Here is a 57,671-nt window from a genome sequence, read left to right as displayed (position 1 = left end):
AGTGACGATCACTTATCGGCTGGACAGCGTGCGCCAGTCGGAGGCTTCGATGAAGCCGAGCATTTTCGGCGCCGCCGGATTGGCAGCGGAAACGAACAGCGAGGAGCCATAACCGGGGGTCGTGGCCGACACCTTGAGGTCTTTTTCCAGTTGCGCCATGCATTCGCTGTGGGTGACCAGAATCAGGTTGCGCCCCGGCACCTTGTGCGCAAGCGCATCCTGCAACATGCGGCCCTTGCAGCTGATCAGCCAGTCTTCGCCGGTCGTCGCGTGGTTGAACATGTAGCCGGCGGTCTGAACGGTGCGGGTCATCGGGCTGTTGTAGATGTCGGCATGGTTCAGGCCCAGGTGCTCGAACTGTGCACCGACGGCGACCGCGACGCTGCGCGAACGGTCGGTGATGCCGTCATTGCCGCTCAGGCATGGCGCCGGAGAGTGATCGCAGCGCTCGACATGCCGCACCAGCACGATCATGTCGCCCTTGGCCCAACCGGCGGCCAGCGCCTGCGCTCCGGCCACGTTGCCGTGGGCCAGATCAGGCACCGCCTTGGGCGCCAGCAGCCACAGGGTCAGCGGCACCACCAGCGCCGATGCCGCCAGAACGACCCCGAGGTTGCGAAAACGGGCCAGGCCACTCAGGTCGATCGAGCGTTTGACGCCGAACAGACTCAGTCTCAATTCCACAAAAATCCGCCTTGCCAGTCCGCGGCACTGTCATTTGATCCGGCGAAGGTACAGAGGCCGCCGTGGGCAGCCGGTGAAACCCATGTGAAAAAAGTCTTGAGACTCTTGTTACAAATTCCGCCGGACAAAATCCTTTCAGCTCTCGGATTTGCGGCCGATACAGTCCAGCTAACACCCTTGCTGGCTCAAAAAAACAACAATCTTCCAGCCTGACCGACGATCAAGACGCACAACGTTTTCTGGAGGAATTGTGATGAATAGCTGGTTCGGCAATATCAGCGTGAACCTCAAACTGGGGCTGGGTTTCGGTCTCGTCCTGGCCCTGACCTGCATTCTGGCCCTGACCGGCTGGACCAGCCTCGGCGGCCTGATTGACCGCAGCAACTGGATGAGCGACATCACCCAGCTGAACGCCGGCCTGACCAAGCTGCGCGTGGTGCGCCTGCAATACATGCTGACCAATGGCGATGAAACCGCCGCGCAGAACGTGCAGACCACCCTCGACGGTTTCGCCGCGCAACAGCAGGCGCTGCTGGGCAAGTTCAAGAGCCCGGAAAACGTCAAGCTGCTCAAGGAGCAGGCCGCGACCATCGCCGAGTACCAGACCTCCCTGAACAAGATGCGCAACGCCTACCGCACCGGCAACACGGCGCGCGATACCATGGCCGCCAATGCCGAGACCGCTTACAACTTGATCGAATCGATCAGCAACCGCGTGCGGCAGATGGCGATGAGCGAGGAGCGCTTCGAGCAATTCCAGGCCATCACCGAAGCCAAGGAAGCGTTCATCCTGGCCCGCTACGAAGTGCGCGGCTACACCGCCACCACCAATGCCGATACCGAGCAGAAAGCCGTCGGCCAACTGGATGTGGCCATCGCCAGCCTGAAACAGTTGAGCGTGCATTTCTCCAGCACCCAGCAAGACACCCTGCGTCAGCTGGAAACCGCGCTGACCAACTACCGCAGTGCCTTGCAGGCGTTCAAGAACGCCAACAGCGAAGCCGTGCAGGCCCGCAAGGAAATGACCGATCAGGGCGCCAACATCGTGACCCTGAGCGAGCAGATGTATCAGATCCAGCTCGATCGTCGTGACATGGAAAGCGCCCAGGCCCGCACCCTGCAACTGATCAGCACGCTGCTGGCGTTGCTGGTGGGCGTTATCGCGGCGTTCATCATCACCCGCCAGATCACCCGTCCGCTGCAGGAAACCATGGCCGTGGTGGAACGCATCGCCAGCGGCGACCTGAGCCAGAACGTGGTCGTTACCCGCCGCGACGAACTCGGCGTGCTGCAACAAGGCATTGCGCGCATGGGCGTGACCCTGCGTGACCTGATCAGCGGCATCCGCGATGGCGTGACCCAGATCGCCAGCGCCGCCGAAGAGCTGTCGGCCGTGACCGAACAGACCAGCGCCGGCGTGAACAGCCAGAAGGTCGAGACCGATCAGGTGGCCACCGCCATGCACGAAATGACCGCCACCGTACAGGAAGTCGCGCGCAACGCCGAAGAAGCCTCGCAAGCCGCAGCTGCCGCTGACGGTGAAGCCCGCGAAGGCGACAAAGTGGTGAACGAAGCCATCGCCCAGATCGAGCGTCTGGCCAGCGAAGTGGTGCGTTCCACCGAAGCCATGAGCGTGCTGCAACAGGAAAGCGACAAGATCGGCAGCGTCATGGACGTGATCAAGGCCGTGGCCGAACAGACCAACCTGCTGGCCCTCAACGCCGCCATCGAAGCCGCCCGTGCCGGTGAAGCCGGTCGCGGTTTTGCCGTGGTCGCCGACGAAGTCCGTGGCCTGGCCCAGCGCACGCAGAAATCCACCGAGGAAATCGAAGGCCTGGTGGCCGGTCTGCAGAACGGCACGCAGCAGGTATCCGCCGTGATGAACAACAGCCGCGCCCTGACCGACAGCAGCGTGGCCCTGACCCGCAAGGCCGGCGACTCCCTGGAAAACATCACCCGCACGGTGTCGAACATCCAGTCGATGAACCAGCAGATCGCCGCGGCCGCCGAACAGCAAAGCGCCGTGGCCGAAGAAATCAGCCGCAGCATCATCAACGTCCGCGACGTGTCGGAACAGACCGCTGCGGCGAGTGATGAAACGGCCAAGTCCAGCGTTGAACTGGCGCGGTTGGGTGGGCAGTTGCAGCAGATGGTGAGTCATTTCCGCGTCTGACCTACAACCAGCGCTGAAGCGAAATCCAATCGCGGGCAAGCCCGCTCCCACAAGATTCTGAGGCGTACACAGAGACTGTGTTCGACTCTTTACCTGTGGAGCGGGCTTGCCCGCGATTGCATCAGACCACTTAACGCGTCCCCCGCTGCCGCAACGCCGACGGCATGAAATACGCGTCCTCCGGCATCGGTTGCGAGAAGTCGACGGTGGAAGCCTCTTCGTTATCCAGGTTCTGCACGTAGTACCGACGGGCCTGCAAGTCGTGGAAGACGTCCAGTGCGCTCCAGGTGGTGGGCAGGTCGTAGAAGTTTTTCAGGTAGGCCATCGACACGCGCCACAACTCCCCTCGCCCGTCGTACTGGTCCACCAGCGCGGCGCCCCAGCTGTCTTCATCCAGAAACAGCACTCGCTTGGAATAGACATGCCGCGCACCCGGCTTGAGCGTGCCCTCCACCACCCAGACCCGGTGCAGTTCGTAGCGGGTGTATTGCGGGTTGAGGTGGCCGGGGGTGAGCAATTGGGCGTATTTCACCTCGGGGCTGCCGACCTTGTAGTTGTTGTAGGGAATGTAGATTTCCTGCTTGCCCTTGAGCTTCCAGTCAAAACGATCCGGGGAGCCGTTGAACAGGTCGGTGTCGTCTGCGGTGCGCAGACCATCGGATGAGGCGATCGGCGTGTCGTAGGCGAGGTTCGGTGCACGGCGCACGCGGCGTTGGCCGGCGTCGTAGATCCAGGCCTGACGGGGTTCCTTGAGCTGGTCCAGCGTCTCATGAACCAGCGCGGCACCACCGGCGAGACGCGCCGGGCTTTTCACGAAGGCGAGGTAGTAGAACAGGATGTTTTTCAGGTCGGCGAACTGGCCGCCCGGGCGGTAGTAGTTGAAGAAGCCCTCCTGCTGCGAGGTCACCAGCGCGAAGCTGCCGTTGCGTTGTACCGGCGCTTCGGAAGCGCGACGGACGACGTAGATGCCGCGATAGCGGGTGATGTGGTTCCACAACACTTCGACACCATCCTTGGGCACCGGGAACGGCACGCCGCCATAGGCATCGGCGAACCCGCTGCCGCCCTCCAGCAGTTTGGCCGAGGTCGCGTTTTTCAGGGTGTTGTCATACAGCCATTGCGGCGCCGAACCGGATCGACGCGAGGGATAAACCGGCATCTGGAAGGTGTCGGGGTAGCTGTTGAACAGGGCTATCTGGCCCGGTGTGAGATGCGCCTTGTACTGGTCGAGATTGGCCTTGGTGATGATGAACAGCGGTTTGTCCGCCGCGTAGGGATCGGGGTGATGCTGGCCGGGTTTGTAGCCCGCCGGGGCCTGGGTGATGCCGCCGGTCCAGGCCGGGATGGTGCCGGTCGCGTTGCCGGCGCGCTCGGCACCCATGGGGGTCAGCGAGGTTTTCAGTTGTTCGGCCTGCTGGGGCGAGATGGCGGCCAGCGCACTGCCGGTGGCCAGGCCGAGGACGAGCGCCAGCGAGATCTTGGTCAGTCTTGAAGTGTGAAACATGATCTTCTCCGAAGTACAAAAAACTGTGGGAGCGAGCTTGCTCCGGGCGGCGTTCCGACGAAACGGTTTGTCAGGCGACATCTGTGTCGAATATGCCGGCCTCTTCGCGAGCAAGCTCGCTCCCACAGGGGGATGAGCTGCCGCAAAAATTGTGTTTGGTACTCACAAGAAATACTTGAGGTTGAACCCGACGTTGTCGCGGTCGCGGATGCCGTTGTTCTGCCCGCCGCCCCAGAACTCGGTGTATTGCAGTTCGGCTTCGAGCTTGTTCTGGTAGTTGGCCTTGACCCCCAGCGTGTAGGCCTTGCGCCCGTCGATGGCGTTGCCGGCCTGGTAGCTATTGCCCTTGAAATCGTCCTTGTAGACGACGTAAGGCGAGACGTTGACCCCGGCGTACACATCGTTCCAGGTACCGTTGAACATCACCGTGTAGCTGTAGGAATTGCGGTTGACCTGATCGTCACGATCACCGCCGGACACGTACGACGTGTTGCCGGTGCCGGCGTAGTAGCGGGTGCTGCCGTCGTAGGCGGTGTATTGCAGGCTGCTGCCGCGCAGGTGCTCGGACGCCAGTTCGAAGATGCCGAACATCGAGTCGAACGACAGCGTCGGACCGAAGTTGTAAATGCTGCCCAGCGAGGTGTTGAACGCTTCCACTCGCTCGGCGTTGTTGATCTGGCTGTCGAGGGTGACCATTTGCCCGCCGACGTTGATGGCCTTGCCGGACACCGCCGCCGCAGCACCGTTGGCCAGGTCGCCGATCAAGTCGTTGGTGGCGGCGATGCCGATGGGCAGGTTCGGCCGATAGGCCAGCTCACCGAACACCGAGGCATTGCCCAGGGTGGTGTTGAAACTGAAGCCGTACATGCGGATGTCTTCGGCATAGCGCCGATGGGCCTGGATGTTGCCCATCACATCGGCGGTCGCCAGCCCGTTGGCAAGAGCCCCGGCCTGACTGCCGGCGACGCTGGAGAGCATGGTGGTCAGGGCATTCATGTCGATGCCCTTGTAACCGCCGAGGTCGGCAGCGATGGTCGGCTCCTTGGCGTGGTAGTTGACCATGTACAGGCCGAACTCGGTGCTGTTGAGTTCTTCGGCGATGTAGCGAAAGGCAAAGCCGAACTGGCCGTCGTTGCGCGCGTTGTAGTCCTTGCCGATGGTCGCCACCTTGAGGGTATTGCCGTAGGCCGGGGTCACACCGTTGGCGTAGAGGCCGGTGGATTTCAGCGCCGGGCCGAGCAACGGGTTGTTGCCCAATGCGCTGTACAGCCCGATGACATTGCCGAAGCCCGGCACCGGCGTGTCGAGGGCAGTGCCGCTGAAGTTGTTGTAAGCGGTGTTGCCGCCGTCGGCGAACAGGTCGGTCTGCGAGTAGAAGGTGCCGACCGGGTCGATGCGGGTTTCTTTCCAGTTGGTCTGGTAGAAGCTTTCCATGGTCAGGCTGTCGGTCAGGCCGATGTTGAAGCTGACCGCCTCCACCGGCATCAGCACTTCCTTGACCTCGGCGCCGGGCAAACGGTACTTGGCGGCGTCCACCGGGTTGGTGGTGTTGATCCCGCCACGATAGAAAATCCCCTCGCCCCAGTTGAACACCTGACGCCCGACCCGTGCCGTGACCGGCATCTGTGCAACGTCCCAGCTGCCATGGACGTAGGTGTCGAGCATCTCGATCCGGCTGCCGGCGATGTCGCGGGTCTGACGGGTGAAACGGTCATCCTGGGGATAACTCTGGCTCGGCTGCGACGGGCTGTTGTTGTGGTAGTAGTCGTTGCGCTTGTCCATCAACTGGGTGTCGTAGAACGCGGTGCCGCGCAGGAACATCCCGTAGTTCTGGTAGTTGGCCTCCAGCTCCGAGGTGATCTTGTACACCTCGGAAACCAGCCCGGTGTCGAAGTTGCGATTGCCGTCGTTGGTGTTGACGTCATCGTTGTGCTTGTCCCGGCCCTGCACCCGCCACAGGCGGCCATAGGACAAGGTCGTGTCGAGCGAGCCGGTGACCTGGTTGTCCAGCACGCTGAACTCGGCGGCCTGCACCGCGTCGACTGCGCAGAGTTGCAGCAGCCCTGCCAAACCGACACCGGGGAGCGCTACGCCAGACAGGCGCAATCGAGTGTTGATCATCTGTTCCTCCTTCCCTGTTCTTATTGTTGTGTGTTGCCGCGATGCTCAGGGCGCCAGTCCCGCGCTGACATAGATCCGGCTGTGGGCGCCGAAATGGCCGAGTAATGTGAGCAATTGTCTATTGAGTTCCGGGTGCTCGAAGGTCTCGCGCTGCAACTGATTGCCCGCGCTGAAATCACTGGTCACCGGCGCCGTCTCCAGCCACTGGCCGATGGCTTCGTCGAAGGCGGCGGACTCGTCGACGGACTCGGCACTCACCACCTCGCGCAGGTAGTCCACGGAGTACGACGGGTAATGCGCGTCCGTGGCGGCATCGGCGTAAGCGTCGAGCATCGGATGCGGCTGACCGGCACGCAGCACACGACGCAGCCAGGTGGACTGGTATTTCTCGACTTCCGTGTGGCGGGTCGCGACCCGTTCGATGGATGCCTGTTTGTCCTGCGCAAAACCGGCCAGCGCCTTGCCCTCCAGCAGCAGAAGGCTCGGCAGCTCGACACCGGGCAACGGCTTGGCGTGATACGGCTGGGTCAGGTCCTGAACGTGGTGTAGGCCCCAGCCGAGAAAGCGATAACCCCAGTAGGAATGGCCAGTGGCAAACGCCAGCCGCGCCAGCCCCATGTATTGATACGCACGCCAGTCCGGCCAGCTGCGTTCGAGAAATCCGGCGGCCGCGTACACCACCGGGCTCTCATGGAAGAAACCCATGTGGAACGGCGCCTGGGAGCTGTACTGAAAGCGCGCATCGCCAAACGGCTGCGGGCCGAAACCGTACAACGCGGCGACTTCGCCGGGGTTGTCGCTGAACAGGTTGATGTCATGGCCGTAGTCCGGCTCATCGGCGGCGCTCGCCAGCACGGCCAGGGGCGCGACTTCTTCGTGATCGACCACGCGAATGAAACGCTGGCGATTCCACGGCGAAAGCGTCTGTTCGACCATCACCTGATCGGCCTGCAGATGCTCGCGCTCGGGCAGGTCCTTGCCCGGCAATGGCTGAATGACCATCGCCAGATGAATCAGCGGATTGATCCGCAGCGCGGTGAGGAAATCGTGGCGCAGATTGTCGCTCGGCACCGCTGGCAATTTCAGGTTGTCGGAGCGCGGCGGGTACTGCTTGAAGTGTTCACGGGCGAAGCGCTCCTGCTCATCGAGCAACGCGACGATGGCCGGATATTGCCCGGAGAGAAACTGCTCCAGCGGTTCGACCTCGACGGATGGCGCATCGCGCAACACCGGCAGCGCCTGCAACGCCAGGTAGCTGCCCACCGTATGGTTCGACCAGCCCCACGCCGTCGGGGCCATTGCGCAAAGCAGCAGGAGGGGGATCAGCTTCATTGCTTGTGGTTCTTGTCAGGTGTGCCGTGGGGATCGAGCCTAACAATCGACCCCGTCCCTGACACTGTCCGATCTCACCAGAAAAGTTCTCCGATAGCGCCACACGGTATGTTCTTTCAGGCCGGGTAACCGGTGATCTTGCGGATGCTCCGGTACAACGGCTTGAGCTGCCGGTACATGCGCAGATACACGTCCCTGTACAGTCGTTCATAGATCTTTTGCGCCTCGGGCTGCGGTATGAAAACCGCGCCGACCCGGGTCATCGCCGCCATTGCCGTGGGGAAATCCGCGTGCAGCCCGAGCCCCACCGCACAGCAGATCGCCGCGCCCAGACCCGACGCTTCATAGACATGCGGACGCTCCGCCGGCAGGCCGAAGATGTTCGCCGTCAGTTGCATCGCCGCATCACTTTGCGAGCCACCGCCGGCCACCCGCAAACGGGTGACGGAGATCTTCGAACGCTTCTCGATTTTCTCCATGCCTTGGCGCAAGGCATAGGCCAGACCTTCGAGAATCGCCCGGTAAATGTGCGCACGGGTGTGCACGTCGCCGAAGCCGATCATTGCGCCTTTGGCTTCCACGCCCGGCTCGCGAATGCCCGGTGACCAGTACGGTTGCAGCATCAACCCCATGGAGCCCGGCGGCACCGCATCGACCAAGGCATCGAACAGTTGTTCAGGCTCGATGCCCTGCTCTCTGGCCTGCTGCATTTCCCGCAGGCCGAACTCGTTCTTGAACCAGCTGACCATCCAGTAACCGCGATAAATCATCACCTCGCAGTTGTACTGATCCGGCACAGCCGACGGGTACGGTGGAATCAGCGGGACGATCTCCAGATAGCGCGAACGGGTGCTGGTGATCGTCGCGGTGGTGCCGTAGGACAGACACACCGTGCCCGAGTCGACGACGCCGGAACCGAGTACCTCACAGGCCTTGTCGGCACCCGCCGCGATCAGCGGAATCCCCTCGGGAATGCCGGTGTGGCGGCTTGCTTCGGCGCTGATGTGTCCGAGGGTTTCACCGGGTTTGTGCAAGGTCGGCAGTTGCTCCGGACGCACCGCCAGCGCCTGCCATTTCCAGTCACGGGGTGCGGCCCAGCGCAGGCGCTTGAAGTCGAACGGCAGGTAGCCGACGCAGCAGCCCACGGAGTCAACGAAGCGCCCACAGAGGCGATGCGTGAGAAACCCCGAAAGCAGCAGAAACTTGTCGGTCGCCGCCCACACTTCGGGTTGATGGCGGGCGATCCAGTTGGCCTCGGCCTGGGCGCGAAAGTAATCCACCGTGGCCTGCGCGCCGGCCAGTTTGAACAGCCAGCCCCACGGCCCCTTGATCCCGCCTTCGACTTCGCTCTGACGCTGATCGAGCCAGAGAATCGCCGGACGCAGCGGCTTGCCCTGAGCATCGACGTTGATCACCGTACCGCGCTGCGTCGTGAGAGACACCCCGGCGATCTGCGAACGATCGATACCGGTCTGCACCCACACCTGCTGGCAGGCCTCGCCCAGTTTCGCCCAGTAGTATTCCGGATCCTGTTCGGCCCAGCCCGGTTGCGTCGAGTAATAGGCCTGCAACTCGACCTTGCCCTTGCCGAGCAGATTGCCCTGCAAATCGAAGAGCAGCGCGCGCACGCTCTGGGTGCCATTGTCGATGGCCAGCAGGTAACGCTTGTTCGGGTGGTTGTCCATGGAGCTCTCTTCGAGGGGCATCACTGCGCGATTTCCGGCAGGCCGTGATGGCGTTGCCATAAGGCCTGGTAGCGTTGCTGTTCCTGTTGCCAGTGTTCGTCGTTCCAGCCCAGTCGTGACTGGCAGAGTTGGCGAATGGCCGGGAAACAGTCTGCGCCGCCACGGGGCAGCAGCAGGCCCAGACGGGTTCGACGCAGCAGCAGGTCATCCAAGTGCAGGACCATTTCTGCTTCGCAGGCGAAGGCCAGTTCGGCCCACAAGGCGTCGGTGGCGCCGACAGTCTCGTGGCCCAGTTCGGCGACCCGTTGCGCCAGCCTCGGCAAGTCTCGGCCATGGCGCCCGGCCAGCCGTCGCCACTGACCGGGGCCGAGTCCGGGAATCGCCAGTGGCGGCACGGCGGCAAATACCGGCGCGGCATTATCTTCAAAAGAACGGCCGAGCATGTCGGCGCAGGCCTTGAGCACTTCGATGGCTTGCGGACGGAACGTCGTGAGTTTGCCGCCGGCCAACGTCACGCAACCCGGTTCCTGCCACAGCACATGTTCACGGGTTTCGTTCGACGGTTTGTCTTGGTGCTCACCCGCCGCACTGCCCACCACCGGGCGCACGCCGGACCAGGTTGAAAGCACGTCGGCGGCTGTCACTTCAGCACCGGGAAACGACTGTTGGCAGGCGGCCAGCAGATAGTCGAGTTCTTCGGCGCTGATGCTCGCGCTCTGGTCCAGATTCTCGCGGTGATCGAGGTCCGTGGTGCCGATCACCGTGGCGCCTTCCCACGGAAACACGAACACCGGCCTCCGGTCCCGCTCATGCAGAAAGGTGAACGCCTGCGCCACCGGCAAGCGCCAGCCCGGCAGCAGCAAATGACTGCCGCGCAAGGGTCGCAACTGACGCGGCGCCTCGGGCGGACGCAAGCGCTCGGCCCAGGCCCCGGTGGCCACCGCCAGCACACCACATCGCAATTGCAGCGATGCGCCGGCCTCGCAATCCTCGACCTGAACCCCGCACACCCGCCCGTTTTCCCGCAGCAGATGTTCGACGCGCATGCCGTTGAGCGCCACCGCGCCATCGGCCCGTGCTTCGCTCAACACACGCATCACCAGCCGTGCGTCATCGGTCAGCGCATCGACAAAACAGGTGCCGCCCAGCAAGTCATGCTCTTTGACGCCCGGCGCGAGAAAACGCAGTTGCTGCGCGTCATGAAAACAATGGGCGCGACGCCCGGCCAACGCGTCATAGACCGACAACAAACCACCCAGCACACGCGGCCCGGGAAAGCCGCCGCGATAATGCGGCATCATGAAACTCATCGGTTCCACCAGCCCCGGCGCTTCGTCGAGCAGGCGTTGGCGCTCGCGCACCGAATCCCGGGTCAGGCGCCACTGGCCCTTGGCGATATAACGCAAACCGCCATGGACCATTTTCGAGGATCGGCTGGACGTGCCCCAGGCGAAATCCCGCTGCTCCAGCAGCAGGCAACGCCAGCCACGCCGTGCGGCTTCGCGCAGGATGCCGGCGCCGCTGATGCCGCCACCGATCACGATCAAATCCCAGTTCTCACCCGCCAGCGTCGGCAGGACTTGCCGGCGCCATTCGGCGTTCCAGTCCGCGCTCATGGCGGTCACTCCTGCAACAATGTGCCGGGGTTCAGACGCCCGGCCGGGTCGAAGTGCCGGCTCAGCGCCTGCAAGGTGTCCATCGCCAAAACGCCTTTCTCGCGCGGCAGGTACGGCGCGTGATCCTTGCCCACGCCGTGCTGATGGCTGATGGTGCCGTGGTTGTCGACGATGGTCTGGCTGGCCGCGTGTTTGAGGGCCTTCCAGCGGGCCAGCGTCGCGGGATAGTCCGCTGCCGGGCGAAACACGTAGGTGGTGTAGATACTCGAGCCTTCACCGTAGACGTGGGACAGATGAGTGAACACATGCACCCGTTCGCCCTCGGCCGCCAGGGCATCGCGCAGGCTGTTTTCGATCAGGTTGAGCAGCTTGTCGACGTTGCTCCAGTCGGTGGCGGTTTCCAGGGTGTCGACCACGTAACCGGCGTTCCACAAGTTCTCCCGCAGGTAGGGAAAACGAAAGCGGTTCTGCGCCCACTTCTTGCCGAGCAGCGTGCCGGTGAACACGCCACCGAAGGCCTTCAGGTGCTGACGGGCCTGGCTCAGGGACAGCGCATTCTGCTTGCGATTGCCGGTCACGCCGAAGGTCAGCAGGCACTTGCCCTCGCCCGCGCCGCGCAGGCTCAGGTATTTTTCCAGCCAGGCAATCTGTTGCGGATGGCCGGCCAGCGCCAGTTGGGTTTCGGTTTCCACCGCATTGGACAAGCGCAGCATCGACAGCGGCACCCGCGCCTGGGCCAGTTGCCGGATCGCCTGAAGTGCCCTGCTCCAGTCGGGCAGAAACACACCGTAGAAACGCTCGTCCGCCGGCAACGCACTGACCCGCACCTTGACCTCGGAAATGATCCCGAACCGTCCCTCGCTACCCAGCACCACTTCACGCAGATCCGGGCCGGCTGCCGAGGCCGGGAAGCTCGGGATCTGCAGCGGCCCGGCGAAGGTTTCCAGGGTGCCACCGGCAAACAATTGCTCGATCCGCCCATAACGCAACGATTGCTGACCACTGGAGCGACTGGCCACCCAGCCGCCCAGCGTCGACAGCTCCCACGACTGCGGGAAATGCCCCAGCGTGTAGCCACGGGCGCGCAACTGGCTCTCGACCTGCGGGCCGCTGGCGCCGGGGCCGAAAGTCGCCAGCAGACTTTGTTCATCGAGGTCGAGCAGGCGATTCATCCGCGCCAGCGACACCGTCACCACAGGCCGCGCAGAGTCCGGCGGGTTGATGTGCCCGGCCACCGACGTGCCGCCGCCATAGGGAATCAGGCACAGGTCCCGCGCCTGGGCGAGCGCCAGCAATTGGCGGATGTGTTCGGCGGTTTCCGGGAACGCCACGGCATCGGGATAGTTGCCCGGCGCCCCTTCGCGCAACGCCAGCCAGTCCGGCAGGCTCTGCCCTCGGGCATGCAACAGGCGATCGTGGGCATCGATGCTGTACAGCGCGTGTTCCGCCAGCCGCGAGACCGGCACCCGGGCCAGCGCGGCTTCAAGCGTTGCGTCGGGCAATGCGCGACCTTCTCCCAGCCGCTCATGGAGAAAACCTGCGCCCCGGGCCGGCAGTTCGACCACCGTGGTTGCATCGCCCCAGCCGTTCCAGCGTCGCATGCGAGTGTCCTTCTGTGCAGTCCGATCAGTGAGATTTCAGGCCCTCATACTAGTCAGCCAGCCGAAAGTGTCACGGTCGCATCCGGCCAGTTCGAGTAGCCAATTGAGTCAAACGTCGCGCAAGCGTCAGCCATTTACTTTAGCCGTGGATTCAAATTACCTTTCAGGGCGCTCATCCGCCCGTGGCGGCCTCGATCAAGGGAATTCGGTCATGCAATCGCTCGGCTTCACCTCCGTTCCGCCACTGCTCAAGTACCTGCGTCATGCCGAGCATCTGGGCCTGGCCATCGAGCCGGCGCTGGCGGCGGCCGGGTTGCAGGCGCAACAGCTGAGCGACAACAGCCTGCGCCTGCCGGGTGAAACCCATGAACGGTTGCTCGACTACTTTTGCGAGCACTCGGGCGATCCGTTGTTCGGGCTCAACGCGGCAAATTTCGTGCTGCCCAACTCCTGGAGCGTGCTGGGCTACATCACCATGAACTGCGCGACGCTGGGCGACGCCATGAGCCGCATCATGCCGTTCGAAAAACTGGTGGGCGACATGGGCGTCAGCCGCGCCGAGGTGCAGGGCGAGCATGTGCACCTGATCTGGAACTGCCGATTCGAACGCCCGCGGATCCGCCGGCATCTGGTGGAAAACGTGCTGGGCTCCTGGCTGCACTACGCACGCTGGATCGCCGACACCCGGTTGTCGCCGGCCGCGGTGTGGCTGGAACACTCGATGCCGGCGGACACGACGCCGGAACAGTACGAACGTTTTTTTGAATGCCCGGTGCTGTTCGATCAGGCGTACTCGGCGTTGATCGTGCCGCTGCCGTATCTGCAGTTGCCGTTGCGCCAGGCCGATGCGCATTTGCTGCGCACCCTGGAAGAACACGCTCAGAGTTTGATGGCGACGCTGGAGGATGCATCGCTGGAGCTGCGGGTCAAAAACATCCTGCGTCAGTTGCTCAAGGAAGGTCTGCCGCGCAAGGAACAGGTGGCCGAACATCTCGCGGTGTCCGTGCGCACCCTGCAACGCCAGCTGCATCAGGCCGGTACGTCGTATCAGCAGATTCTCGATGAGCTGCGTCAGGAGCTGGCCGAGCACTACCTGCTCAACAGCACCTTGCCGATTCAGGATATTGCGCAGTATCTGGGCTTCACCGAACCGCGCTCGTTTCACCGCACGTTCAAGAGCCGGCGCGGCATGCCGCCCGGTGAGTTTCGGCAGGCTCACCGGGTGTCGAACGACAGCTAGAGGCTGATCGCGTTGGTGAACACCAGGCGATTGCCGAACGGGTCGACGATGGTCATGTCCTGGCTGCCCCATGGCATGGCCTGGATGCCCGGGTGCGAGAACTTGTAGTTCTTCGCCAGCAGTTGCTGCTGAAACGCCTCAAGCTCATCGGTCTCGATCCGCAGGGCCGAACCCGGTGTTGCATCGCCGTGATGCTCGGACAGGTGGAGCACGCATTCGCCTCGGGAGACTTGCAGGTACAACGGGAAATCCGCTTCGAAACGATGCTGCCAATCGATCTTGAAACCAAGGAAGTCGACGTAAAACTCCAGCGCCTTGGCTTCATCGAAGATCCGCAGGATCGGGGTGGTTTTGCCAAAGCTCATGGGGTGCTCCCTGACTGATTGGCCCCGCCGTGTAGCCGGGGCAGATGTCAGCAATTCGGCTTGGTGATGGCTTTCTTTAATTGCAATGTGCCACCACTGTGACGCACTCCGCGAAACTCAGCGAAAGTTGTCACGCAGATCACCCTCACGGGCCAGAAAGCGCCCGGCCCTCTGCCCGTTGGCCTGACCGTCGCGGTAGCTCAATACGCCGTTGATCCACACGCCATCGATGCCTTGCGCCGCCCGTTGGGGATCCTTGAAATCCGCGACGTCCTGCACGGTTGCCGGGTCGAACAGCACCAGATCCGCCCAGTGGCCTTCACGAACCTCGCCACGCCCCTTCAGGCCGAAACGGGCCGCCGACAGACCGGTCATCTTGTGCACGGCGGTGTGCAGCGGAAACAGACCGACATCGCGACTGAAATGGCCCAGCACCCGCGGAAAAGCCCCCCACAGACGCGGATGGGGAAACGGATCTTCCGGCAGACCATCGGAACCGACCATCGACAGCGGATGGGCAAGGATGCGCCGCACGTCCTTCTCGTCCATGCCGTAATACACCGCGCCTGCCGGTTGCAGGCGTCTGGCGGCATCGAGCAGTGGCATCGTCCATTCGGCCGCGATGGCGCTCAAGTCGCGACCGCTGACTTCCGGGTGCGGCGTCGACCAGGTGATGGTGATGCGGTGAGCGTCGGTCACCTGCTTGAGATCCAGCGTCGAAGAGCTCGCCGCATAGGGGTAGCAATCGCAGCCGACCGGGTGGGTTTTCGCCGCTTCCTCCAGCGACGCGAGCAACTGCGGACTGCGCCCCCAGTTGCCCACGCCGGCACACTTCAAGTGGGAAACGATCACCGGCGAGCGGGCGTGGCGACCGATGCGAAACGCTTCGTCCATGGCCTCCAGCACCGGTTCGAACTCACTGCGCAGATGCGTGGTGTACACCGCCCCGAACGCCGTCAGCTCTTCGGACAATTGCATCACCTCATCGGTGGACGCGGAAAACGCGCTCGCATAGGCCAGCCCTGTGGATAAGCCGAGCGCCCCGGCCTCCAGGCTTTCACGCAATTGCTCGCGCATCGCGGTGATTTCATCGTCGGTCGCGGTGCGAAACAGATCGTCGAGGTGATTGCTGCGCAGGGCCGTGTGGCCGACCAGCGCCGCGACGTTCAGCGTGGTGTTGGCCGCTTCCACCGCCGCGCGGTAATCGCTGAAACGGGGATAGACGAATGCGGCAGCATTACCGAGCAGGTTCATCGGATCCGGCGGGTCGCCCCTGAGACTGACCGGTGCGGCGCTGATGCCGCAGTTGCCGACAATCACCGTGGTCACGCCCTGGCTGAGCTTGGGCAGCATCTGCGGCTGGCGGATCACGACGGTGTCGTCGTGGGTGTGCACGTCGATGAAACCCGGCGCCAGCACGCGGCCGGCGGCGTCGATTTCGTCGGTGGCGCCGACGTCGCGCAAGTCACCGATGCGTGCGATGCGGCCATCGAGAATCGCCACGTCGGCGGTATAACCCGGAGTGTCGCTGCCGTCGATGATCAGGGCGTTGCGGATCAGGGTGTCGTACAGCATGTCAGTCTCCGGCGGCAGCTCGGGCGTCAGTGTCTGCCCTTGATCAAATGGTGATCGAATCCTTGCTCGATCAGGTAGCGCCAGGCGACCTCGACTTCATCGGGAATCACCTGCTCGACCTGAAAGCCCAGCGAAGGGTAAACCATGATCCGGTGGATATCTCCGACCATTTCGTCGATCAATCCCAGGACCCCGATCAGGTTACTCACCTCACCCGGAAAACCGAACGACGGCGCATCCACCCAGGCCTCGAGCCCCGGCCATTGAACGGGCAGGGTCAACGCCACGCGCCGGATCGAATTGGGTTTGGTCAGGAACGTCGCCCGGCGCACGTCCGGGAACAATGCCCTGGCAAACGCGATGTTCTCGGCGAAGTTGGTAGCGCGGGATTCCAAGGTGAATTGATCCGGTGAAACACCTTGCGCCATGGCCCGTTGCGCAAAAACATCGGCTTCGGTGCGTTCCCACAAATGCTTCGTCCAGTTGCCGGTGTTGCCGGTAAACAGCAGATGCGGGGCGACACCTTTTTTCAGCAACTGGCAGGCGTAATCGCAGACCCGCAGATCGTAGGAGCCGCACACCACGATCAGGTCGCAGGGTTGGTGCCCGCGTCCGGACCCGAGAAAATCCCACAGCACCGTTGCGTGTTGCAAAGTCGGGGTCATGAGCGGGCAAACCTCCGGGCAGCCTGCCCGCCGATCAACAGCCCGCCGTCGGCATAGAGGTGGGTATCCACCTCGCCCTGCGAGACCGGGAGCGCCGTGAAATCCGTGTACGTCCGCAGTGCCCCGTGCGCGCTCAGCGTGGGATCGTCGCCAATGCCGATACACAGCGCGCCATTGCTGACCGCCGACTGCACGCCGCTGACGGAGTCTTCGAAGACCAGGCATTCATCGCTCTGGCGATCCAGTCGGGCGGCGGCCAGGCGATAGGGGTCCGGGGCCGGTTTGCCACTGCGCACATCGTCGCGGCAGATGATGCAGTCGAACACCGAGGTCAGGTCATGTTGCTGCAGGACGTGATCGACCCGCGCGCGCCAGCTGCTGGTGACCAGCGCCAGCGGCACGTGCCCGGCGAGACGGTCGATGAGCGAAGCGACGCCCGGCACCAGCGGGCAGATCGAAACCTCTTCGATGGCGTCGACTTCCTGCTTGATCAGCACACGCTGCTGCTCGTCGAACTGGCCGAACAGCGCCTGCAGGGTGTAGCCGCCGGGGCGACCATGAATGTGTTCGTCGATGAAGGCCTGATCGACCGCTACGCCGTACTGGCGTGCCACCGTGGTCCAGGCCCGTTCGATGACCTGGCGCGACTGGATCAGCACGCCATCCATATCAAAGCAAACGGCTGTAAAGGTTCGTTGAGTCATCGGTAGCACTTCGCATTTTCGGATAAGCAATGAATGCCAGGACGGTACCGGTCAACGCAAACAGCGCCATGACGTACCAGGCCCACTGTGGCTGCGTGTCGTACAGATACCCGGCGAAGGGTGTGGCCAGGCCCATGGGCAAGGCAACCGCCAGCGAGTAATAGACGCCCTGGGTAAACACCTGCAGCTGCGCCGGCGCATGGTCGCGAATGCAGCGCATGATTGCCGAGTGGTAAGCCGCAAAACTCAAGGCGTGCAGGCATTGCCCCAGCAGAATCACCGCCAGCGCATCGCTGTCGGAAAACAGCGCCCAGCGTATTGCCGCACAGACACTGGAAACCATCACGATAGACAGCGGTGAGCAATACGCCAGGACTTTGTTGGAGAACGCGAAATAGGTGATTTCCGCAATCACCGCCACTGACCAGAACACCCCGATGGTGGTTGAAGAGTAGCCCTTCACGCCCCAGCCGATCGACGCCGTGGAAAAGTACAGGGTGTGACTGAGCTGAATGAAGCTGGCGGCGGCAATCGCGATCAGCAGGCCTTTGTGTGCGAACAGCGCCTTCCAGTCGGGCCGCTTTGTCGTACGCTCGGGCGGTTGCAGAGGCGCCAGCGTGACCTGACGCTTCAACCACAGACACGCCAATGCAGTGAACAGCATGCTCGCCGCAATCACGATCGGCACCCACGTCTGGCCGTAGTGCGCGAACAACAGACCGCCACACGTCGAGGTCAGGATGAACGCCGAAGAGCCCGCTGCGCGAACCCGGCCATAGTTCTGCAGGGCCTGCTTGTCACGCTTGAGCAGATAGGACTCGGACAATGGCAGCACCACCATCCACAGCCCGCCGAACAGAATGCTCAGGCACACGAATCCCCACAGGTGCACCGGCATGAAATAGAACAGCAACGTACACAACGCTGCCGAAAAACCAAGAAAAGCCGCGAGCCGAAGTTGGTCCACGCGCCAGTCGGCCACGTAGGTGATCAACACGCCGGTCACGACTTGCGGCCAATAGACCGCCGCGATCAGCAGACCGATCTGGCTGGCGCTGAAGCCCAGCGAATCCAGCCAGGTCGGCCAGAACGGATAGATGATCCCCTCCGCGGCAAAGAACCCGAAAAAGATCAGATACATGGGTCAACCATACGCTCGATACTCCTGAACAGGGCTCCGGGGAGCCCTGAAATACTTCATCCCTTATTCGAAGCGTTGGCGGGTGAAGCTGTTCCTGCCCTTGCGCCAGACGATCAGAGCTTCGCTCATCACCACCAGATCGACCATCCCCTCTTTCAACGCATCCAGTGCGTCCTGTGGCGAGCACACGATCGGTTCTTCGTGCCGGTTGAACGACGTGTTGATCAACGCCGCCTGACCCGTGCGCTCGTGCCAGGCATTCAACAGGCGATGCATGAATGCGTCACGCTCCGGGCGAATGATCTGTGGCCGCGCCGTGCCGTCGATGTGCACGACTGCCGGACTGGCTTCGCTGAACTGCGGATGACAATCGTAGGTCATGGTCATGGTGTCTGCCGCCACTTGATCCTCATCCCAGCCGACGTAGCAGGCAGCCGCCTGTTCAATGGCGGTGACCGGGCCGAAAGGCATGAACTCGGTGCGGTGCATGCGCTTGTTCAGCCAGTCGTTCACCTCGGCATCCTGCGCGTGGTAGACGATGCTGCGGTTGCACAGCGAGCGCGGGCCGAACTCCATCTTGCCCTTGAACATGCCCAGCACCTGGTTTTCCATCAGTGCGTCGGTCAGCACGTCGATGATGTTCGACGGCGCGTGATAACCGAGTTCGGGGTAGTCGCGCTGGATCAGGTTGATGTTCTGCGAAACGCTTCGCGACTCCGGGCCGAGGGTCATGGCCGGGTTCCTGAAGCGGGTGCCGTTTTCCAGGTATGCCGCCCCCACGGCCGCCGCCAGCGCCAGCCCGCCATCGCCCATGCATGGCAACACATAGACGTTTTTCACCCCCGGAATCTCGCGCAGGCGCTGGTTGAGTTTGACGTTGCCGAACACACCGCCGGCCAGGCACAGGTTGGCGCTGCCACGTTGCGCCAGATGATGCTTGACCACCGCCACCAGCAAATCTTCGGAGTGACGCTGCACGGCGGCGGCGATGTCTTCCGGGGTCTCCCGGGCGAACAGGGTTTGCAGTGATTCGCTGTAGTTGTGGTAGGACGGCAGGAACAGGTCACCGCAATTCGCCCTGATGCGCCCGTCTTCGAAACGGATCATCTGCTGCATCACCCCCAGCAACTTCTGCGGGTCGCCGAACGCGGCCAGGCCCGTGACCTTGCCTTCATGACGGTTGGGTTTGTAACCCAGCAAATGAGTGATCCGGCCGTAGAAATAACCCAGGCTGTCGATGCTGGTTTCGCGCTGCAGCACCGTGGTTTCGGTCGGGCTGTACCAGGTCACGGTCAACGACTGGAAATCACCGCGCCCGTCACAGGTCAGGGTCAAGGCTTCATCGAATGGCGAGCAGACATAGGCACCGAGGGCATGGCACTCGTGGTGATCGATGTAATACGCCTTGCCGGTCAGCCCGTTGGCGGCAATGTATTGATCGAATTCGGCGCGTTTCTCTTTGTCGTTGCGGACTTCATCGGTGACACGCTGGCGGAACTGCGCCAGGCCTTCGGGGTTGTTCCTGACTTCTTCGACGACCCGGTCGAAATACAACTCAAGGTGCTTGTCGGCGCTGAAACCGGCATTCCATCCATAGGCCACGTAATCGACATCCTCCAGCGACAGGCCGGCCTGGTTCAACACGAAATCGATGGACTTCGCGGGCCAGTTCTTGTGGTCCTTGATGCGGGTGAAACGCTCTTCGCTGACCGCCGAGAGAATCTGACCGTCACGTACCAGGCAGGCACCCGACAAGTCATTATTGGTAATGCCCAAAATGATCATAACTACTCCTTGTTCTTGCCAATTTCGCGGATGAGTGTGCCCACGACCGAAGAGCGCAATGCTCCGGCCAGGGCGCTTGGCGCCGTGTCATGAACCGTGAGGAGGCGAAATCGTCTGGTTCGCCCGGGATATGCCTTTACGTACAGGCAGCAGAGGTGCGTATTGCCATCGCAAATTCCCTTTTGCAGAAAAATTCCACGGGCGTTACCCACCGACCTGGCCTCATGGCCAGACAACCAGTGGGTGCCCGCTATCCTACAAACCGGCCAGTTGCGTTGGCCATGTCTGTGCGGGGATCAGGCTAGTAGGAAACATCTGAACGTTTCGATGAGCCTCGACGCCTTGTCCTTCATTTCCGGGGCATAAAAAAACCTGTGGGAGCCGGTTGGCTCCCACAGGTTCAAGTGTGGTGTGTGGACTCACACCATTTCGTTGCGAATCCACTCGACGACCGATGTGCGCTTCGGCGCCCAGCCCAACAGTTCACGGGCGTGTTTGCCGCGCACCCGGCTGTTGGAGCCCAGGCCATAATTGGCCATTTCATAGCCCCACTCTGCCTCGGCGTCTTTCAGCGGCCAGTCTTGCGGCTCACCCAGATTCAGGGCCTCGGCCATGGCGGTGGTCATGTCGATGAACGACGCTTCGCCGCTTTCAACGAAGTAGAACGTGCCCGGGACATTTTTGCTCAGGGCCAGCAGGTACAGCGACACCACATCTTCGATGTGCACGTTGGACCAGATGTTCTGCCCGGTACCGACGTGACGCACCACACCGCTTTTGCGTGCCTGTTTCAGCAGGCGCGGCAACTGCACGCTGTCGCGATGGACGCCCAGGCTGTGGCCATAGATCAGGGTGTTGCAGATCACGGCCGAGTTCACGCCGTCCTTCGCTGCCGCGAGGATCAGGTTGTCAATGGCTACCCGTGCCGCCTTGTCGACGGTCGGCTCGGGCAGGTTGTCTTCGAAGTAGATGACATCGCTGGATTTACCGCCCGAGGCATCGCCGACGATGCTCGAACCGCTGGTGTGCAGGAACACTTTGTTCGAGCCGCGCAGGGCGTCGAGCAAGGCTTCGACTGCGCCGCGATGGTCGCTGCTGGCAGCGTTGATCACCGCGTCGGCGGCACGGGCCTGTTCGCCCAGCAGCGCGTTGTCGTCGAGGGTACCGATCACCGGGGTGATGCCCAGTGCTTGCAACTCATCGGCCTGCTCGGCACTGCGCACGAGACCGGTGACGCTGTGGCCGGCCTTGACCAGACCGGTGGCGATGGAGCCGCCGATAAAACCGGCAGCGCCGGTGACGAATACGTTCATGGAGAGACTCCCTGCGTGAATAAATGATGCAGCGAGTATCGACCGGCGAACCCGGTGGAAAAACCCGCCCACAACCAAATCACTGTTGCGCAGGGATCACGAATCAGCCCTTGAAATCGGCGCTGGCGTAAGCCGCCAGTTTGCTCTGGATGAAGTCCAGGAAGCACTGGATCCGCAATGCCAGTTGCGAGTTGCGGTAGTACACCGCGTTGATCGGCTGGCGATAACCGCTGTTGAATTCCGCCAGCAGCACCTTGAGGCGCCCGGCACGAATGTCGTCGATGGTCATGAAATGCGAGAGACAGGCAATGCCCTGGCCTTCCAGCGCCAGATGCCGGACCGTCTCGCCGCTGGAAGCGCTGATCGCCGGGGTGATCGGCCAGCGGTCACCGTGCACGTAACGCAGCGGCCACTGGTTGAGGCCTTCGTTCTGGGTGAAGCCGAGCAAGGTGTGTTCGCTCAGATCGGCGACCTGAAGCGGCGCACCGTGTTTTTCCAGATAGGCAGGACTCGCAACGATCAGCAGCGGGCTGCAACCCAGCGGCCGGGCGTGCAACGTCGAATCGGCCAGGGCGCCGATGCGGATGGCGACGTCGGTGCTTTGTTCCAGCAAATCAATGATCAGGTCGTTGCTGTTGAGTTCGAGCTGAATGTCGGGGTACAGCCGCCGGAACTCGTCGATGTACGGCACGATGGCATGGAGCATGAACGGCGAGGCGGCGTTGATGCGCAAACGTCCGGACGGCGTCTGCTGGCGTGACGAGAGGCGCTCTTCGAGTTGATCCATCTGGTCGAGGATCAGCTTGGCCTGTTCGAAGAAATACTTGCCTTCTTCAGTCAGGTCCATGCGTCGCGTGGTGCGGTTGATCAGCGTGGTGTCGAGCTTGGCTTCCAGTCGCGACAACGTGCGGCTGACCGCCGAGGGCGTCTGCCCGACCTGCTCGGCGGCGGCGGAAATCGAACCGCACTCGATCACGCAGACGAAAATCTGCAACTCATCGGATCTGGCTTTCACGGGTGTCCTCGAATCGAAAGGCCTGCGGCACAGGCTCAGGCCTTCGATAGTAGCCGAGCGTCAGGCCTTGAGGCCAAACACCTCGCTCAGATGCTGCTCGTATCGCGCCACATCCGCTTCGATGTTCGGGCGTTTCATCACGTCCACGCAGAGGAAGGTCGGCAGGCCGGTCATGCCGAGGAACTGGTTGGCCTTGTGGAACGGAAAGTAAACGGCATCCACGCCTTTGGCCTCGAAGAAGTCGGTCGGATCGTCGAACGCCTGCTGCGGCGCGTTCCAGGTCAGCGACAGCATGTACTGCTTACCGTGGATCAGGCCACCGCTGCCGTACTTCTGCGAGGAGTCCGAACGGGTGCGACCGTCACTGGCGTAGAGGCTGCCGTGGCCTTCGGTGAAGACTTCGTCGATGTACTTTTTCACGGTCCACGGCGCGCCCATCCACCAGCCCGGCATCTGATAAATGATCACGTCGGCCCAGAGAAATTTGGCCACCTCTTCGGCGATGTCATAGCCCTCGTCGATGAAAGTGGTCTTGACGTCTACACCGCCGCGATCCAGCACGCCGAGCGCCGCTTCGTGAAGGGTGGCGTTGTAGCGACCGTCGGAGTGGGCGAATTTTTTACCGCCATTGAGCAACAGCACTTTTTTCATGGGACAGCCTCGATGGGACGCCGATACACAGCGCAGAGCGCCGGATGGACAAGGTGAATAAATTGAATGGCGGCAGATTAACGATGCGCCTCGCGCGGAATAAGCGTCGATTGCGCAAAATTCATTTGAGTAAAACGCACGAATAGAACGCCGATTGTTGCCGTAGGATTGGCCGTCATCTGAATCTGAATGGAGTTTTTTGCCATGAGCGGACGCCAGGGTTTCATCCTGCACGCCAAGACCCGCCCGGAAAAAGCCGAAGCCTTCGAAGCGTTTTTCCGCGCTTACGTCGAGCCGAGCCGCGCAGAACCCGGCTGCATCGAGTACCACATGCTGCGCGACAAGACAGATCCGACCCTGTTCATCTTCTACGAGATCTGGGAAAGCCAGGCGCATCTGGACGTGCACTCGAACCTGCCGCACATGCAGCAGTTTTTCGCCAATCGCATGGAGTACCTGGAGCGGGATTTCGATATCCGCCCGATCGAGATGCTCAGCGCATCGTCCGCTAGCCGCTGATCAGCAGATGGGCGCCCAGCGCGCCCAGACCGATGAAGAACACCCGCCTGAACAACACGGTACTGATGCGCTGGCGCAGCCATTGCCCGAGCCACATGCCGAGCATGGCCGGAATCAACATCAGCAACGAAGCGCTCAATTGCGCGCCACCCAGCGAGCCGCGCCAGAGCAGCCCGGCGGCCAGCGCCAGGGTCGACACGGTGAAGGACAGGCCCAGGGCCTGAACCAGTTCATCGCGACTCAAGCCCAATGCCTGCATGTAGGGGACGGCGGGAATCACGAACACGCCAGTGGCCGAAGTGATGACGCCGGTGATCAAACCGCAGAGCGGCCCCAGCCACGGTTCACGGCGACGACTGACATTCAGCGTCGGCAGGAACAATCCGCTCGCCGCATAGAGCAACAGCGCCACACCGAGCCCGCGCACCACCCAGTGCCCGCCCGCCATGCCGATCCACAACGTACCGATGGCTGTACCGAGGACAATCGTCAGCAGCATCGGCCACAGCCGTTTCACCAGTGCGCGTAGATGCCCGCCGAACGCCAGTTGCCAGACATTGGTCAGCGTCGCCGGAATGATCAGCAACGCCGCAGCCTGCGCCGGCGCCATAGCCAGACCGAGCAGCCCCATGGCGACAGTGGGCAGGCCGAGGCCGATCACGCCTTTCACCAGGCCGGCGAGGATGAAGGTCATCAGCACCAGTAAAGACAGGGCCAGTCCGAGGTTCTGATAGAAATCTGCGAGTGCGTTCATGGCGATACTGTGCGCCGGCGCGGGTGAGCTGAAAATCTGTCATACACTGAGGCAGCCTCTCTTTCAGCAAGAGTCATGACCGATGCACTTCGACCTCACCGACCTGCGCCTGTACCTGCACATTCTCGACAGCGGCAACATCACCGCCGGTGCCGCCCGCAGTCATCTGTCGCTGGCGGCGGCCAGTGCGCGGATTCGTGCCATGGAAGCTTCGCTGGGCACGGCGTTCCTGGAACGCGGACGTCGCGGGGTCACACCGACGCCGGCCGGAAAGGCCCTGGCGCAACATGCGCGGCTCCTGCTGCAACAGGCCGACCGCATGCAGCAGGACCTGAACGAATACGCCCGGGGTGCCAAGGGCCAGGTGCGTCTGTTGTGCAACACCACGGCCATCAGCGAATATCTGCCGGAAGTGCTGGCGGATTTTCTGAGCGAACATCCCAACCTCGACATCGACTTGCAGGAACTGCCCAGCGCGCGCATCACCCATGCCTTGCGCCAGGGAACGGCAGACCTTGGCATCGTCTCCGACGCTGTGGACACCCACGATTTGCAGACCCGGATCTTTCGCGACGACCCGCTGGTGCTGCTCGTGCCGCCGGGTCACGCGCTGGCAGAGTGTTTCTCGCTGACCTTTGCCGAAACCCTGGCCCATGACTACGTGGCGCTGGGTGCCGACAGTGCCCTGGCGATTCATCTGGAAGAACAGGCGCTGCACATCGGCCAGCGCATGGCGATCCGCATCCGAGCCGATGGTTTCGATGGCCTCATGCGCATGGTGGCGCGGGGTGCGGGGCTGGCGATCGCGCCCAAAGTGGCGGTTGAGCGCTGGCCCCGGGCGAACTCATTTGCCTGTGTGCCGCTGGACGACCCCTGGGCCAGGCGGACGCTGCACCTGTGTTCAAGAAATTTCGCCCATCTGCCGGCCTACACCCAAGCCTTGCTGGAGGCACTGACGCCTTGACTCTACCGCTAGGGGCAGACTCTATCCTGTGAGCTTCTTTTCAGGAGTACACACTATGGGCAAACGAATGCTCGTGATTCTGGGACACCCCTCCACCGAGAGTTTTTGCGGAGCACTGAGTGAAACCTACGTTCAGGCGGCCAAGGACGCCGGGCATGAGGTACGGTTGATGCGCCTGGATGCGCTGGATTTCGACCCGGTCCTGCACGAGGGTTACAACAAGATTCAGCCGCTGGAGCCCGATCTGCTGCAAGCGCAGGCCGACATCACCTGGGCCGAGCACCTGACGTTCGTCTACCCGATCTGGTGGGGCGGGATTCCGGCGTTGATGAAAGGCTTTCTGGACCGCATCTTCCTGCCCGGTTTCGCGTTCAAGTACCGCGAGGGCAAAGCCTTCCCGGACAAACTGCTCAAAGGCCGCACCGCCCATTTGCTGGTGACCATGGACACGCCGTACTGGTACTACAAGTGGTTCTACGGCATGCCGGGCCTGCATCAGGTGCGCAAGACCACGCTGGAGTTCTGCGGGGTCAAACCTATCAAGACCCTGACGTTCGGTCCCATGCTCGGCTCCAAACCGGAGCAGCGCGACGTATGGCTGAAACAGGCGCGAGCCAGCGCCGCGATCTGAATCCGACGCCACTGTCCAACTGACGGCGCCGCCGACGCCGTCAGCCTTCCACGGGCTCTCCCTCAAGCCCGTCCGTCAGCTGTGCGCGTCATTTACGCACAGTTGCAACCTGCCGATGACATTCACCCTATAATCGCCCGCCGATCAGGCCTCGAGCCTGGTCACGCTACGCCCTGTTTTATCATCGAGATGGATCTTTATGTATATCGGCAAAGCCGCCCAGCTGTCGGGCACCACAGTCAAAAGCATTCGCCATTACGAAGAAATCGGCCTGTTGCCCGAGCCCAAGCGTGAAGGTAAATACCGTATCTACAGTCAGGAGAGCGTCGAGGTACTGACGTTCATCAAATGCGCTCAGCAACTGGGCTTCAAGCTCAAGGAGTTGCAAGTCATCCTGAACAACTACCGCGGCGACGAATTCCCATGGGACATGGCACAGAACGCCATCGCCCGAAAAAAAGCCGAGCTGGTGACCCAGATCGGCGATTTGCAGCAGTTGTACGATGGTCTTGAAGCGTTTGAAAACAACCTCCACGAGGCTCGACAGGAATGTCAGTTCGAGCGCATCGCCCGGCAAGGGGAAAAAACCCCGGCCGCTACGCTGAACTGAAAACCCTCATGCGCCGCATGGGCCGGTTCGCCTGTCGGATCAGGGCAGGCGGAACCGGCTCAGGCCTGTTCAGCCCGGTACTGCCTCTGCGTCGAGGCGTTGCGCCCGAGCGGGCTGGACAACCGGCTCAATCGCGCCGAAGAACCACGGCGAAACCAGCGTCACCAGAATGATGGTCATGACCCCGCTGGAGAACAGCGCCATGGCCACCAGTGCCCCCAGATCGACAATCGGCTTGAAGTCAGAAAACAGCAGCGCCATGAAGCCCACGGAGAAAATCACCACGTTGATCACCGTCGAGCGACCGACGCTGTGCATCGCCTGCAGAATCGCCGCGTCGACTTCAATGCCCTGCTGCACCAGCCATTTGATGCGCGACAGCAGGTGCACCGCGTAATCGACCACGCCCACCACCAGGAAAGTCACCAGCGTCGTGCCGATGTTCAGCTGGATCTCGAACAGGAACATGAAGCCGTAGACCGTGACCGAGGTGGTCAGCAGGGTCAACATGCCGAGAATGCCCAGCCGCACCGACTTGAGCCAGTACATCATCATCAGCGTGACGACCAGCAACGCCAGGGAAAAGCTCAGGACCTGGCCCTGGGTGATTTCCTGCAACACACCGGTCCAGATCAACGGCGTGCCGGCATGCGTCACCTCCAGGTTGGCCGGCTTGTTCACCAGCAGCCAGGCGTCGAGGCGATCGAGCATGCCCTGATAATCGCTGGCGACCGATGAGGTCATGGTGTACAGCGTCAAGGCCTTGGAGAAGTCGGCGTTGAGCACGTTGTTCAAGTCCGAGCCGCCACCGTTTTCGAACAGCATCACATGCTGCTCGATCAGCGAATTGCCCGGCACTTCGAATTGTTCGACCTGCCCGTCATCATTGACGGAGCTCACCTTTTCCATGGCGTTGGGAACGCGCAGGTAATCAGGGTTCATGTCGTTGAGCACCAGGTTCATGCGCTTGACGTAAGTGGCCAGGGAGTAGCCGTAACTCACGTTCGGCTGCTGCTTGATGAAGTGGTCGAGCCTGTCGATGAACTGCACCACCTCCGTGGTCAGCACCCCACGAGGCTCCTTGCTGTCGATGGCAATCCAGCCCGGCGCCGTACCCGCGACGTTGGCGTGGTTGATGAACTGGTCCGAGATACGGATATGGCTTTCGGGTTTGAAATAGGCAATGCCCGAGTCTTCGATATCGACGCGGAAGGTGAACACGGTGGCCAGCGCCAGCAGCGGCAACATGACCAAGAGAATCGGTTTGCGAAAGCGGATCATCCAGGCGCAGAACGCCACCAGATAACGCGAGATGATCGATTCCTTGTGCGCGGCCACCTTCGCTTGCGGTGGTTGATCCTTGCCCCAGAGGGAGATCCAGGCCGGAATCAGCAGCAATGAAATGATCAGCGCCGCCGTCAGGCCGATGGACATGAACACGCCGAAATTGCGGATGCTGACAATGTTGTTGGTGGTGGAAATCATGAACGTGGCGATGGTCGTCACTGTGGTCAACACCACCGGTACCACCATCAGGCGCTGGGTTTCGCGGTTGGCGTCACGGTTGCTCTTGCCGGCGTTTTTCTGCTCGTAGTATTCGGCCATCACATGGATGGCGTCCGAGCAGCAGATGGTGAACAGAAACACCGGCAACACGCTGGTCAACAGGTCGAACGGCACCCGCAGCAGCGCCATCAGGCCCAGCGTCCAGATGGTGCAGAACAGAATGTTGAACAGCGGCAACAACACGCCCAGCGGTTTGCGGAAGAAGAACGTCAGCAGCAGGGTGATCAGCAGAAACACGATCGGAAACAGCACCGCCAGGTCATGGTCGATGATTTCCTGCTGGGCCGCGATGAAGATCGGCATGCCGGCAATGAAAATCTCGTCCTTGTACTCCGGATGCTCTGCCTGATACTTGGCGACGATGCCCCGCACGATCTGATAGGCGCGCAGTTGCGCCTGGGCGTCATCCTGCTTGGTGCCGAGTTCGGCCACCAGCATCGCGACCTTCTTGTCCTTCGACACCACCCCGTCGACCATCAGTTCGTTGCCCATGATCTGCGACTCGACCACGGCCGGGTCCATGTCATAGGCGTTGAGGGTCTTGTGGATCAACAACTCGCCACCGTCGGTCAACACGATGTTTTCCAGGTCGCCCATCGACGCCATTTCGCGAATCGGGTTGATCCGCTCGGCGAGGAAGGTCAGGAACAACTGATCATGAGCATCCCAGTTCTGACTCTGGGCATGATCGCGCAGGGCCTTGGCCTGAGCGTAATCATTCTGGGAAAAACCGTCCTCCAGAATGTCCCGGGTCAATAACTGCGCGCGGCTGTCATTCGGGTAGCGGGCGACGATCTGCGTCAGTTGCTCCTTGTCGGCGTCGTTGGCCAGAATCATCTTGCGCACCGACTGCGACATCGAAAACAGCGCATTGAGCGTCTGTTTGTTGAAGACCGTCTGCGGGTTGTTCAACGCCACCATCACCGAGTCGAAGGTGCCGGTGAACTCACCCTGCAAATCGATGATGGTCTTGCGCGCCGGATGGCTGTCCTTGAGCAGATAAGGGTTGGTGTCCGAGATCAGCGCGCCCAGCGTATAAGTGAAATACGCGGTGATCGCCACCAACAGGAAAACGATCGCCCGCGCATGGCGCTCGACAAAGTTCAGGTATCTTTCCATGATCATGTGTTCCAGGGTCGTCGGGAGCGGCGCTTAACGGGCAGACACGGAAAATTCCGGTATGTCACCGGTTTTCAGTCCGCGCTTGATGGCGGTCTGGGTAAACAGTCGGTCTTCCAGCGCAACGTTGTACTGCAACTGGTTGAAGCGCATTTCCGAGCGCGTGCCGTCGATGAAGTGCTCGGTTTCACTGAGCACGATGCTGTCGATCCCGTCGATGGTCTCGACCTTCTGGGTGCGCATCTGCTTGATCAGTACACCTTTGACGTCGAAGAAGTCCTGACGCATGACCAGGAAATTCTGCTTGTCGATCCACACCTTGAGTTGGTTGTAACCGGTCTTGGCCAGCACTTCCGGGGACGCCGGTTCACGTTCGATCACGTAGCAGTCACGGCCCTTGATCTGCTCTTCGCCCAGCAATTTCTGCGAATAATCCTTGACCCGGATCTTGTCCAGGTCGGCATAGGAGTATTCGCTGCCCATGAACGAACCGCGCTTGTCGGTGGTGGAGATCCGGCGGGTCTGGCGGCTGACCGGCAGGTACATCCACTGGCTGTCTTCCAGGCCCAGGGGCTCATGGGGGTTTTCAATGTGGAATGCGACGTCGCGCACATCGGTCGGTGCCGAGAAATACATGCTGAATTTGTCGCTGTCCGGGTAGTCCTTCTGCAGGTAGGTGAATTCACGAACCCGGGTATTGCCCTTCTTGTCGTGGAGGATCAACGACACCTGGGACATGAAGCTTTTACCGTCATTGCGATCGCGCACCTGGCGAATGATTTCATCGGCATTGCTGCCGTCGGCAGCGCTGGCGCAGGCGCCACTGAGGATCAATGCGGTAGCGGTCAGACTTTTCAAAAGCGGCAACATCGGAATTTCCCTTTTCGTCGGATGAGTACATGCGGGCCTGCGCCACCGGTGGCAGCAGGCGTCACGGGGGTTAAAACAGATAGCCGGCGGACAGGCGCACTTGATCGCGCTTGCTGTATTCGCCGAAGGCCCTGTCGGGCTTGCCGAAGAACACGTCCACTTCCAGTCCCAGCTTGATGTAGTCCACCGGTTTGTAGGTGAAGATGCCCTGCAACAACGCGTTGTCCTTGTACGGTGGCGAGGCGGCGGCCACCAGTCTGCTCTTGAGTCGGTCCTGCCAGTGGGTGCCTTCGGCCGAGAGGGTGAACAGCGGCTCGCGCTTGTCCTGCAGCATCCCGTCCTGCCAGTCGAGCAACACCTGTTCCTGCCATTGCGCCGAAATCAGCCAGTCGCGCCACAGATAGTCGACACCCAGCAGCGACTTGACCATCGAAGTGCTGTCGGCACCATAAGCGCGAGTCGGATTGGTCACGCGCCAATTGTCGAACCACGCAATCTCGCTGCGCACCACGATGCTGTGGCCGGCGTCGATCGCCAGTCCTGCACCGCCCATGGTGTAACGGGGAAACTGGCGTTCAAGGCGCGTACGACCGTCATCGGCCAGACCTTCGACGGCATACACCGGGTCCTGCTGACGTGCGCTCAGCGCCACGAAACTGGTGTCCACAGCCCCGATCCGGCCATTGGCGCTCAGACCATAGGAGTAGCCCTTGTCACCGTCGTAACCGGGTTTGGAATCCAGCAGGAAATACTCGGGATCGGGCGCCGCAAACAGCGGCGCGGCGAACTCGCTGCCCGCCACCGGCGGCCGGTTCTTGACGAAGTCGGTGATCCACAGCGCTTCCAGCTCCCATTCGCCCACGGGCTGCGTCACGCGCACCATCGGCACGGCGATGCGGCTGTCTTCGAGCAACGGGGTCAGGCCATCGCGATAGTCCAGCGGGTTGATCTGGTCCAGCACACGCAGTTCATCCGCACGCCCCCAGACCACCTGCTGCCAGCCGACCGTCACTTCACCGTCGCCCAGCGAATGACCGACATACAGATGCCGCCAGTCGGCGTCGAAACGATATTTGTCCCGGGCGCGTTCGCTGTACGGGTTGTTGCCGTCGTAGCGGGCGTCATACCGTACGCGGCCCTTGGCCTTGTAATAACCGCCGTCCCAGTTGTCCTCCAGATTGGCTTTGAAATACACGGCTTTCTGCGTGACCTGATCGTCACCGTGCAGGCGCAGCGCCGTGGCCACGCCGATTTCGGCGTCGGCGTAATCGGGCTTGAGATCATCGACTTCCAGGGCCGCGACAGCCGCCGGAGCGGCCACGCACGCCCACACCGCCCAGGCGATGCGGTTTATGGATCCTGGCATAGCTACATTCCCAATCCGACGCCGCCATCGATCACCAGGCTCTGGGCCGTGACCCCGCCGGCTTCAGGACTGGCCAGATACCGCACCATCGCGGCCACTTCTTCGCTCTGGATGAAGCGGCGCATCGGCAGTTTTTTCTTCGCGTTGCGCACGATCTGTTCCTGGGTCAGGCCAGCGATCGCCGCCTGTGTCGCCAGCTCGCCCTGGAGCATCGGTGTATCGATCCAGGCCGGCAGAATCGCGTTGACCGTGATCTGCCGCGGCGCCAGGTCCAGCGCCAGGGCCTTGGTCATCCCGACGATGCCGTGCTTGGAGGCACAGTACGCGGTATTACGTACTTTGCCGGCCCGCCCGAGGATCGAGGACATGTTGATGATCCGTCCCCGATCCGGCATCAGCGCCAGACACAACGAGGTCACGTAAAACGTTCCGTTGAGGTTGACCGAAATCACCTTGTGCCAGTTGTGCAGATCTTCGGGCTCGTTTTCATTGCAGATACCGGCACTGTTGACCAGCACGTCGACCTGCTTGATCCGGGTGCCGAGCTGCTTGAAAAACGCTTCCATGGCAGGCAGATCGGCGATGTTCGCGGCGTAGGTCTCGACCCGAGCCTTGATGCGCTCCTGCTGTTCGTCTACCCAGCCCTGCAGTTGCGGCAAATCCAGATCCAGCAGGATCAGGTGATTGTCGCCATTGGCCGCGAAGTCCTCGGCCACGGCGCGGCCGATGCCCTTGGCCGCACCGGTAATCAGAATGGTGCGGCTCATGGCATTTTCAACCCGCCGTTCACCGGCAGGACCTCCCCGGTCAGGTACAGGCCACGGTCGGCGAGGTAGAGCACCGCCTCGGCAATTTCCTGCGGCTCGGCATAACGCTTGATCAGCAACCGCGACTGGATCTGCTCCTCCTGGCTGCCGATCAGCGCGGTGCTCATCTCGGTCTTGACGATCCCCGGCGCCACCGCATTGACCCGGATATTGCGCGGTGCCAGTTCGACCGCCAGGGCGCGGGTCATGGCCTCGACCCCGCCCTTGGCCGCGGCATAGTTGCTCTGGCCCTTGCCGGGCTTTTGCGCGGCGACCGAACTGATATTGACGATGCAGCCACTGCGCTGGCGCAGCATGCCCGGCAGCACCTGCTGACAGCAGAGCAAGGTGCCGACCAGATTGGTCTGGATCACGTCCAGGATGTCGCCGGCCGGCATCGTCGCCAGCAAGCCGTCACGGGTAATGCCGGCGTTGTTGACCAGCAGATCGACGCGCTGGAAATGCGCCTCGACCCGCTCGAAGAATGACGCGATGCTGTCGCCACGGCTGATGTCGCATTGCAGCGCCAGGCAATCCACGCCCGACGCCTGCACTTCATCACGCAAGGCCATCGCCGCTACTTCATCGCGTACATAACTGAACGCCACTTGATAACCGGCACCCGCCAGCGCCAGGACGATGGCCCGGCCGATGCCACGGCTGCCACCGGTCACTACTGCTACTTTGTTCGGCATGACCGTTCCTTACAGCGAGTTATCGGTTTTGAACTGCGCGAGGCTGAACCCGTGGGTCGCGGCCAGTGCACGGATCTGCTGCACTTGCTCACGGCTGATGTCGCCGTAGGAGTAGTGCTGTTTCATGGCCGACAGCCCCATCAGTACCGACTCCGCCATGCAGGCATACAACTGACCTTGCTTGAGGTAGGCGCGAACGTTGGGGGCCAGGCCATCGCCCAGCGGCGTCTGGACAATCCCGCCGTGCATGTACAGCACGTCGGAGCGCTGACCGGCGAGGTTCTGGTCCACGTTCAGCGGTACGGCGATGTCACAGATCACGCTGTTCTCGGCAAAGTGTCCGGCACCGAGAAACGCCTGCGGTGCATTCGCCGCACACAGCACGATGCGCGCCTGCTTCAAGGCCTCCAGGTCGTTGCTGACGGTGATGAATGCGTTGCTTCCCAGTTGTTCATCGACCAGTTGTGCCACGCGCTGACCGAGATCGGCACTGTTGCCATGGGCTTGCAACAGGGCATCGATACCCCCCAGCTGCTGCAGGCGACCGGCGAGACGATCGTGCTCGGCAACCCCCTTGAGAATGGCCCGGGCGGCTTCGGCGTAAATCTGGTGAGCGGTTTTCTCCAGGCGTCGCAGCGAGCCGTCACGACCACTGCCGATCAGGATCAGGTGCTCGACACTGGTCGACAGCAGCGAGGCGTAGGTCGAAGCGATGTTGCCGGCCGCACCGACCACTGCAGCGGTCTGCCGGCTCAGTTCCAGACCCTGCTGTCTGCAGCCCTGCTCGATTGCCTCCAGCCCCATGCCGATGGTCAGCGCGTTGCCCGAAGTCAGCGCCATGTCAGGAATTTTCAGCGCCTGGCAGTTGTTGGTGACGATCGAGGTGTACATGCCCAGGCCAGCCACGCTGTAGCCATCGGCGCGGGCATCCTTGATGCGATTGCCGACTTCCTCGCGGATGGTTTCCAGATCACCGCTGGCGATGTACGCCGCCATCGCATCGGAATCCATGCACAGCGGATAGAGGGTGAACTCCACCGCCGTGCCCAGTTTCGAGCGGATCTGCACCGGGCCGATGGGCGCCGCGCGGCGCTCGGGGGCCATGCGTTTGATGAACTCGCGCTTCTGCTCCGGGCTCAGGGTCGACAGCGATGGGTCGACGTCACTGAGCATGTCCGCATCGATCAGGTGATTGATGAACGCCACGCGTGCTACCACGCGCACGTTCTCGTCAGACTTTGGGAGGCTGTCGGTCTCCGTGAAGCTGACCGCGCGTGCCGGCACATGGTCGATGCTGTCGGCACACACACCGGCGGCCAGCGGGAATGCATCGCGGCGACGCAGCATGTCGCAGACTTTTTGCAGCGAAGCGATCAGGCCATCGATCTCCTGGAAGGTGATGCACACCGGGGGTTCGAGGCGAATCACATTGGCATTGCTGCCCGACGGCGCCACACGCAACGATTCGAACTGCAACAGGTAGCCGGCAATGATGTAGCCCAGCGCTTCGTTGTACTGCGCCGACGCCTGGACCAGCGAACTGGCACCGGTCAGGTCATGCAATTGGAAGCCCAGCAGCAGGCCGCGCCCCCGCACATCGGCGATCACGTCCGGATAGGCCGCCTTGAGCTCCAGCAGCGAAGCCTTGAGGTATTCGCCCTTCTTGTTCACATCCTTGAGCATGGCGCTGTCGTTCTCGAACAACCGGCGCAGGGCCGACAGCGCGATGTGGCACGACGCATCGTCTTCAGCGAAGGTCGAGCTGTGGATGTAGCTGAAATCGTTTTCGTAATGACTGGCACGAATCACGGTGGCGGCGATTTTCATCAAGCCACCGCCCAGCGCCTTGGACAGGCAGTAGTAGTCGCCCTGCAGGTTGAAATGGGTGGCCCCGAGCAAGGTGCCGGTGCGGCCGAAACCCGATTGCACTTCGTCGATGACCAGCGGGCATTGCTGCTCGTTGCACAGGCGACGCAGGCCCAGGTAGAACTCTTTGGCAAACTCGTTGATCCCGCCCTCGCCCTGGATCGGTTCCAGCAGTACGGCAGTGATTGCGCTGAACGCTTCACGGCGCACGCGCAGGGTTTCGCCGCTCCACTCCAGGCTCAGCCAGTGATGCTGATGGCGGGCCGGCAGGTCTTGCAACTGCTGCGGTTGATCCGGGTCGATGAATTCGACGTTGAGCCCGAAACGGGCAAATGGCTTGCGATATTGCTTGCCGTAAGTCAGTTGAACGGTGTTCACCAGTTTGCCGTGGAAGCTGCCCCGCACCGCGAGGAAGACCGGCTCGACATGCAGTTGCGCGAGGTTGTGCTGACGCACCGCCTCGGCCACCTGACGCACGGTCACGCTGGTCAGGTGCGGCGGCAACAGGCCGGCAGGCAGTTCGAGATCATCGACCTCCAGCTCGACATAGGCCTTGTCGCTGGTCATCAGGTTCGCCAGTTCGAAATCATGCTCGTCGAACTGCTTCTGCAGGTTTTTCTGCCGACGGTATTCGGCATGCTTGACGGCGATTTCCACCGACTCGGCGCCACTGTTGGAGAACGTGGAAATGTAGCGCTCGGTGTTGTTCAGCTCACGGTTGAACGCTTCGCTGAGTTCACGCCCCAACTGCCCCGCCGCGCTGCGCACCGACATTTGCGCGTTGAACGGCACATCGGCACGCAGCAGGCCGCACAGCTGATCGACGAATTGCGGATCGTTGTGGCCGTACAACGCGGCACCGTAGCCACCGAGAAAATCGGTAACGGTCACTTCGTCACCCTGCTTGTCGCGGTAGAACAGTTTGCTGCCCTGCGCCCGATGGAACTGGCACTCCAGGCCCAGGGCCTGCATCAGTTCAACGAATTTTGGCCGAACGTAATCGCGGTAATCCATGACAGTCATATCCCTTGAGTAAAAATTCAGAAGCGATGTATTGCCTTCAAGCGGTCAGTCGTCCGCCTGCAAGTCGAGTTGGTAACAGGCGCTGAAGCCGTTGTCGTCGCGGTTGATCACCAGGCAATCGTGCAGAACGGCATCCCGTGGTTCGCCCGACACAAACGGCAGATGCGTATCCACCGGCTGTGTCAGCCCGGCAATCGGCGCGATGCTTTGGGCCTGCAGCATCTGGCGGGCGAGAATCAGGTCGACCAGGCTCGGCGCACCGCTGAGGATGCCGGTCAACGCCGTGCTGCTGGTGATGTGTGCGGCGCCGGTACGGGCCAGCGTGCGGGCCAGATCGGCGTCCTTGTGCGCCGTGCCGGTGGCGCTGCTGATCAGCAGATCGACCTGTTTGTCCGGCAGGCTCAGAGCGTCCAGACGCGGGTGCGCGAACAGCGCCGACAGGCAGGTCTGCGGTCCCGACGGCAGATCCGCGGCCCGCCGCAGCACCAGCGCAGCGGCGCCTTCGCCGGCAATGCCACCCGCCCCCTGGCGGTCGAAGGCGAGCATCTGCCGGGAACCGTCGGTACCGATCACACCGGCCTCGGCGAGCGCGGCCAGCGCCAGCGGGTCGAGCTCACTGCCGGCCCCGACCACGATGGCCACGTCGATGCGCCCACTCTGCAAGGCACTGTGCGCCTGACGCAATGCCGCCAGATTGCCGGCCACGCCTTGCATGTAGGCGTTGCACTCACACTCCAGTTTCAACGCCAGGCTGACCACGCCGAGCAAGCCGTTGCTCAGACTCTTGAGCACCAGAAACGGATCGAGCGCGCGCTCCTGCAACACCTGTCGGGCGAGGCGGTTCATGTCGGCTGCGTTGTCGGTCCGGGACTCTTGAAGCAGTTCTCCATAGGAAGCCACCGACGGATGGGTATACCCGCCCTGACAGCAATAGAGGCCATAACGCAAACCGTCCCGGCCGGGTTCGACGCCGGCCTCGGCCAGCGCCTGGCGTGCCGCGCTCACGCCCCAGATCACTGCCGGCGGGCAGTAACGCTGCAGGTTTTGCGCAACGTCCTGGCGACTGCGCTGGTGCGTGGCGTCATCGATCTGTCCGAATGCGGCGATGCGTTCACTGTGGAACAGCGGCGTTTGCAGAGGCGCAATCGCACTGCGACCTTCCCGGGCTGCCGACCAGAATCCCTCGACACCCCAGCCCGTGGGCAACACACAACCGCTGCCAGCGATGGCAATGCGTGCAGTGGCGCTAGTCATTGTCCGTGCTCCCGATATTTGCCAAGTGCCAGCGAGGTGTTCAGCCCGCCGAAGCCAAAGGAGTTGCTGAGGGCGTAATCCACACGACGGCTGACGGCCTGACCGGCGCAATAATCCAGATCGCAGCGCTCATCGGCCTCGTGCAGGTTCACGGTGGGCGTGACCAGATCGTTCAGACAGGCGAGTGCAGTGACAATGCACTCCGGCGCCCCGGCCGCCGCGATCAGATGACCGAATTGCGATTTGTTGGCACTGACGGCCAGCGTCTGATAATGCTTGTGCCGAGCGAACACCTGCTTGATGGCCAGGGTTTCGGCGACATCATTGAGTGGTGTCGAGGTGCCGTGAGCATTGATCAGGTCAATCTGTTGCGGCTGCAACCCGGCATCGTCCAGCGCCGCTTGCATGGCCAAGGCAGCACCCCGGCCCTCTGGCTGCGGTGCGGTGACCTTGTAGGCATCCAGGCTGCTGCCGTAACCGAGCACTTCGGCATACGGGGTCGCCCCTCGCGCCAAGGCATGCTCAAGACTTTCCAATACAACGAATCCGCCGCCTTCGCCGGCGATCAGACCGCTGCGGTCACGATCGAACGGTCGGCACAGATCAGCGCCCCAGCGTTGCTCGCCCGAGGCTGCCCCCAGCAGGTACAACGCAGCCATGGTGTCGAGGTTGAGCACCGAGTCGGCGCCACCGGCCACGGCAACGTCCACTTCGCCGCGACGAATCATCCGGAACGCGTTGCCGATCGCCTGGGACGCGCCGGCACAGGCACTGCTGATATTGATCACCGGACCTTCACAGCCGAGGTCGTCGGCAATCACTCGCGCCAGCCGGTCGTTCGCCTGGCGCAGGGAGCCTTCGGCGCTGACTTCCGCAGCACGCGCCATCAGGTGTTGCCAGTCCGGTGCAGCGCCGTCCGGCGCCTGAGTCAGGAGCATGTCGGCGAGCATGTGCTGCGGCGCCCCGGAAGCACACAGCACGGCAGCCTCGCGCAACTGCCCGGGATTCAGTCCGCTGTCGGCGACGGCCTGGCTGGCTGCCACCCAGCCAAAGCGGCTGCGCTTTTCCAGGGGCAGCGTCCAGGCCGGGTGGTTCTGCAAATGCCCGGGCAATAACGTCATGTCCACGGGCGCCGCGTAGCGAACCGGAAATTCATTGTCCTGCAGGTCTTGCGGCTGCCACGGGCGCACGCAGTGTTCGGCGCCGAGCATTTTTTCCCAAAGGGTCTGCCATTCGAAACCGAATCCGGTTACCGCGCCCATTCCGGTGATCACAATCCGTGTCGCACTCATGCGTACTTCTCCAGGGTTTCACTGGCCAACAGCAATGCGCCCCAGTGACCGGCGCGACCATGGCTGACGAGCAAGGTGTAACCAGGCACGGCGCCTGCGTCGCGACTGTGGTGCAAAGTCATGGCGACCTCGGTCAGCAATCCGCTGGCGCCCAGTTCGCCGGTCATTGCACTGACACTGCGCAGACATTGAGGCTTCGATTCAAACAGGCTCATCAGTTGCCGGTCGGCAGGATTGACCACCAGATTGGCAACGTCACCCATACAGAGTTTTTCCTCGCCCAGGGCGCGCTCGATCACGCGTTTGCCAACCACCAGCGTACGCTGCGGATCCGCGCTGTAGCCTCGGGCAAACCCGGCCACACGCAAGACCTGCGTGGCGTCCTTCAGCGGTTTCGAACTGAGCAACAGCGCCGCAGCGCCTTCACCGTAAACCGGCTCGTCCGCCAAAGCGGGCTCGCGCAGGTACAGAGCCGGCGTCAGGTTCGGACTGCTGCTGACCACCAGTGCCGCATCGGCGTGTCGTTCGGCAATTTGCTGACAGGCCTCGATCAACGCATCGAGCCCGGCATTGTCCTGGGAGCAGAAGCCGCCCATCGGGCCATGGCAATTCAGCGCCTCGGCTACGTAAGCCATCACGCTGCTGTTGAGCAATGTCAGCGCATGCAATGGCGGGGTGTTGGCCAACAGTTGCGACAGCTGTTTGTGCGGTTGTTCGAGAATGGCCTGCACGGCATCCCAGCAAGGACTTGGTGCGTCCACCTCCGGAATCGCGGCGGTCAGGGCAATGCGCGCTGCAGGCAGTTGCAGTGCCGCCAGCGCGGGCGCCAGCCGTGCAGCGCAATGCAGCAGACGCAGCCCCTGCGGTTCGACGCTGCGCTGGATCTTGCGATCGAACAGATCACTGGCCAGGCGCGGCACGGGCAACGCCAGAGCCTTGCGTTGCAGGTCGAAGGCCAGCGGTTGTGGCACCGGCGGTGTGCCGAGCAGATCGGCGCATTCGCTGCCGGCCGCATTGAGTACAGCAGCGGCATTGATGTAGAGGCGTCTGTTCATGTCACGCCCTCCCCAGAACCAGCGAGCTGTTGACGCCGCCGAAACCGAAGGAGTTGGACATCACCACGTTGATCGACTGACGCATTGGCTCACTGAGGAACTTCAGTGAAGGGTATTCGGCGCGCTCAGGTTCATAGTTCAAGGTCGGCAACAGCACACCGTCGCGCAAGGTCATCAACGACAGCACGGCTTCAATGGCACCGCTGCCCGCCAGAGAGTGACCCATGGCCGATTTGTTGGCGGTGAAGGTCATGAAGTCCTGACATTCGCCAAACAGCCGCTGCAGGGCCAGGGCCTCGCAACTGTCGTTGGCCTGGGTGGAAGTCCCATGGGTATTGACGTGTTGCACGGCACTGCGCAGCAGCCCGGCATCTTCGATTGCTGCGTCCATGCATTCCTCGTACTTGCTGCCATCCCGGCTGCTGGAGGTCATCTTCTGGGCTTCGCAGACATTGGCGTAGCCCAACACTCGTCCCAATGGCCTGGCCTTGCGGCGTCGGGCATGCTCGGCGGATTCGAGAATCACCAGGGCCGCGCCTTCGCTGAGCACAAAACCACTGCGATCGGGCATGAACGGGCGGCTCTGCTCGCCTGCCGGCAGGTCGGCCTGGCACAACGCGCCGAGGCTGTTGAACATGTAATACGGCAGCTCATTGGCCATCAGCTCCACGGCGCCGCAAATCGCCAGATCCACTTCACCGCGCTCGATCGCCCGGAAAGCGCTGCCGATGGCCATGGTGCCGGCGGCGCAGGCATCAGAGTGGGTCGAGATGCAGTCGCGGATACCGAGCCAGTCCGCCAGATGCTGGGTCTGCTGGTCGACCCGACGCACGAAAGCCGAGCCCGACGGTGCCGGATGGTCCAGCAGGCGATCCAGATCGACTCGCCCCGCGTCATCCATGCATCGACTGACCCGCTGCAGATCGTCGCTGTCGGCACAATATTTGTTGGCCCCCAGAAAGAGACCACTGCGGCTGTGGGCAAAGTCGGCCGGTGTCAGACTGGCGTGCTGCAACGCCTGACGCGCGACGTACTCGGCCAGCACGCTCTGACGCGGGTGCAACGCTGCATTGCCACCGAATCCGGCGGCGATCTTCTGCCACTGTGCTTCATCAATAAACCCGGCCGCGCTGTTGCGAAACCCCAATGCCTGGAACCGGGGATGTTCGCGGACACAGGATTGTTTCCGGCAGATGCGCTCGAACAACGTGGCGGCGTCCAGCGCCATGGGCGCCACCAGGCCGAACCCGCTCACATAGACTTCTCGTGCCCGCATGTGAGCTCCTACACCGTCTCTTTGACGTGAGTGGCGACAAACTGCTCGACCAGTTGACGGGAGACTTCGTCGCCATCGGCCGGCACCAGGCGTGCGCTGCATGCACCGCAGACCACTTGCTGACGCTCGTTGAGCACGGCTTGATGGGCGTTGCAGTCAGGGCAGCTCGATGGCAGGTAATTGAACAGATTGCGGCACTGCTGCGCCCAGTTGAGAACCGTGGTGGCCGCGAACACCTGCGCCGGTTGCATGCCGGCCTTGAGCTGGTCCGGTGCGTAGGCGCTCAGGCTTTGCTCCAGCAGGGCCTTGCCGTTTTCAGTGATCCGGCCATTGGCCAGAAACTCGCTGGCGTCCCCGCAGACAGCCACCGCGTGGTCCAGCACGCTGGTCTTGGGCAATGTGCAGCCATACTGGCGACCCAGCTGGAAGCTGAGGTCGACGATGTCCAGCGAGTCCGCTCCCAGATCTTCGACGATGCTGCTGTGTTGATCGATTTCGTCAGCGCTCATTACCAACAACTGCGCGAGAATGGCGCGAGTGCTGCCAATGACCTGTTCCAAGTCCAATGGATTGTTCATTTCTATCTCCCTATATGTCGTGTCTGACTCATATTTTCCGCATTCGAGAAGTAACTTTTCCCACAGCAACTTCTCACGCGGCGGAAATCTAAACTCTGCCCTTAAGGGGAGAGTCAACGAACTGTTCAAAGTTTTTTATTGATCTGAGACGAGCGTGCACAAGCCCGTAAATGCTGCACTCGATTGGTGCAGGCGTTTGGTCGGAGCGACATATTTACTTAACAATGCCTGCGTAGGGTGGAGCGCGCCCGCCGCACTCATGTTCAACTATGGAAAGCAACTTAGCGACGAAAACCCTGGTGTATCACCTGCCAAATTAAAGCAAGTAATTTTGTTATAAGTTCATAACCTTTGTTCCAGATCAGTACATTGCCTTAATTAAAGTTGCAGGGGTTATTGACTAACCGTTCAGTGCAATCCGTTGTTGCGTTTATGAGCAACTGAATGTCGAACCCAGACAATTGGCAAAGTACCCGGCGCTATAGGGTGCAGCTTCCGCTTCAAGGCCTGCTCTGGAACTCACCAATGACCGCACCTGTTACCGTTTTGCGCGACACCCACCCGCTGCCCGTACTCGACGCCTGCAAATGGGAAAAGCTCGAGGGCGACCCGCACACCGTCAACCTCAACGCCTACACCAGCGAAGATGGCAGCAAGATCATGGGCACCTGGATCTGCACCCCCGGCAAGTGGCGGGTGGATTACGTGAAATGGGAGTACTGCCATTTCCAGGAAGGCTACTGCATCATCACCCCGGACGGCATGGAGCCTATCCATCTGCGTGCCGGCGACATTTTCGTCGTTGAGCCGGGCATGAAGGGCACCTGGGAAGTGGTCGAGACCGTGCGCAAATATTTCGTGTTCGCCTGATGCAAAAAAGCCGGGAAACCACCCGACGTGATTTCCCGGCAATAAAGGCCTGTGCCGCGCGCAGGCCTGTCGACGATTACTGCGGCTTGCGATAGCTGTTGATGATCGCCGAGAAGTCCTTGCCACCTTCCCCGCGCTGGCTCATCGCCTGATACAACTGCTGCGCCACGGCGCCCAGCACTACCGGCTGATGGGCCTGACGCGCCGCTTCGGTTGCCAGCCCCAGATCCTTGAGCATCAGTTCGGCACCGAAACCACCGGTGTAGCCGCGCGAGGCCGGCGCCGTTTCGACGATGCCCGGCCAAGGGTTGTACATTTCAGAACTCCAGCAACGCCCGGTCGAGCTGTTGATGATCCCGGCAAGCACGCCGGTGTCGATCCCCAGCGCATCGCCCAAAGCCATGGCCTCACTGACGCCGACCATCGAGATCGCCAGCAACAGGTTGTTGCAGATCTTGGCGATCTGCCCGGTGCCGACTTCACCGCAGTGCACGATGTTGCGGCCCATCTGCGCCAGCACCGGTTGCAGGGTGGCAAACAGTTCCGGTGTAGCGCCGACCATGAAGGTCAGCGTCCCGGCCGTGGCGCCGCCGGTACCGCCGGACACGGGCGCATCGGCCATGGCCACGCCTTGTCTGGCCGCCGCCGCTGCCACGTCGCGAGCGGTCTGCGGATCGATGGTGCTGCAATCCACTGCCGGCACACCTTTGCCGATTCCGGCCAGCACACCGTCCTCACCGAGCCAGACGCTGCGCACATGCACCGCCGCCGGCAGCATGGTGATGACCAGCTCTGCATCCTTTGCCGCTTCGCGAGCCGAGGCGCGAATGGTGCCGCCCAGTTGCTCGAGTTCCGCCAGCACGGTTTTGTTCAGGTCTACCAGGTTCAGTGAATGCCCGGCCTTGATCAGGTTGCGCGCCATCGGCGCGCCCATGTTGCCCAGACCGATAAATGCGATTTTCATGGCCATTCCTCAGCGCAGGTTGATGGTGGTGTTCACGCCGTCGTTGACGCTGTCGTCATCGAACCAGCGCGCCGTGACCGTTTTGGTCTGGGTGTAGAACTGCACCACTTGCTTGCCGTAGGGACCGAGGTCGCCGAGTTTCGAACCGCGCGAACCGGTGAAGCTGAAGAACGGTACCGGCACCGGAATCGGGATGTTGATGCCGACCTGGCCGACGTCGATTTCGCTCTGAAATTTACGTGCTGCCGCACCGCTCTGGGTGAACAGGCCGGTGCCGTTGCCGAACGGGTTGGCGTTGACCAGCGCGATGGCTTGATCGAGGGTGTCGACTTCCAGCACCACCAGCACCGGGCCGAAGATTTCCTGGGTGTAGATCTGCATGTCGGTGGTCACCCCGGAGAACAGGGTCGGGCCGACGAAGTTGCCGTTCTCGTAGCCCGGTACGCGGATGTCGCGACCGTCCAGTTCAAGTTTGGCGCCTTCCTTGATGCCGCTTTCGATCAGGTCGAGAATCCGTGCCTTGGCCTTCTTCGAAATGACCGGGCCGACATCGGTGCCCGGCTCATTGCCGGCGTTGACCTTGAGCTTCTGCGCCAGCGCTTTCAGGTCCGGCAGCCACTGCCTGGCCGCGCCTACCAGCACCACCACCGAAGTAGCCATGCAACGCTGGCCCGCCGCGCCGAAACCGGCACCGACCAGGGCATTGAGCGCTTGCTCACGATTGGCGTCCGGCAGCACCACGGCGTGGTTTTTCGCGCCCATCATCGATTGCACGCGCTTGCCATGTTTACCGGCCAGGTCATAAACGTGGGTGCCGACGGCGGTCGAACCGACGAACGAAACCGCCTTGATGTCCTTGTGGGTGCACAAGCCATCGACCACGTCCTTGCCACCGTGTACGACGTTCAGAACACCGGCCGGAATGCCGGCTTCAATCGCCAGCTCCACCAGCAGCATGGTCGACAGCGGATCCTGTTCGGACGGTTTGAGCACGAAGGTGTTGCCGCAGGCGATGGCCATCGGGAACATCCACAGCGGAATCATCGCCGGGAAATTGAACGGCGTGATGCCGGCACAAACGCCGATCGGCTGGCGCAGGGTGTAGGTGTCAACGCCGCCAGCGACGTTCTCGGCAAATTCACCCATCTGCAGGCTGCCGATGGAGCACGCATGCTCGACCACTTCCAGGCCACGGAAAATATCGCCCTCGGCGTCGGCGATGGTTTTGCCCTGCTCGGCACTCAGCACCACGGCGATGCGTTTGGAGTGTTCGCGGATCAAGGCCTGCAATTTGAGCATGATGCGCATGCGCGCGCCGATCGGGGTCAGTTTCCAGGTCTGGAAGGCGCGCTGGGCGGCACTGACGGCAGCGTCGACTTCAGCGGCGGTGGCGAACGGGACCTTGGCCAGCACCTGCTGGGTCGCCGGGTTGACGATGTCATGCCACTCGGTGGTCTGCGACTCGACCCACTCGCCGTCGATCAGCAGCTTGACCTTCTGGACCGTGGTTTCGTTGGGCGTAAGCGATGCGTTCATGCTGGTCTCCGGAAATTGTTTTTATCTTGGGAGCCAAGGCGAAGGTTCGCCTTGAGATGAGGCGTGTGTCACGAATTGGTTGTCGGACTGTTTTTGGAGTATAGATGTGCAAACTTCTAATAAGAACGCACATATAAGCCCGTCCATCATGCAAAAAAACATCACGTCTCTGGGTTCGCTGAACTGGGACGACCTCAAGTTTTTCCTGGAGGTCGCCCGTACCCGCAAGGCCAGCACCGCGGCCAAACGCCTGGCGGTGGACTACACCACGGTGTCGCGCAGAATCAGTTCGCTGGAAGCCGCGCTGGGCACACTGCTGTTCGAGAAATCCCGCACCAGCGGCTTCGTGCTGACCGCCGAAGGCCAGCGACTGCTGAGTTATGCCGAGTCGATCGAAAGCACGCTGCACATGGCCTGCGAGCAGGTGTCCGGCTCCGGTGTCGCACTGTCCGGCCACGTGCGGATGGGCTGCACAGAAGGCTTCGGCAGTTTCTTCATCACGCCGCAGCTGAGCCATTTCGTCGATGCCTACCCGGCGATCTCGGTAGACATCCTGCCGCTGCCGCACTTCATCAGCCTGTCCAAGCGCGAAGCGGACATCGTCATTGCCCTTGAACGCCCGGAACACGGGCCGTATGTGTGCTGCAAACTCTGCGACTACCGCTTGCAGCTGTACGCCACCCAGGAATACCTGGACAAGCACCCACCGATCCGCCGCCCCACCGACCTGGGCAAGCATCAATTCATCAGTTACGTGGATGACCTGGCGTTCAGCTCGGAGCTGTTGTATCTGGCGAACGTGTTGCCCGGCGCCAACGCCCATTTGCGCAGCACCAGCGTGATCGCCCAATTCGTGGCGGCGCAGCAGGGACGTTCGCTGGCGATTCTGCCGTGCTTCCTCGCGGCCCAGGACCCGCGCCTGCTACCGGTACTGCCGGAGGAAATCGATATCACCCGGCAGTTCTGGATGTACTGCCGGGAGGACCTGCGCAAGCTCAAGCGGATCACCCTGTTGTGGGATTACATCCGTGAGGTGACCGAGCGCAATCAGGCGCTATTGATGGGACAGACCCGGGAGATGCAGTTCGCCGACTAGTCGGCGCTGACCACGATCGAGACCCGGCGGTTTTCGGTGCGACCGGCAGCCGTATCGTTGGACGCCACCGGTTCGCGGCTGCCGAGGCCCTGCAACTGGATGTTCTCCTCTTTCATGCCAACCGACGTCAGCACTTTGCTGACGCTTTTCGCCCGGCGCAGAGACAACTGCTGGTTGTAGCTTTCCTTGCCCGAGGCGTCGGTGTGACCATCTACGCGAACCCGCTCGATACCGACGCCGAGCAGAGCCTTGCCGATACGCTCGACGATATCGGTGCTTTGTTTGTTCAGACTTTCCACATCGCTGCCAAACAGCACTTTGCCCGACAGGCCGAACTCCCAGCCATCGTCGGTCAGTTCAAAGCCCTGCTGCTTGAGCACGGCAATCTGCGCCGGTGTCAGGCCTTTTTGCGCAGCGGTCTGGCAACCGGTGAGGGTCAGCATGACCGTCAGCAACAGAGTGGAAAACAGTCGAACGGAAAGTGAGAACACGGCATCAGCTCCTGGTTTGAACGGGATCGACCGGGTGCTCCGACCCGGCGGTGAATTGGGCGCCACGGGACAGGCGCTTGGCTTGATACATCGCGGCGTCGGCCGCATCGAGCAAGGTGCCGGGCGTAGCACCATGATCGGGATAAACGGCAATGCCGATACTGAGCGAGGTCACCACACTGGTATCGCCCGGTACGGTAATGGGCGTGTCCATGCTGGCGAGAATCTTGTCGGCGATGCGCTCGGCATCTTCGGTCTTGTGCAACGGCGTCAATAGCACGGCGAATTCGTCACCGCCCAGGCGCGCCACAAGATCCTCTTCACGCAACTGCGCGCGCACCCGGTTCGCCACGGCCACCAGCACCGCATCGCCGGCAGCGTGGCCAAAATTGTCATTGATCTCTTTGAACCGGTCGCTGTCGAGAAACAGCACCGCTGCGCGCTCGTTGAGTTTATTGGCGCTGCGCAATGCACGAATCAACCGGCCCTCGAAAAACGCCCGGTTGGGCAGTCCGGTGAGACTGTCGTGTGTGGCCTGGTGGGCAAGGGTTTCGTTCTCGTTTTGCAGGTGGGTCTGCCACGACTCCAGTTCATCGAGCAGCGCATTGAAGTCGTTGCCGAGGTTGTCGAGTTCGGCGATTTTCGCCGGAGGAACGCGCCGATCCAGCGCGCGCTCGCTGCGCGCGGCGTGGGCCACTTTGGCGAGGCTGTGCAATGGTCCGATAATGCCGAGCAACTGGCGACGCGCCAGAAAGAGCGCGACCCATGCGCTGATCGCGGTGCAGAGAATGATGCCCGCCAGACCGCTCAACAAAAATCGCATCAGGCTGCCGCCGTGGCCGGTGAGCAGAATACGTCCGATCTCACGATCCTGATGCAGGATCGGCAGGCTGATCGGTTTTTCCAGAATCGCTCGCGCCACCTGCATTTCCAGCGCGGAAAACAGACCGTTCTCCGGTCGCTGCCAACGGGCGAGTACCTGGCCCTGACTGTCCAGCACCTGCGCGTCAGCCACCTCTTCGGTCGAGGCAATCAGCGCCAGCGCTTCCGTCGCCGCTGCCTTGTCGTTGAATACCACCGCGGCTTCCACGGTGTAATTGATCGACCGCGCGATGAGGTGCAAGTTGTGATCGGCGTAGACCCGCAGCGCCAGCAAGCCGAGCAGGGTCAGGGACACACTGGCCATCGCTACGGCAACCAGTGCGACAATCAAATGCCCGCGACCGATGACCGAGCCCAGGGTCGGACGTCCGGTGGAAGGGTCTCGCTTCATGGGACCGCCGGCTTGCGGCGCGACAACTGCAGCACGCTTGGATGGATACGAACGCCGCTACGGGCGACGGAGTCGAGATTGACCTCGAAAGACACCTGCTCGTCGCCAACCCGCAAACAGAACAGACTGCCGACCGTACACTGATCGCCGCCCTCGCTGATGCTCAGGACCGGATGGCCGATCAGCGACGCGAACAACCGATTGCGCTCATCGGCGGTAAGCTTGCCGATGTACACCGCATCGCACTCATTGGCGACTGTCGGGTTGTCTGCCAGCAGACGACGCACAGCGACAGGACGCCCTGTCGCCTGGGTCGTGCCTTTCACCAGATCATCGGTGTATTCGGTGGGGCCGACGATACACAGACGCAACTGTGCAGGTTCGACCGGCCAGCGCGCATAACTGAGAATGCCCAGCACCACTTGAGTGACAGACTTCGCCCTCTGTTCAGCCATGCTCACCGGCAGTTCCGGCTGAGCAACCGCCACACCCGTGAGCAAGCAGAGCAGAACGGCAAGCAATACTCGTTTGCTGCCAACTACGCGCTCTGTCGCCCAGACAGCCAGCTTCATGCAGGGATTCTCTTGGATCGTTACGAAATGATGCCGCAACGATAGCACAGCGTTGAAACACCAGCGATACAAGCCCCTCTGACCGGATGGTCAGGTTGTGCTGAAAAACGCCGACATCTTCACCCTTGCCCCCTCGCCCCTTCCTCCAGTTCAAGCATCAAACCGCTCAAGCGCTTGACCTTGCGCTGCACGGCCTCCTCGAACACCCCGCTTCGCGGCTCGATCAAAGTAAACCATTGCCTGGCTCGGGTAATACCGGTGTAGATCAGCTCCTTGGTCAACACCGGATTCAACGCATCCGGAAGTATCAGTGCGGTATGGGCGAACTCCGAGCCCTGGGACTTGTGCACCGTCATCGCATACACGGTTTCTACATCATTGAGCCGGCTCGGCAGCACAAACCTGATGCCGCCGCGTCCGTCATTACGCGGGAATGCCACCCGCAGGACAGGTTCACCGACAACCCGTCCGTCTGGTTCAGGCAGTTTGAGCGCGATGCCGATATCGCCGTTCATCAGCCCCAGGCCATAGTCATTACGGGTCATCAGCACAGGGCGGCCTTCATACCACTGCTGGTCGCTGTCGATCAGACGCGCCTTGAGCAGCGCGTCGGTAATGCGCCGGTTCAACCCCTCGACGCCCCATGGCCCCTTGCGTACCGCGCAGAGCAGCTGGAACGTATCGAACGCCTGCAAAACCTCTCGCGCCCATTCGAGCCAACCGGGATGCTGGATAGGAACTCCGGCAGGCGGGCGCTGATTGCGTAAAACGCTCAAGTAATGCCGATAGCCGTGTGGACCCTCGCCATGTCCGTCCAGAACAAGGCGTTCCAGCGCGTGATCATGCTCTCCCTTGAGCGCCAGCGAATACACATCGTCATGGCTTCGCGCTGCCAGCAACTGGCGAGCCTCGTGCGGCAGTTGCTGATTCACCCGGCGTGCAAGCTGGCCGATGCCGCTGCCCTCGCCAAATCGCCGCGAGTGACGCAACATCACCACTTGCTGCGCCAGGGGATGCGTACCCTCCGAGTCTTCGTGCAGACCGGCACCCTGCAAGGACTCCCCGCTCACGGACTCCAGCCACTGACGTGTCTGCGGACTGTACCAGCCGGCCTCCGCATCGCGGCACAGATCCCCCAGCACCGCACCGGCTTCAACCGAGGCCAGCTGATCCTTGTCGCCCAACAACACCAGGCGGGCATGTGACGGTAACGCATCAAGCAGGTTGGCCATCATTTCCAGATCGATCATGGACGCCTCATCGACCACCAGCACATCCAGTGGCAGGCGATTGCCGGCATGGTGGCGGAAATGACGGGTGCCGGGACGACTGCCGAGCAGGCGATGCACAGTCGTCACATCGGAAGGAATCTTTTCCCGAACGGCCTCGGCAACCTTCAATGACTGTACCTGCTGACTGATGGACTCGGTCAGCCGTGCAGCGGCTTTCCCCGTAGGCGCAGCCAGACGAATGCGCAAAGGTTGGCCTGCCTCGACGGCAGGCGCCTGGAGCAAGGCCAGCAAACGCACGACTGTGGTCGTCTTGCCGGTACCCGGCCCGCCGGTGACAATGCTGAACGCACTTCGGGTCGCCAGCGCGCAGGCCAGTTTCTGCCAGTCGATCGCGTCGGTTTTCCTTGCCGCCCCGAACAACCCGTCCAGCCGCTGCGACAGATCATCCGGTGTCGGTTCGCGCTCCGCCAGGCGCTGACGCAGTGCCATGTCGATGCGGCGCTCATAGGCCCAGTAGCGCCGCAGGTACAGGCGTTTACCGCACAGCACCAGAGGGCATTGCCGCGCAGACTCACTTTCGTCGACGGCCAGCGCCACCAGTGGACTGCCAGCCAGAACCTTGCACCAATGCGCCCCATCAAGGCCCTCGAGCAACTGCGAGGGCAGCAGCAATACGCCGGATTGCACATCGCCCTCCGGTGGCAGGGACAGGGCGAAGTCCGGAGCCTTGAGGGTTTCGTACAGATCCAGGCAGACATGACCATGACCGAGTTGATGACTGGTCAACGCGGCGGCCAGCAATACCAGCGGATCGACATCAGGCGCCAGCTCATGAAGAAACGCCACGAATGCCTTGTCCAGAGCCCGCAACCATCCACGCTCGACCCAAAGGTTCAGTAGTAGCAGCAGGTCATGGGCCCGTGTCAGCGGTGTGAGTTGCCCGAGGCTTTCGGCATCCAGCGTAACCGGTGGAAAATCCACGAAGGTGCGGCTCATAGCAATTCTCCCTGCTCCCACACCGGCTCGGTTTTCGGCTCCGGTTTGCCCTGGAACATCCGGTCGAGGCGCTCGATCAGTTCCCGTGGAGGGCGCGCGAAATAGACACCACCGCTGTCCGCCCGGGTGCCGCGCAGGAACAGGTACAACGCCCCCCCGACATGCCGGTCATAGTCGTAATCGGCGAGACGCGCCTTGAGCTGGCGATGCAGTGCCAGCAGGTACAGCACGTATTGCAGGTCATAACGGTTTTCCAGAATCGACTGCTCCATGGCCTGTTCGGTGTAGGCAGCGTCATCGACGCCCAGCCAGTTGGATTTGTAGTCCGCCACGTAATAACGGCCATCGTGCTCGAAGGTCAGGTCGATAAACCCCTTGAACATTCCGTTGATCTGCACCGCTTCCGCGGCGACCCGGGCTGCGCCCCTGTGGGTGTACTTGCAGACCTGTTCGTCGAGCTTGACCACATCGACCTTGTGGCTGGCGAACCAGAACTCCATCTCGACCCGGTACTGCTTCAATTGCGCCAACGTGATTGGGGGACGACCCGCACCCGCCGGCATCGGTGACTGGAGCAGATGCCGCAGCCAATCGGTGAGGGTGGTGATCCAGCCTTCCCAGCCGCGTCGATTGCAACGCCGGGCGATCGCGTCTGCCAGCGCTTCGCTCGAAATCGCGAACCCTTCATCACCTGCCCACTCAAGCAGGCCATGGAGAAACGTTCCCGGATTCGGACCACGGGGAAAGCGATGAATATCGACGCCTCCGGGGATGTTCTCACGGGGGGCATCGGGTTCGAGGCGTTCGTCGTCGAACAGTTTCTGCGCTTGCGGGCTGTCCGGCGCCTCGTCGCTGCCCATGGTCAACACGTCACTGATGCGCAATGCACTATAGGAAGCGATCCACCAGTTTTCGCTGGCCTTGCGTTTGGGAATCAACGTTGCACTTGGGGTCGCTACGTTGCGAGGTGGCTGGTAGCGCTCATTTGTCGCCAGTGGCATTTCAAGAACGTTCAGCGCAGGGCAATGCTCTTTCAGATCATCGAGCCAACGGATCAGACCGCTGGACTCACCCAGGGAGGCGCCGCCTCCCAGCAGATAACCAAGCGCCGAAAGATGCAGGACCGAGCTGCTGTTGTTACCACGTTTGAGGTCCGCCACACCGAGCCAGCAGGCATGTTGCGCACGGGTCAGCGCGACGTAGAGCAAACGCAGGTCTTCCGCGAGACGTTCATTGTCGGCCAGGGCGATCAGCTCGGCATCAGGCTTGAGACTGATCCGGGCCTGACCGGATTCATCGTGGTAGTGCAGCGGCAGGCGACTGCCGTCCACGGGTTTGGCCGAACAAATGAAGGGCAGAAATACCAACGGGTACTCGAGTCCTTTGGACTTGTGGATGGTCACGACCTTAACCAGCTGTTCGTCGCTTTCAAGACGAAGGATCTGCTCTTCACCGGCCTGACCGGATAACGCCAGGTGCTCGGCCAGGTGCCGGATCAGTGCCTGTTCGCCATCCAGTTCGGAGGCCGCTTGTTGCAGCAGCTCCGACAAGTGCAGCAAATTGGTCAGCACCCGCTCACCGTCAGTGCGCGCAATCAATGTCTGCGGCAGCTGAAAGTCATGCAGAAAACGCCGCAACATCGGCAGCACGCCTTGCTTGCGCCACAGCTCACGATAGGCCCGGAACTGCATGACTCTGGCTTCCCAGACCATTTCGTCCTGATTCAATCGCTCCAGCTCGGCCAATGACAGATTCAACGTGGTAGAGGCCAGGGCAGCTTTCAGCGAGCGCTCGATATCCGGTTCGGCACAGGCCTTGAGCCAGGCCAGAAGATCATGAGCCTCCTGGGCGGCGAAAACCGAATCCTTGTCTGACAGATAAACGCTGCGAACTCCCCTGGCGGCAAGTTCGCCGCGTATCGCTTGAGCCTCTTTGCCATCGCGCACCAGGATCGCAATGTCTGCCGGTTGCAGTCCGCGAAACGCCTTGCCGTCCTGGGCGAAGCCAGTGCTGCCGCCTCGTCCGCCATTGAGCAAGGCCGTGATTTCACTGGCGCAAGCAGCTGACAACTGTTGGCGATAGACCGCACCGGAAACTGGCTGCTCGGTGGAGAAATGCCAGATGTTGAGTGCCGGGACGTCGTGCCCCGAAATCTGTAACTGCTCCTTTCGCCCCTGCGAATCCACAGGCTGAAACGGTACCGGGTTGTCACCGGTTTTCTCTCGGAAAAGAAACGCACCCCGTCCCTGTTCCCGGGACTCGGCGCGCTCGAACACCTGGTTCACTGCACGCACCATCCCGTGACTGGAACGGAAGTTCGTGCCCAGTGTATGCAGTCGACCGGCCGTGGCATGTCGGGCGCGCAGATAGGTGTAGATGTCTGCACCACGGAAGGCATAGATCGCCTGCTTGGGATCGCCGATCAAAAACAGCCCGATATCGGAATCGTTGTCCTCGATGCGGTAAATGCGCTCGAAGATCCGGTACTGCACCGGATCCGTATCCTGGAACTCGTCGATCAAGGCGACCGGAAACTGCTCCCGGATAAGAGTGGCGAGGCGCTCGCCTCCTTCGGATTGCAAGGCTGCGTCGAGACGCAGCAGCATGTCGTCAAAGCCCATTTCTGCACGTCGACGCTTCTCTTCTTCAAAGCGCTCACCAACCCATTTGGCGGCGTGCTGCAGCACAGCGGTATCAGGTGTTGGCAGTCCATCAAGGCTCGATTTGAGTGCCTGCATGGCGTCCAGCCCCGGATGGTTCGGTGGCTCGCCTTTCCAGGCTTCGGCCATGCCATCAGGCGTCAGTCGGGTAAATCCGGTTCCGATGTCCAGTTGCTCCTGGAACTCATCTTCAGCCCAGGCCTTGAGCTTCTCGAACCAGGGCTCGAAGTAGCGAACCTGCATCTTGCGCCCGTCGACGACTTTGTTCGCGACGCCCTGATGACAAAGGGCAAGCAGTTCATCTGCCCATTGATGCCAAGGCTTCTTCAATTCAATCAATGCCGCACGGCGCTCCTGCAGACACGCTTCGATCAGCTCAGCCGGAGTCCTGCACTCGCCCTCTGCACGTTCGGTGCCGAAGAGTCCTCGCAGGCGAGGCAACAGTGCTGCCGGTCCCCCCCAGTGGCTGCGAACCCAATTCAGAGCATCCCCACGCATCGGGTAGCAGAACAGACGCCAGTAATCGCGAAGCACCTCGCCCAGCAACTCGCTGTGATCGGTCTCCAGTGTCTGGGTAAACAGACTGCCGCTGTCGAAAGCATGTTCGCGCAGCATCCGCTGGCACCAGCTGTGGATCGTCGAAACGGCAGCTTCGTCCATCCATTGTGCGGCAATGTCCAGACGGTTGGCGCAGCCGGACCATTGCTGAGGATCGAACTGCGCGCGCAGCTCATCGATCAACGTATCAGGGGGTGGCGTCTCGTCACGGAAAAAACGTGCGGCCTCGGCCAGGCGTGTGCGAATACGTTCGCGCAATTCCTTGGTTGCCGCATCAGTGAAGGTCACTACAAGAATCTGCGGTGGCAGCAGCTCGCGACCGAAACCACTCGCTTCACCTCCGTGACCGAGGATCAGGCGCAGATACAACGCAGAAATGGTGAATGTCTTGCCTGTACCCGCACTGGCCTCGATCAGTTGACTGCCCTTCAACGGAAACGCCAGGGCGAGAGGTTGCTTTGCGCTCATGAACGAACTCCCGCACCGGCCAGGGATTGCCAGGGAGCTTCGAGCACCGGGCGGTATAAAGCGTTGCACCAATCGGAGAATGTCTCGTCGGCCAGCAGTGCATCGTAATCCGGGAACTGACGGGCCAATGCGGGGCTTTCGCGTCGCTCACCTTCGCTGGTCAGACCATCACCTTCATAAGCTTTACGAGCAGCCGATTCTGCCTTCAGCGAATCACTCTGCCCCAGCCACGCGAATGCGGTTTTTACCGCGATCGGGAGCGGTTGACGCATCCCGGACTGCCAGGCGAGCAGCAGATCTTCGAGTAATCTCCAGGCGCGATCCTGCTCCATCGGTTCAAGCAAAAGGGTGTCGTCACTGGCAACCAGCGCAGTCGTCAATGAAAGCCCGCTCGCACAAGCGACCAGATGACTGACCCATGGTTTGGTCAGACGGTGCCACTTGCGGCTTTTGATCGAACCGATACCGTTGGGAATCGTCGTCACCGACAACACTCCGCCATCGGCTCGTTGATGCAGACCTCCCAGCCATCCCTCCAGGCGTAAACCTTGCCATTGCAGACTGATCGGGGTCGCACTGGTCAGCGGCGTCGGCCAAAGCGTCAGTAGCTGCTGATAGCGTTGCAGCAAATCAGGCAGTGGTTCGATCAACTCTCGCTGCAGGCACTCACCGAATCCCGCCAAAGGCAGCAGTCCACTGTTTTGCAGACGTCTTGCTTGAGCCTCAAGCGCCTGATCGACGTTCTCAGGTTGCCTCAAGGCTGCTTCGAGCAGGCTTTCGCTCAGGGTGTATCGCTGCAACGCGTCCAGCACAAACGGTTCTTCATCCGCCTGAGGGGCCTTTGCCGCTTCGAAGTAGACCTTCAATCGCTGGGTAAAAAAGTGGCGAACCGGGTTACGCAGAAAATCCTGCAGCAACGCGAGGCTCAGTGGCTCTTCCTGGACATGAGGTTCAAGCCTGGACGCTACCTCAGTGGGCTCATGATGCTGGTGCAACACTTGCCATTCCCTGGCATAACTGAACAGTTCGTTGCCTTCATGAAAGTAGCGCGCACTGAATGGCTGAAGTGGATGTTCCAGGGTCAGGGCTTCCAGAATATGTGCTTTTTCATCAGTCGTTCGCCAGCCGCTGGCGAGATGATCACGCAACTGACCGATCAGCACCGAGGGTGGTCGCTCACTATTGTCCCGAATGCTGCGTCCGACCCAGCTGATGTAAAGCTGATGGCGAGCAGACAACAGCGCTTCGAGCAGCAGATAGCGATCATCCTCACGGCGGGAACGATCTCCCGGCCGGTAATCGCTCCCCATAAGGTCAAAGTCCAGGGGAGGTTGTGCTCGAGGATAGTCGCCATCGTTCATGCCCAGAAGACAAACCAGCTTGAACGGGATCGCCCGCATCGGCATCAGGGTGCAGAAGTTCACCGCACCGGCCAGGAATCGTTGCGACAAACGCCCCTGGTCCAGTCCTGCCAGCCAGGCCTCGCGAACAACAGTCAGCGGTAACTCTTCCTCCAGTCCGACAGACTCGCAGGTCTCCAGCCATGACTCGCGCAGTTCCTCGAGCTGAGTCAACAAGTAGTCATCGTGTTCATTGCTCGGTTTGAAAAACAATTGCATCAGTACCTGTAACCGGCTCCCCCACTCTTGAGGTCTCGCAGGTCTCAGTAATTGCTGGTGCGAGTACTCCAGGGCATCCAGAAGTGCGACCAGAGGACCGATCAACGCCGCATCGAGACCGCCAATTTCATCGTAGGGTTCAATATCCGCGCAGGCACCGAAATCACCAACCGCATATCCGAGCAGCATCCGCCTCAGGCCGAAACGCCAGCTGTTCTGCTCCAGTTCATTGGGCAACCCCAGTCCGGCACGCTGATCTGCGTCCATCCCCCAGCGCACACCGGCGCCTTCGATCCAGCGATGCAGTGTCGGCAAGTCTCGCTCTTGCACACCGAACCGCGCGCGTAATGCGGGAACATCGAGCAGATCGAGGACTTCACTGACGGGAAAACGACTGTCTGGCAGTTTGAGCAGATGCTCGACAGCGATCAGTAATGGATCGCGACCGCGTTGCCCCTGGTCTGCCAGCGTGAAAGGAATGAATCGTGGGTCATGGCGATCCAACTGCCCGAACACCGCACGGACATGCGGTGCATAACTGTCGATGTCAGGTACCATGACGATCACATCACGGGGTCGCAATTGCGGATTGGCACTGAAGCGAGCCAAAAGCTGATCGTGGAGAATCTCCACTTCGCGCTGTGCACTATGAGCAATGTGGAATCGGATCGACTGATCCTGCTTCAGGTCGACATCGGGCCATAGCTCACGCGTCTCGCTGAGCGGGCGCAGCTCCAGGATGTCGTCCTGCAATTGGTTGAGCATGTTTTGCGCGAGAGTTTCGCTGAACAGGTCGATGCGGCCGTTGCGAAATGCTGCACGATAGCTGCCTGGATCGTCATAACTGTCCAGCAGATTTATGTAGTCACGACCTTGCTTGCCCCAGGCGGCAAGCAGCGGATGGGCGTGTTGATGCAGAGATTCCGGATCCAGCACCACCGGCATGCCGTTCTTGCGAGCCTGACGCTTGTATTGATGACGCAACAGATCCTTGTCGGCAACGATATCGGCCCAATGATAGCGGCAAGGGTTGTGGACGCAGAGCAGGACCTGGCTGAAGCGGGCCAGTCCTGCCAACGCTTCCAATACCTGCGCGGGCAGTGAGGAAATCCCGAAAACGATGACCCGTGACGGCAAACCTGCCGGTGCATTTTCAAGATTGTTGATACATTCGATAAATCGCTGATGCACGCCTGCCCGACTTTGAGCCATGCCTTGCTCACCGACATCTTCAAGCAATGCACGCCATAGCTCTGCCTGCCAGCAACTGGTGCTGGGGAGTGGTTTCACTTCCCCTCTGACATTTCGTAGCTGATGACGCCCCTCGGCCCAATCCTCGAGCCAGTCGGCACGGTACACCTGATACTGATCGAACAGATCCGCCAGTCGCTCGGACAACTGATAGCGCTTGCGCAAGTCAGTGTCATGAGTCAGGAATCGTTGCAGTGGTTCGAAATGCGGCCGGTTGACGACCTGCGGCAGCAACCGCATCAGTCGCCAGGTCAAAGGGGCCTTGTCGAGCAGGGACTTGGCCGGAATCTCATCTCGTCCCAGAACCATGCGGTAAAGTTGCCACATGAAACTGCCCGGCAATTGCACATCGATGGCGGCAGCAATGCCGCAGCCACCAAGTTCATCCTCCTCAGGATCCTCGGCTAATGCGAGCTTGAGCCATTGGGCGATGCCATTGCTCTGCACGAGCGCAATTTCGTTCTCCAGAGGAGCCAGCGGATAACGCCGCATTATGCTGATCACAAGGCTGCGCAGTTCGTCCAGGCTGTTGCTCTGAACCACCATGAATGCAGCGTTGAGGGACTGAGTGTCCGGCATAAGGCTTCCTTGAAAAAATACAAAAGCTAGGTCTGAACCTTAGCATTGTCGGCTGGCGAGGGCAGCCGCAAGGCGTCCTAGAATGCCGTACG

At 61.5% G+C, this 57,671-nt stretch carries 44 protein-coding genes and 1 pseudogene; 9 read left to right on the top strand and 36 right to left on the bottom strand.

What is annotated here, in order from left to right; translation table 11 throughout:
* Positions 1-12: 12 nt before the first annotated feature.
* On the bottom strand, positions 13-684 hold the full coding sequence (locus tag ACK6BI_RS24490; protein WP_409319098.1) for a histidine phosphatase family protein: 672 nt from the start codon (positions 682-684) through the stop codon (positions 13-15).
* A 388-nt stretch (positions 685-1,072) separates the two neighbouring features.
* Between ACK6BI_RS24490 and ACK6BI_RS24485 the strand changes: the two are divergent.
* Together ACK6BI_RS24485 and ACK6BI_RS24480 are read left to right on the top strand one after the other, a co-directional pair.
* Positions 1,073-1,951 (top strand): annotated as a pseudogene (locus ACK6BI_RS24485) (methyl-accepting chemotaxis protein); the annotation flags it as partial.
* A 42-nt stretch (positions 1,952-1,993) separates the two neighbouring features.
* Positions 1,994-2,857 carry a methyl-accepting chemotaxis protein gene (locus tag ACK6BI_RS24480; protein ID WP_371321019.1) on the top strand — a complete coding sequence of 288 codons (864 nt, stop codon included), beginning with the start codon at positions 1,994-1,996 and terminating at the stop codon, positions 2,855-2,857.
* Between the two features lie 130 nt (positions 2,858-2,987).
* Here the strand turns inward: ACK6BI_RS24480 and ACK6BI_RS24475 are convergent, their stop codons facing one another.
* The 6 genes from ACK6BI_RS24475 to ACK6BI_RS24450 all read right to left on the bottom strand — a co-directional run bounded on the left by ACK6BI_RS24475 (position 2,988) and on the right by ACK6BI_RS24450 (position 12,716).
* Entirely contained in the window at positions 2,988-4,361 is a 1,374-nt protein-coding gene (locus tag ACK6BI_RS24475; protein ID WP_409319097.1) for a DUF1329 domain-containing protein, read from the bottom strand.
* A gap of 162 nt (positions 4,362-4,523) precedes the next feature.
* On the bottom strand, positions 4,524-6,482 hold the full coding sequence (locus tag ACK6BI_RS24470; protein WP_409319096.1) for a DUF1302 domain-containing protein: 1,959 nt from the start codon (positions 6,480-6,482) through the stop codon (positions 4,524-4,526).
* A 45-nt stretch (positions 6,483-6,527) separates the two neighbouring features.
* Positions 6,528-7,814 (bottom strand): phospholipase, encoded by a 1,287-nt coding sequence (locus tag ACK6BI_RS24465; RefSeq protein WP_409319095.1) that lies wholly within the window; start codon positions 7,812-7,814, stop codon positions 6,528-6,530.
* A gap of 116 nt (positions 7,815-7,930) precedes the next feature.
* Positions 7,931-9,499: an FGGY-family carbohydrate kinase gene (locus ACK6BI_RS24460; protein ID WP_409319094.1), complete on the bottom strand. Its 1,569-nt coding sequence runs from the start codon at positions 9,497-9,499 to the stop codon at positions 7,931-7,933.
* 20 nt (positions 9,500-9,519) lie between these two features.
* Complete coding sequence (locus tag ACK6BI_RS24455) at positions 9,520-11,115, bottom strand: glycerol-3-phosphate dehydrogenase/oxidase (protein ID WP_409319093.1); 1,596 nt, start codon at positions 11,113-11,115, stop codon at positions 9,520-9,522.
* Between the two features lie 5 nt (positions 11,116-11,120).
* On the bottom strand, positions 11,121-12,716 hold the full coding sequence (locus tag ACK6BI_RS24450) for an FAD-binding oxidoreductase (RefSeq protein ID WP_409319092.1): 1,596 nt from the start codon (positions 12,714-12,716) through the stop codon (positions 11,121-11,123).
* Positions 12,717-12,927: 211 nt separating this feature from the next.
* Here ACK6BI_RS24450 and ACK6BI_RS24445 point away from each other — a divergent pair, with 211 nt between their 5' ends.
* Positions 12,928-13,956 carry an AraC family transcriptional regulator gene (locus ACK6BI_RS24445; RefSeq protein ID WP_409319091.1) on the top strand — a complete coding sequence of 343 codons (1,029 nt, stop codon included), beginning with the start codon at positions 12,928-12,930 and terminating at the stop codon, positions 13,954-13,956.
* Here ACK6BI_RS24445 and ACK6BI_RS24440 read toward each other — a convergent pair.
* The 9 genes from ACK6BI_RS24440 to ACK6BI_RS24400 form a co-directional block, all read right to left on the bottom strand.
* Positions 13,953-14,321 carry a glyoxalase superfamily protein gene (locus tag ACK6BI_RS24440; RefSeq protein ID WP_065261068.1) on the bottom strand — a complete coding sequence of 123 codons (369 nt, stop codon included), beginning with the start codon at positions 14,319-14,321 and terminating at the stop codon, positions 13,953-13,955. The two genes, ACK6BI_RS24445 and ACK6BI_RS24440, sit on opposite strands and share 4 nt — an antisense overlap.
* Positions 14,322-14,438: 117 nt before the next feature.
* Positions 14,439-15,896: a D-aminoacylase gene (locus tag ACK6BI_RS24435; RefSeq protein ID WP_409319090.1), complete on the bottom strand. Its 1,458-nt coding sequence runs from the start codon at positions 15,894-15,896 to the stop codon at positions 14,439-14,441.
* A gap of 26 nt (positions 15,897-15,922) precedes the next feature.
* The gene (locus tag ACK6BI_RS24430; protein WP_409319089.1) at positions 15,923-16,561 is read right to left on the bottom strand and encodes a YdcF family protein; all 639 of its coding nucleotides are present in this window, start codon (positions 16,559-16,561) and stop codon (positions 15,923-15,925) included.
* Positions 16,558-17,265, bottom strand: a complete 708-nt coding sequence (locus ACK6BI_RS24425; protein ID WP_409319088.1) for an HAD family hydrolase — start codon at positions 17,263-17,265, stop codon at positions 16,558-16,560. Before ACK6BI_RS24425 ends, ACK6BI_RS24430 begins: the two co-directional genes overlap by 4 nt.
* Positions 17,231-18,406: an MFS transporter gene (locus tag ACK6BI_RS24420; RefSeq protein WP_409319087.1), complete on the bottom strand. Its 1,176-nt coding sequence runs from the start codon at positions 18,404-18,406 to the stop codon at positions 17,231-17,233. Before ACK6BI_RS24420 ends, ACK6BI_RS24425 begins: the two co-directional genes overlap by 35 nt.
* 63 nt (positions 18,407-18,469) lie before the next feature.
* The gene (locus tag ACK6BI_RS24415; RefSeq protein ID WP_409319086.1) at positions 18,470-20,191 is read right to left on the bottom strand and encodes a carbamoyltransferase; all 1,722 of its coding nucleotides are present in this window, start codon (positions 20,189-20,191) and stop codon (positions 18,470-18,472) included.
* A 419-nt stretch (positions 20,192-20,610) separates the two neighbouring features.
* Positions 20,611-21,504, bottom strand: a complete 894-nt coding sequence (locus ACK6BI_RS24410) for an NAD-dependent epimerase/dehydratase family protein (protein ID WP_409319085.1) — start codon at positions 21,502-21,504, stop codon at positions 20,611-20,613.
* A 103-nt stretch (positions 21,505-21,607) separates the two neighbouring features.
* On the bottom strand, positions 21,608-22,519 hold the full coding sequence (locus ACK6BI_RS24405) for a LysR substrate-binding domain-containing protein (protein WP_409319084.1): 912 nt from the start codon (positions 22,517-22,519) through the stop codon (positions 21,608-21,610).
* 60 nt (positions 22,520-22,579) lie between these two features.
* Positions 22,580-23,170 carry an NAD(P)H-dependent oxidoreductase gene (locus ACK6BI_RS24400; RefSeq protein WP_409319083.1) on the bottom strand — a complete coding sequence of 197 codons (591 nt, stop codon included), beginning with the start codon at positions 23,168-23,170 and terminating at the stop codon, positions 22,580-22,582.
* 204 nt (positions 23,171-23,374) lie between these two features.
* Here ACK6BI_RS24400 and ACK6BI_RS24395 point away from each other — a divergent pair, with 204 nt between their 5' ends.
* On the top strand, positions 23,375-23,689 hold the full coding sequence (locus ACK6BI_RS24395; protein WP_409319082.1) for a putative quinol monooxygenase: 315 nt from the start codon (positions 23,375-23,377) through the stop codon (positions 23,687-23,689).
* Here ACK6BI_RS24395 and ACK6BI_RS24390 read toward each other — a convergent pair.
* On the bottom strand, positions 23,679-24,443 hold the full coding sequence (locus tag ACK6BI_RS24390; RefSeq protein WP_409319081.1) for a sulfite exporter TauE/SafE family protein: 765 nt from the start codon (positions 24,441-24,443) through the stop codon (positions 23,679-23,681). The genes ACK6BI_RS24395 and ACK6BI_RS24390 overlap by 11 nt on opposite strands.
* Positions 24,444-24,525: 82 nt before the next feature.
* On the opposite strand from ACK6BI_RS24390, the gene ACK6BI_RS24385 reads away from it, so the two are divergent.
* The 3 genes from ACK6BI_RS24385 to ACK6BI_RS24375 all read left to right on the top strand — a co-directional run bounded on the left by ACK6BI_RS24385 (position 24,526) and on the right by ACK6BI_RS24375 (position 26,648).
* On the top strand, positions 24,526-25,407 hold the full coding sequence (locus ACK6BI_RS24385; RefSeq protein WP_409319080.1) for a LysR substrate-binding domain-containing protein: 882 nt from the start codon (positions 24,526-24,528) through the stop codon (positions 25,405-25,407).
* Positions 25,408-25,462: 55 nt separating this feature from the next.
* Positions 25,463-26,038 carry an NAD(P)H-dependent oxidoreductase gene (locus tag ACK6BI_RS24380; RefSeq protein WP_260522124.1) on the top strand — a complete coding sequence of 192 codons (576 nt, stop codon included), beginning with the start codon at positions 25,463-25,465 and terminating at the stop codon, positions 26,036-26,038.
* A 199-nt stretch (positions 26,039-26,237) separates the two neighbouring features.
* Entirely contained in the window at positions 26,238-26,648 is a 411-nt protein-coding gene (locus ACK6BI_RS24375) for a MerR family transcriptional regulator (protein WP_065261055.1), read from the top strand.
* A 69-nt stretch (positions 26,649-26,717) separates the two neighbouring features.
* Here ACK6BI_RS24375 and ACK6BI_RS24370 read toward each other — a convergent pair whose 3' ends face one another.
* From ACK6BI_RS24370 to ACK6BI_RS24320, 11 genes are all read right to left on the bottom strand, one after another.
* Entirely contained in the window at positions 26,718-29,333 is a 2,616-nt protein-coding gene (locus tag ACK6BI_RS24370; RefSeq protein WP_409319079.1) for an efflux RND transporter permease subunit, read from the bottom strand.
* Positions 29,334-29,366: 33 nt separating this feature from the next.
* Positions 29,367-30,203, bottom strand: coding sequence for an outer membrane lipoprotein-sorting protein (locus ACK6BI_RS24365; RefSeq protein ID WP_065261054.1), 837 nt, complete (start codon positions 30,201-30,203; stop codon positions 29,367-29,369).
* Positions 30,204-30,273: 70 nt separating this feature from the next.
* A complete protein-coding gene (locus tag ACK6BI_RS24360; protein WP_065261053.1) occupies positions 30,274-31,569 on the bottom strand; it encodes a DUF1302 family protein in 1,296 nt (431 codons plus the stop codon).
* 2 nt (positions 31,570-31,571) lie between these two features.
* On the bottom strand, positions 31,572-32,336 hold the full coding sequence (locus ACK6BI_RS24355; protein WP_409319078.1) for an SDR family NAD(P)-dependent oxidoreductase: 765 nt from the start codon (positions 32,334-32,336) through the stop codon (positions 31,572-31,574).
* Positions 32,333-33,070 (bottom strand): 3-oxoacyl-ACP reductase family protein, encoded by a 738-nt coding sequence (locus ACK6BI_RS24350; RefSeq protein WP_409319077.1) that lies wholly within the window; start codon positions 33,068-33,070, stop codon positions 32,333-32,335. The genes ACK6BI_RS24355 and ACK6BI_RS24350 overlap by 4 nt, the downstream gene beginning before the upstream one ends.
* Before the next feature lie 9 nt (positions 33,071-33,079).
* Positions 33,080-35,950 carry an aminotransferase class III-fold pyridoxal phosphate-dependent enzyme gene (locus ACK6BI_RS24345; protein WP_409319076.1) on the bottom strand — a complete coding sequence of 957 codons (2,871 nt, stop codon included), beginning with the start codon at positions 35,948-35,950 and terminating at the stop codon, positions 33,080-33,082.
* Positions 35,951-36,004: 54 nt separating this feature from the next.
* A complete protein-coding gene (locus ACK6BI_RS24340; RefSeq protein ID WP_409319075.1) occupies positions 36,005-37,213 on the bottom strand; it encodes a beta-ketoacyl synthase N-terminal-like domain-containing protein in 1,209 nt (402 codons plus the stop codon).
* The gene (locus ACK6BI_RS24335; RefSeq protein ID WP_409319074.1) at positions 37,210-38,505 is read right to left on the bottom strand and encodes a beta-ketoacyl-[acyl-carrier-protein] synthase family protein; all 1,296 of its coding nucleotides are present in this window, start codon (positions 38,503-38,505) and stop codon (positions 37,210-37,212) included. Before ACK6BI_RS24335 ends, ACK6BI_RS24340 begins: the two co-directional genes overlap by 4 nt.
* Complete coding sequence (locus ACK6BI_RS24330) at positions 38,502-39,560, bottom strand: beta-ketoacyl synthase (RefSeq protein WP_409319073.1); 1,059 nt, start codon at positions 39,558-39,560, stop codon at positions 38,502-38,504. Before ACK6BI_RS24330 ends, ACK6BI_RS24335 begins: the two co-directional genes overlap by 4 nt.
* A gap of 1 nt (position 39,561) precedes the next feature.
* Entirely contained in the window at positions 39,562-40,836 is a 1,275-nt protein-coding gene (locus ACK6BI_RS24325; protein ID WP_409319072.1) for a beta-ketoacyl-[acyl-carrier-protein] synthase family protein, read from the bottom strand.
* An 8-nt stretch (positions 40,837-40,844) separates the two neighbouring features.
* Positions 40,845-41,414 (bottom strand): acyl carrier protein, encoded by a 570-nt coding sequence (locus ACK6BI_RS24320; RefSeq protein ID WP_409319071.1) that lies wholly within the window; start codon positions 41,412-41,414, stop codon positions 40,845-40,847.
* A 525-nt stretch (positions 41,415-41,939) separates the two neighbouring features.
* On the opposite strand from ACK6BI_RS24320, the gene ACK6BI_RS24315 reads away from it, so the two are divergent.
* A complete protein-coding gene (locus tag ACK6BI_RS24315; RefSeq protein ID WP_409319070.1) occupies positions 41,940-42,284 on the top strand; it encodes a cupin domain-containing protein in 345 nt (114 codons plus the stop codon).
* A 76-nt stretch (positions 42,285-42,360) separates the two neighbouring features.
* Here the strand turns inward: ACK6BI_RS24315 and mmsB are convergent, their stop codons facing one another.
* Both mmsB and ACK6BI_RS24305 read right to left on the bottom strand, forming a co-directional pair.
* Positions 42,361-43,248: a 3-hydroxyisobutyrate dehydrogenase gene (gene mmsB, locus ACK6BI_RS24310; protein WP_409319069.1), complete on the bottom strand. Its 888-nt coding sequence runs from the start codon at positions 43,246-43,248 to the stop codon at positions 42,361-42,363.
* Positions 43,249-43,257: 9 nt separating this feature from the next.
* A complete protein-coding gene (locus ACK6BI_RS24305; RefSeq protein WP_065261042.1) occupies positions 43,258-44,784 on the bottom strand; it encodes a CoA-acylating methylmalonate-semialdehyde dehydrogenase in 1,527 nt (508 codons plus the stop codon).
* 148 nt (positions 44,785-44,932) lie between these two features.
* Here ACK6BI_RS24305 and ACK6BI_RS24300 point away from each other — a divergent pair, with 148 nt between their 5' ends.
* Positions 44,933-45,880, top strand: coding sequence for a LysR family transcriptional regulator (locus tag ACK6BI_RS24300; protein ID WP_409319068.1), 948 nt, complete (start codon positions 44,933-44,935; stop codon positions 45,878-45,880).
* On the opposite strand, the gene ACK6BI_RS24295 is transcribed toward ACK6BI_RS24300, so the two are convergent.
* The 6 genes from ACK6BI_RS24295 to recC form a co-directional block, all read right to left on the bottom strand.
* The gene (locus ACK6BI_RS24295) at positions 45,877-46,323 is read right to left on the bottom strand and encodes an OmpA family protein (RefSeq protein ID WP_409319102.1); all 447 of its coding nucleotides are present in this window, start codon (positions 46,321-46,323) and stop codon (positions 45,877-45,879) included. The genes ACK6BI_RS24300 and ACK6BI_RS24295 overlap by 4 nt on opposite strands.
* Positions 46,324-46,375: 52 nt before the next feature.
* Positions 46,376-47,644: a diguanylate cyclase domain-containing protein gene (locus tag ACK6BI_RS24290; RefSeq protein WP_409319067.1), complete on the bottom strand. Its 1,269-nt coding sequence runs from the start codon at positions 47,642-47,644 to the stop codon at positions 46,376-46,378.
* Positions 47,641-48,216 (bottom strand): YfiR family protein, encoded by a 576-nt coding sequence (locus tag ACK6BI_RS24285; RefSeq protein ID WP_409319066.1) that lies wholly within the window; start codon positions 48,214-48,216, stop codon positions 47,641-47,643. Before ACK6BI_RS24285 ends, ACK6BI_RS24290 begins: the two co-directional genes overlap by 4 nt.
* Before the next feature lie 119 nt (positions 48,217-48,335).
* A complete protein-coding gene (gene recD / locus ACK6BI_RS24280) occupies positions 48,336-50,444 on the bottom strand; it encodes an exodeoxyribonuclease V subunit alpha (RefSeq protein ID WP_409319065.1) in 2,109 nt (702 codons plus the stop codon).
* Positions 50,441-54,130, bottom strand: coding sequence for an exodeoxyribonuclease V subunit beta (gene recB, locus ACK6BI_RS24275; RefSeq protein WP_409319064.1), 3,690 nt, complete (start codon positions 54,128-54,130; stop codon positions 50,441-50,443). The genes recD and recB overlap by 4 nt, the downstream gene beginning before the upstream one ends.
* Positions 54,127-57,579: an exodeoxyribonuclease V subunit gamma gene (gene recC / locus ACK6BI_RS24270; RefSeq protein WP_409319063.1), complete on the bottom strand. Its 3,453-nt coding sequence runs from the start codon at positions 57,577-57,579 to the stop codon at positions 54,127-54,129. The genes recB and recC overlap by 4 nt, the downstream gene beginning before the upstream one ends.
* Positions 57,580-57,671 lie beyond the last annotated feature (92 nt).

The organism is Pseudomonas sp. KCJK9016 (assembly GCF_046231795.1).
Lineage (GTDB): Bacteria > Pseudomonadota > Gammaproteobacteria > Pseudomonadales > Pseudomonadaceae > Aquipseudomonas > Aquipseudomonas bananamidigenes.
Note: the sequence above shows the minus strand (reverse complement) of the source record. Positions and strands in the feature narration are given on the sequence as shown.

What these genes read in the sequence shown, in the direction of transcription:
- ACK6BI_RS24295 (WP_409319102.1), bottom strand. Translation starts at nt 46,323, where the DNA reads ATGCTGACCCTCACCGGTTGCCAGACCGCTGCGCAAAAAGGCCTGACA.
- ACK6BI_RS24350 (WP_409319077.1), bottom strand. Translation starts at nt 33,070, where the DNA reads ATGCCGAACAAAGTAGCAGTAGTGACCGGTGGCAGCCGTGGCATCGGC.
- ACK6BI_RS24305 (WP_065261042.1), bottom strand. Translation starts at nt 44,784, where the DNA reads ATGAACGCATCGCTTACGCCCAACGAAACCACGGTCCAGAAGGTCAAG.
- ACK6BI_RS24355 (WP_409319078.1), bottom strand. Translation starts at nt 32,336, where the DNA reads ATGAGCCGCACCATTCTGATTACCGGTGCGGCCAAGGGCATCGGCCGC.
- ACK6BI_RS24420 (WP_409319087.1), bottom strand. Translation starts at nt 18,406, where the DNA reads ATGTATCTGATCTTTTTCGGGTTCTTTGCCGCGGAGGGGATCATCTAT.
- ACK6BI_RS24320 (WP_409319071.1), bottom strand. Translation starts at nt 41,414, where the DNA reads ATGAACAATCCATTGGACTTGGAACAGGTCATTGGCAGCACTCGCGCC.
- ACK6BI_RS24410 (WP_409319085.1), bottom strand. Translation starts at nt 21,504, where the DNA reads ATGAACGTATTCGTCACCGGCGCTGCCGGTTTTATCGGCGGCTCCATC.
- ACK6BI_RS24370 (WP_409319079.1), bottom strand. Translation starts at nt 29,333, where the DNA reads ATGGAAAGATACCTGAACTTTGTCGAGCGCCATGCGCGGGCGATCGTT.
- ACK6BI_RS24395 (WP_409319082.1), top strand. Translation starts at nt 23,375, where the DNA reads ATGAGCGGACGCCAGGGTTTCATCCTGCACGCCAAGACCCGCCCGGAA.
- ACK6BI_RS24480 (WP_371321019.1), top strand. Translation starts at nt 1,994, where the DNA reads ATGGGCGTGACCCTGCGTGACCTGATCAGCGGCATCCGCGATGGCGTG.
- ACK6BI_RS24380 (WP_260522124.1), top strand. Translation starts at nt 25,463, where the DNA reads ATGGGCAAACGAATGCTCGTGATTCTGGGACACCCCTCCACCGAGAGT.
- ACK6BI_RS24340 (WP_409319075.1), bottom strand. Translation starts at nt 37,213, where the DNA reads ATGACTAGCGCCACTGCACGCATTGCCATCGCTGGCAGCGGTTGTGTG.
- ACK6BI_RS24445 (WP_409319091.1), top strand. Translation starts at nt 12,928, where the DNA reads ATGCAATCGCTCGGCTTCACCTCCGTTCCGCCACTGCTCAAGTACCTG.
- ACK6BI_RS24325 (WP_409319072.1), bottom strand. Translation starts at nt 40,836, where the DNA reads ATGCGGGCACGAGAAGTCTATGTGAGCGGGTTCGGCCTGGTGGCGCCC.
- ACK6BI_RS24470 (WP_409319096.1), bottom strand. Translation starts at nt 6,482, where the DNA reads ATGATCAACACTCGATTGCGCCTGTCTGGCGTAGCGCTCCCCGGTGTC.
- ACK6BI_RS24400 (WP_409319083.1), bottom strand. Translation starts at nt 23,170, where the DNA reads ATGAAAAAAGTGCTGTTGCTCAATGGCGGTAAAAAATTCGCCCACTCC.
- ACK6BI_RS24385 (WP_409319080.1), top strand. Translation starts at nt 24,526, where the DNA reads ATGCACTTCGACCTCACCGACCTGCGCCTGTACCTGCACATTCTCGAC.
- ACK6BI_RS24455 (WP_409319093.1), bottom strand. Translation starts at nt 11,115, where the DNA reads ATGAGCGCGGACTGGAACGCCGAATGGCGCCGGCAAGTCCTGCCGACG.
- ACK6BI_RS24300 (WP_409319068.1), top strand. Translation starts at nt 44,933, where the DNA reads ATGCAAAAAAACATCACGTCTCTGGGTTCGCTGAACTGGGACGACCTC.
- ACK6BI_RS24465 (WP_409319095.1), bottom strand. Translation starts at nt 7,814, where the DNA reads ATGAAGCTGATCCCCCTCCTGCTGCTTTGCGCAATGGCCCCGACGGCG.
- recC (WP_409319063.1), bottom strand. Translation starts at nt 57,579, where the DNA reads ATGCCGGACACTCAGTCCCTCAACGCTGCATTCATGGTGGTTCAGAGC.
- ACK6BI_RS24375 (WP_065261055.1), top strand. Translation starts at nt 26,238, where the DNA reads ATGTATATCGGCAAAGCCGCCCAGCTGTCGGGCACCACAGTCAAAAGC.
- ACK6BI_RS24360 (WP_065261053.1), bottom strand. Translation starts at nt 31,569, where the DNA reads ATGCCAGGATCCATAAACCGCATCGCCTGGGCGGTGTGGGCGTGCGTG.
- ACK6BI_RS24415 (WP_409319086.1), bottom strand. Translation starts at nt 20,191, where the DNA reads ATGATCATTTTGGGCATTACCAATAATGACTTGTCGGGTGCCTGCCTG.
- ACK6BI_RS24475 (WP_409319097.1), bottom strand. Translation starts at nt 4,361, where the DNA reads ATGTTTCACACTTCAAGACTGACCAAGATCTCGCTGGCGCTCGTCCTC.
- mmsB (WP_409319069.1), bottom strand. Translation starts at nt 43,248, where the DNA reads ATGAAAATCGCATTTATCGGTCTGGGCAACATGGGCGCGCCGATGGCG.
- ACK6BI_RS24450 (WP_409319092.1), bottom strand. Translation starts at nt 12,716, where the DNA reads ATGCGACGCTGGAACGGCTGGGGCGATGCAACCACGGTGGTCGAACTG.
- ACK6BI_RS24335 (WP_409319074.1), bottom strand. Translation starts at nt 38,505, where the DNA reads ATGAGTGCGACACGGATTGTGATCACCGGAATGGGCGCGGTAACCGGA.
- ACK6BI_RS24365 (WP_065261054.1), bottom strand. Translation starts at nt 30,203, where the DNA reads ATGTTGCCGCTTTTGAAAAGTCTGACCGCTACCGCATTGATCCTCAGT.
- ACK6BI_RS24425 (WP_409319088.1), bottom strand. Translation starts at nt 17,265, where the DNA reads ATGACTCAACGAACCTTTACAGCCGTTTGCTTTGATATGGATGGCGTG.
- ACK6BI_RS24460 (WP_409319094.1), bottom strand. Translation starts at nt 9,499, where the DNA reads ATGGACAACCACCCGAACAAGCGTTACCTGCTGGCCATCGACAATGGC.
- ACK6BI_RS24440 (WP_065261068.1), bottom strand. Translation starts at nt 14,321, where the DNA reads ATGAGCTTTGGCAAAACCACCCCGATCCTGCGGATCTTCGATGAAGCC.
- ACK6BI_RS24290 (WP_409319067.1), bottom strand. Translation starts at nt 47,644, where the DNA reads ATGAAGCGAGACCCTTCCACCGGACGTCCGACCCTGGGCTCGGTCATC.
- ACK6BI_RS24390 (WP_409319081.1), bottom strand. Translation starts at nt 24,443, where the DNA reads ATGAACGCACTCGCAGATTTCTATCAGAACCTCGGACTGGCCCTGTCT.
- ACK6BI_RS24285 (WP_409319066.1), bottom strand. Translation starts at nt 48,216, where the DNA reads ATGAAGCTGGCTGTCTGGGCGACAGAGCGCGTAGTTGGCAGCAAACGA.
- ACK6BI_RS24430 (WP_409319089.1), bottom strand. Translation starts at nt 16,561, where the DNA reads ATGACCCCGACTTTGCAACACGCAACGGTGCTGTGGGATTTTCTCGGG.
- ACK6BI_RS24315 (WP_409319070.1), top strand. Translation starts at nt 41,940, where the DNA reads ATGACCGCACCTGTTACCGTTTTGCGCGACACCCACCCGCTGCCCGTA.
- recB (WP_409319064.1), bottom strand. Translation starts at nt 54,130, where the DNA reads ATGAGCGCAAAGCAACCTCTCGCCCTGGCGTTTCCGTTGAAGGGCAGT.
- ACK6BI_RS24330 (WP_409319073.1), bottom strand. Translation starts at nt 39,560, where the DNA reads ATGAACAGACGCCTCTACATCAATGCCGCTGCTGTACTCAATGCGGCC.
- ACK6BI_RS24345 (WP_409319076.1), bottom strand. Translation starts at nt 35,950, where the DNA reads ATGGATTACCGCGATTACGTTCGGCCAAAATTCGTTGAACTGATGCAG.
- ACK6BI_RS24435 (WP_409319090.1), bottom strand. Translation starts at nt 15,896, where the DNA reads ATGCTGTACGACACCCTGATCCGCAACGCCCTGATCATCGACGGCAGC.
- recD (WP_409319065.1), bottom strand. Translation starts at nt 50,444, where the DNA reads ATGAGCCGCACCTTCGTGGATTTTCCACCGGTTACGCTGGATGCCGAA.